48 protein-coding genes and 5 pseudogenes (2 of these 53 running past the window's edge) are annotated in these 57,671 nt (G+C 60.7%); 23 read left to right on the top strand and 30 right to left on the bottom strand.

Annotation, left to right across the window (positions count from 1 at the left end; genetic code table 11):
- Together BOP93_RS12780 and BOP93_RS12775 are read right to left on the bottom strand one after the other, a co-directional pair.
- On the bottom strand, positions 1-520 hold the 5' end (the start) of the coding sequence (locus BOP93_RS12780; protein WP_104502912.1) for an OmpP1/FadL family transporter. It extends 752 nt beyond the left edge of the window; the window shows 520 of its 1,272 coding nt (coding positions 1-520); it begins with the start codon at positions 518-520; its stop codon lies beyond the left edge, outside the window.
- A 222-nt stretch (positions 521-742) separates the two neighbouring features.
- Positions 743-1,363 (bottom strand): TetR/AcrR family transcriptional regulator, encoded by a 621-nt coding sequence (locus BOP93_RS12775; protein WP_104502911.1) that lies wholly within the window; start codon positions 1,361-1,363, stop codon positions 743-745.
- A 164-nt stretch (positions 1,364-1,527) separates the two neighbouring features.
- Between BOP93_RS12775 and BOP93_RS12770 the strand changes: the two genes are divergently transcribed.
- Complete coding sequence (locus BOP93_RS12770; RefSeq protein WP_104502910.1) at positions 1,528-2,589, top strand: SDR family oxidoreductase; 1,062 nt, start codon at positions 1,528-1,530, stop codon at positions 2,587-2,589.
- A 33-nt stretch (positions 2,590-2,622) separates the two neighbouring features.
- On the opposite strand, the pseudogene BOP93_RS28200 reads toward BOP93_RS12770, so the two are convergent.
- From BOP93_RS28200 to BOP93_RS12760, 3 genes and pseudogenes are all read right to left on the bottom strand, one after another.
- A pseudogene (locus BOP93_RS28200) lies at positions 2,623-2,850 on the bottom strand (methyl-accepting chemotaxis protein); the annotation flags it as partial.
- 57 nt (positions 2,851-2,907) lie between these two features.
- Positions 2,908-3,627 (bottom strand): annotated as a pseudogene (locus BOP93_RS28195) (PAS domain-containing protein); the annotation flags it as partial.
- Between the two features lie 449 nt (positions 3,628-4,076).
- Positions 4,077-4,376, bottom strand: coding sequence for a hypothetical protein (locus BOP93_RS12760; RefSeq protein WP_104502908.1), 300 nt, complete (start codon positions 4,374-4,376; stop codon positions 4,077-4,079).
- A gap of 196 nt (positions 4,377-4,572) precedes the next feature.
- Between BOP93_RS12760 and BOP93_RS12755 the strand changes: the two genes are divergently transcribed.
- Both BOP93_RS12755 and BOP93_RS12750 read left to right on the top strand, forming a co-directional pair.
- On the top strand, positions 4,573-5,151 hold the full coding sequence (locus BOP93_RS12755; RefSeq protein ID WP_205885819.1) for a DUF1349 domain-containing protein: 579 nt from the start codon (positions 4,573-4,575) through the stop codon (positions 5,149-5,151).
- Between the two features lie 205 nt (positions 5,152-5,356).
- Entirely contained in the window at positions 5,357-5,947 is a 591-nt protein-coding gene (locus BOP93_RS12750; RefSeq protein ID WP_104502906.1) for an acyl-homoserine-lactone synthase, read from the top strand.
- A 47-nt stretch (positions 5,948-5,994) separates the two neighbouring features.
- Here BOP93_RS12750 and BOP93_RS12745 read toward each other — a convergent pair whose 3' ends face one another.
- The gene (locus BOP93_RS12745) at positions 5,995-6,720 is read right to left on the bottom strand and encodes an autoinducer binding domain-containing protein (protein WP_104505281.1); all 726 of its coding nucleotides are present in this window, start codon (positions 6,718-6,720) and stop codon (positions 5,995-5,997) included.
- Positions 6,721-7,102: 382 nt separating this feature from the next.
- Here BOP93_RS12745 and BOP93_RS12740 point away from each other — a divergent pair, with 382 nt between their 5' ends.
- Genes BOP93_RS12740 through phzG form a run of 7 tightly spaced genes read left to right on the top strand, consistent with a single transcriptional unit; the run spans position 7,103 to position 13,389 of the window.
- Positions 7,103-7,594 carry a PhzA/PhzB family protein gene (locus BOP93_RS12740; protein ID WP_104502905.1) on the top strand — a complete coding sequence of 164 codons (492 nt, stop codon included), beginning with the start codon at positions 7,103-7,105 and terminating at the stop codon, positions 7,592-7,594.
- Positions 7,595-7,620: 26 nt separating this feature from the next.
- Complete coding sequence (locus BOP93_RS12735; RefSeq protein WP_104502904.1) at positions 7,621-8,109, top strand: PhzA/PhzB family protein; 489 nt, start codon at positions 7,621-7,623, stop codon at positions 8,107-8,109.
- A gap of 23 nt (positions 8,110-8,132) precedes the next feature.
- Positions 8,133-9,335 (top strand): 3-deoxy-7-phosphoheptulonate synthase, encoded by a 1,203-nt coding sequence (locus tag BOP93_RS12730; protein ID WP_104502903.1) that lies wholly within the window; start codon positions 8,133-8,135, stop codon positions 9,333-9,335.
- Between the two features lie 15 nt (positions 9,336-9,350).
- Positions 9,351-9,974 carry an isochorismatase family protein gene (locus tag BOP93_RS12725; RefSeq protein ID WP_104502902.1) on the top strand — a complete coding sequence of 208 codons (624 nt, stop codon included), beginning with the start codon at positions 9,351-9,353 and terminating at the stop codon, positions 9,972-9,974.
- A 20-nt stretch (positions 9,975-9,994) separates the two neighbouring features.
- Positions 9,995-11,884, top strand: coding sequence for an anthranilate synthase family protein (locus BOP93_RS12720; protein ID WP_420220215.1), 1,890 nt, complete (start codon positions 9,995-9,997; stop codon positions 11,882-11,884).
- A 3-nt stretch (positions 11,885-11,887) separates the two neighbouring features.
- Positions 11,888-12,724 carry a PhzF family phenazine biosynthesis protein gene (locus BOP93_RS12715; protein WP_104502900.1) on the top strand — a complete coding sequence of 279 codons (837 nt, stop codon included), beginning with the start codon at positions 11,888-11,890 and terminating at the stop codon, positions 12,722-12,724.
- Complete coding sequence (gene phzG, locus BOP93_RS12710; RefSeq protein ID WP_104502899.1) at positions 12,721-13,389, top strand: phenazine biosynthesis FMN-dependent oxidase PhzG; 669 nt, start codon at positions 12,721-12,723, stop codon at positions 13,387-13,389. The genes BOP93_RS12715 and phzG overlap by 4 nt, the downstream gene beginning before the upstream one ends.
- 34 nt (positions 13,390-13,423) lie before the next feature.
- On the opposite strand, the gene BOP93_RS12705 is transcribed toward phzG, so the two are convergent.
- From BOP93_RS12705 to BOP93_RS12695, 3 genes are all read right to left on the bottom strand, one after another.
- Positions 13,424-14,041, bottom strand: coding sequence for a dTMP kinase (locus BOP93_RS12705; protein WP_104505280.1), 618 nt, complete (start codon positions 14,039-14,041; stop codon positions 13,424-13,426).
- Between the two features lie 51 nt (positions 14,042-14,092).
- A complete protein-coding gene (locus BOP93_RS12700; protein WP_104502898.1) occupies positions 14,093-15,832 on the bottom strand; it encodes a hydrogenase maturation protein in 1,740 nt (579 codons plus the stop codon).
- A 138-nt stretch (positions 15,833-15,970) separates the two neighbouring features.
- A complete protein-coding gene (locus BOP93_RS12695) occupies positions 15,971-16,981 on the bottom strand; it encodes a zinc-dependent alcohol dehydrogenase family protein (protein WP_104502897.1) in 1,011 nt (336 codons plus the stop codon).
- A gap of 169 nt (positions 16,982-17,150) precedes the next feature.
- Between BOP93_RS12695 and BOP93_RS12690 the strand changes: the two genes are divergently transcribed.
- Positions 17,151-18,050, top strand: coding sequence for a LysR family transcriptional regulator (locus BOP93_RS12690; protein ID WP_104502896.1), 900 nt, complete (start codon positions 17,151-17,153; stop codon positions 18,048-18,050).
- Between the two features lie 28 nt (positions 18,051-18,078).
- On the opposite strand, the gene BOP93_RS12685 is transcribed toward BOP93_RS12690, so the two are convergent.
- Positions 18,079-18,309 (bottom strand): DUF317 domain-containing protein, encoded by a 231-nt coding sequence (locus tag BOP93_RS12685; RefSeq protein ID WP_104502895.1) that lies wholly within the window; start codon positions 18,307-18,309, stop codon positions 18,079-18,081.
- Between the two features lie 194 nt (positions 18,310-18,503).
- Here BOP93_RS12685 and BOP93_RS12680 point away from each other — a divergent pair.
- Positions 18,504-18,765 (top strand): annotated as a pseudogene (locus tag BOP93_RS12680) (metallothionein).
- Between the two features lie 101 nt (positions 18,766-18,866).
- Here the strand turns inward: BOP93_RS12680 and BOP93_RS12675 are convergent.
- The 4 genes from BOP93_RS12675 to BOP93_RS12660 are packed head-to-tail and all read right to left on the bottom strand — an operon-like array spanning position 18,867 to position 27,048.
- Positions 18,867-19,379 (bottom strand): hypothetical protein, encoded by a 513-nt coding sequence (locus BOP93_RS12675; protein WP_104502894.1) that lies wholly within the window; start codon positions 19,377-19,379, stop codon positions 18,867-18,869.
- Positions 19,376-20,815: a hypothetical protein gene (locus tag BOP93_RS12670; protein ID WP_057722445.1), complete on the bottom strand. Its 1,440-nt coding sequence runs from the start codon at positions 20,813-20,815 to the stop codon at positions 19,376-19,378. The genes BOP93_RS12675 and BOP93_RS12670 overlap by 4 nt, the downstream gene beginning before the upstream one ends.
- A 12-nt stretch (positions 20,816-20,827) precedes the next feature.
- Positions 20,828-23,158, bottom strand: coding sequence for a hypothetical protein (locus BOP93_RS12665; protein ID WP_104502893.1), 2,331 nt, complete (start codon positions 23,156-23,158; stop codon positions 20,828-20,830).
- A 5-nt stretch (positions 23,159-23,163) separates the two neighbouring features.
- Complete coding sequence (locus BOP93_RS12660; protein WP_162303216.1) at positions 23,164-27,048, bottom strand: LamG domain-containing protein; 3,885 nt, start codon at positions 27,046-27,048, stop codon at positions 23,164-23,166.
- Between the two features lie 532 nt (positions 27,049-27,580).
- Between BOP93_RS12660 and BOP93_RS12655 the strand changes: the two genes are divergently transcribed.
- The gene (locus BOP93_RS12655; RefSeq protein WP_104502891.1) at positions 27,581-28,486 is read left to right on the top strand and encodes a LysR family transcriptional regulator; all 906 of its coding nucleotides are present in this window, start codon (positions 27,581-27,583) and stop codon (positions 28,484-28,486) included.
- 1 nt (position 28,487) lies between these two features.
- Here BOP93_RS12655 and BOP93_RS12650 read toward each other — a convergent pair whose 3' ends face one another.
- From BOP93_RS12650 to BOP93_RS12640, 3 genes are all read right to left on the bottom strand, one after another.
- Positions 28,488-29,420: a cupin gene (locus BOP93_RS12650; RefSeq protein WP_104502890.1), complete on the bottom strand. Its 933-nt coding sequence runs from the start codon at positions 29,418-29,420 to the stop codon at positions 28,488-28,490.
- 156 nt (positions 29,421-29,576) lie between these two features.
- Entirely contained in the window at positions 29,577-30,899 is a 1,323-nt protein-coding gene (locus BOP93_RS12645; protein WP_104502889.1) for an LLM class flavin-dependent oxidoreductase, read from the bottom strand.
- 23 nt (positions 30,900-30,922) lie between these two features.
- Entirely contained in the window at positions 30,923-31,879 is a 957-nt protein-coding gene (locus tag BOP93_RS12640; RefSeq protein ID WP_104502888.1) for an ABC transporter substrate-binding protein, read from the bottom strand.
- Between the two features lie 290 nt (positions 31,880-32,169).
- Between BOP93_RS12640 and BOP93_RS12635 the strand changes: the two genes are divergently transcribed.
- A complete protein-coding gene (locus tag BOP93_RS12635) occupies positions 32,170-33,039 on the top strand; it encodes an isocitrate lyase/PEP mutase family protein (RefSeq protein ID WP_104502887.1) in 870 nt (289 codons plus the stop codon).
- A 61-nt stretch (positions 33,040-33,100) separates the two neighbouring features.
- Here the strand turns inward: BOP93_RS12635 and BOP93_RS28190 are convergent.
- A pseudogene (locus tag BOP93_RS28190) lies at positions 33,101-33,577 on the bottom strand (methyl-accepting chemotaxis protein); the annotation flags it as partial.
- 111 nt (positions 33,578-33,688) lie between these two features.
- Positions 33,689-34,456, bottom strand: a pseudogene (locus BOP93_RS28185) (PAS domain-containing protein); the annotation flags it as partial.
- A gap of 182 nt (positions 34,457-34,638) precedes the next feature.
- On the opposite strand from BOP93_RS28185, the gene BOP93_RS12625 reads away from it, so the two are divergent.
- Together BOP93_RS12625 and BOP93_RS12620 are read left to right on the top strand one after the other, a co-directional pair.
- On the top strand, positions 34,639-35,019 hold the full coding sequence (locus BOP93_RS12625) for a RidA family protein (protein ID WP_065893125.1): 381 nt from the start codon (positions 34,639-34,641) through the stop codon (positions 35,017-35,019).
- Between the two features lie 266 nt (positions 35,020-35,285).
- Positions 35,286-37,265: a peptidase U32 family protein gene (locus BOP93_RS12620; protein ID WP_104502885.1), complete on the top strand. Its 1,980-nt coding sequence runs from the start codon at positions 35,286-35,288 to the stop codon at positions 37,263-37,265.
- Between the two features lie 58 nt (positions 37,266-37,323).
- Here the strand turns inward: BOP93_RS12620 and BOP93_RS12615 are convergent, their stop codons facing one another.
- A complete protein-coding gene (locus BOP93_RS12615; protein ID WP_104502884.1) occupies positions 37,324-38,247 on the bottom strand; it encodes a DMT family transporter in 924 nt (307 codons plus the stop codon).
- A gap of 109 nt (positions 38,248-38,356) precedes the next feature.
- Between BOP93_RS12615 and BOP93_RS12610 the strand changes: the two genes are divergently transcribed.
- Positions 38,357-38,797, top strand: coding sequence for an Lrp/AsnC family transcriptional regulator (locus tag BOP93_RS12610; RefSeq protein WP_065933141.1), 441 nt, complete (start codon positions 38,357-38,359; stop codon positions 38,795-38,797).
- Positions 38,798-39,460: 663 nt separating this feature from the next.
- Here the strand turns inward: BOP93_RS12610 and xylB are convergent.
- The 5 genes from xylB to BOP93_RS12585 are packed head-to-tail and all read right to left on the bottom strand — an operon-like array spanning position 39,461 to position 45,430.
- On the bottom strand, positions 39,461-40,921 hold the full coding sequence (gene xylB, locus BOP93_RS12605) for a xylulokinase (RefSeq protein WP_104502883.1): 1,461 nt from the start codon (positions 40,919-40,921) through the stop codon (positions 39,461-39,463).
- Positions 40,922-40,937: 16 nt separating this feature from the next.
- Positions 40,938-41,930, bottom strand: a complete 993-nt coding sequence (locus tag BOP93_RS12600) for a LacI family DNA-binding transcriptional regulator (protein WP_104502882.1) — start codon at positions 41,928-41,930, stop codon at positions 40,938-40,940.
- A 25-nt stretch (positions 41,931-41,955) separates the two neighbouring features.
- Positions 41,956-42,888 (bottom strand): ABC transporter substrate-binding protein, encoded by a 933-nt coding sequence (locus tag BOP93_RS12595; RefSeq protein ID WP_104502881.1) that lies wholly within the window; start codon positions 42,886-42,888, stop codon positions 41,956-41,958.
- Positions 42,889-42,924: 36 nt separating this feature from the next.
- Positions 42,925-43,905 carry an ABC transporter permease subunit gene (locus BOP93_RS12590; RefSeq protein ID WP_065888130.1) on the bottom strand — a complete coding sequence of 327 codons (981 nt, stop codon included), beginning with the start codon at positions 43,903-43,905 and terminating at the stop codon, positions 42,925-42,927.
- Positions 43,898-45,430 (bottom strand): sugar ABC transporter ATP-binding protein, encoded by a 1,533-nt coding sequence (locus BOP93_RS12585; RefSeq protein ID WP_104502880.1) that lies wholly within the window; start codon positions 45,428-45,430, stop codon positions 43,898-43,900. Before BOP93_RS12585 ends, BOP93_RS12590 begins: the two co-directional genes overlap by 8 nt.
- Positions 45,431-45,745: 315 nt before the next feature.
- Here BOP93_RS12585 and BOP93_RS12580 point away from each other — a divergent pair, with 315 nt between their 5' ends.
- From BOP93_RS12580 to BOP93_RS12565, 4 genes are all read left to right on the top strand, one after another.
- A complete protein-coding gene (locus tag BOP93_RS12580) occupies positions 45,746-47,086 on the top strand; it encodes a sensor histidine kinase (RefSeq protein ID WP_065893130.1) in 1,341 nt (446 codons plus the stop codon).
- Complete coding sequence (locus BOP93_RS12575; RefSeq protein WP_104502879.1) at positions 47,071-47,454, top strand: response regulator; 384 nt, start codon at positions 47,071-47,073, stop codon at positions 47,452-47,454. Before BOP93_RS12580 ends, BOP93_RS12575 begins: the two co-directional genes overlap by 16 nt.
- A gap of 9 nt (positions 47,455-47,463) precedes the next feature.
- Positions 47,464-48,711 (top strand): EAL domain-containing response regulator, encoded by a 1,248-nt coding sequence (locus tag BOP93_RS12570; protein WP_104502878.1) that lies wholly within the window; start codon positions 47,464-47,466, stop codon positions 48,709-48,711.
- Between the two features lie 109 nt (positions 48,712-48,820).
- Positions 48,821-50,167, top strand: coding sequence for a cation:proton antiporter (locus BOP93_RS12565; RefSeq protein WP_065937288.1), 1,347 nt, complete (start codon positions 48,821-48,823; stop codon positions 50,165-50,167).
- Between the two features lie 21 nt (positions 50,168-50,188).
- Here the strand turns inward: BOP93_RS12565 and BOP93_RS27980 are convergent, their stop codons facing one another.
- From BOP93_RS27980 to BOP93_RS12555, 3 genes are all read right to left on the bottom strand, one after another.
- The gene (locus BOP93_RS27980) at positions 50,189-50,323 is read right to left on the bottom strand and encodes a hypothetical protein (RefSeq protein ID WP_257791312.1); all 135 of its coding nucleotides are present in this window, start codon (positions 50,321-50,323) and stop codon (positions 50,189-50,191) included.
- Between the two features lie 11 nt (positions 50,324-50,334).
- Positions 50,335-50,547 (bottom strand): hypothetical protein, encoded by a 213-nt coding sequence (locus tag BOP93_RS12560; RefSeq protein WP_104502877.1) that lies wholly within the window; start codon positions 50,545-50,547, stop codon positions 50,335-50,337.
- 85 nt (positions 50,548-50,632) lie between these two features.
- Positions 50,633-51,178 carry a hypothetical protein gene (locus BOP93_RS12555; RefSeq protein ID WP_104505279.1) on the bottom strand — a complete coding sequence of 182 codons (546 nt, stop codon included), beginning with the start codon at positions 51,176-51,178 and terminating at the stop codon, positions 50,633-50,635.
- 428 nt (positions 51,179-51,606) lie between these two features.
- Between BOP93_RS12555 and BOP93_RS12550 the strand changes: the two genes are divergently transcribed.
- On the top strand, positions 51,607-53,016 hold the full coding sequence (locus BOP93_RS12550; protein WP_104502876.1) for a circularly permuted type 2 ATP-grasp protein: 1,410 nt from the start codon (positions 51,607-51,609) through the stop codon (positions 53,014-53,016).
- A 2-nt stretch (positions 53,017-53,018) separates the two neighbouring features.
- On the top strand, positions 53,019-53,969 hold the full coding sequence (locus BOP93_RS12545) for an alpha-E domain-containing protein (protein ID WP_104502875.1): 951 nt from the start codon (positions 53,019-53,021) through the stop codon (positions 53,967-53,969).
- Between the two features lie 126 nt (positions 53,970-54,095).
- Here the strand turns inward: BOP93_RS12545 and BOP93_RS12540 are convergent, their stop codons facing one another.
- Together BOP93_RS12540 and BOP93_RS12535 are read right to left on the bottom strand one after the other, a co-directional pair.
- Positions 54,096-56,354 carry an ATP-dependent DNA helicase gene (locus BOP93_RS12540; protein ID WP_104502874.1) on the bottom strand — a complete coding sequence of 753 codons (2,259 nt, stop codon included), beginning with the start codon at positions 56,352-56,354 and terminating at the stop codon, positions 54,096-54,098.
- On the bottom strand, positions 56,351-57,671 hold the 3' portion of the coding sequence (locus tag BOP93_RS12535) for a VRR-NUC domain-containing protein (RefSeq protein WP_104502873.1). Its footprint extends 326 nt past the window's final position; the window shows 1,321 of its 1,647 coding nt (coding positions 327-1,647); its start codon lies off the right edge, out of view; its stop codon occupies positions 56,351-56,353. Before BOP93_RS12535 ends, BOP93_RS12540 begins: the two co-directional genes overlap by 4 nt.

Raw genomic sequence — 57,671 nt, 5'->3', positions numbered from 1 at the left:
TGCGGTTGATGGTGGGACCGAACCCGATCGACACTTTATCGTTGAAGGCATAGCTGACGGTGGGCTGAAATGTAAGGGTCGTCACCTCGCTTTTGTTGGCGTAGTAGCGGCCGGCAAAACCGCTGCCATAATCGGTCATCAGACCAAACGGCACATAGAACCCCACGCCGAATGCCCAATGCTCATCAATCGGCTTGACGTAGTACCCCATCGGCACCGTGGTCACCGGCACCATGTCGCCGTCTTCCTGGCCACCGAATGTACCGCGCGTGTGGCTTATATCGGACTTCGCGAACAGCGTCGCGCCGCCCACGCTGACCTGCTCGCTTTTCAAGCGCGCCATGCCCGCCGGATTACCGAAGACTGTGGTCGCATCCTCGGCAGAAGAAGAACGACCGGCGAACCCGGAGCCCATCCCACTGATGCTCTGTTCGTTGAGCGCAAAACCGCTGGCCAACACATTGGAAGAAGCAAGCACGACAGCCAGCCCAAGCGGACTTTTGAGGAGGATTTTTTTCATTATTAGCGCTCTTCGTTCAACATCGAAAGGAATCAGCAGGAGGGGTTCTGTAAGTGCCCCCTTTTAGACTGACACGCCATGCTTATTCAAGTGACTAATTATGTCAATGGTCACGGTCCGTGCGAATATTTTCTGCACGGATTCATCAATGGCTGAACGCGAGACTAGAGATGCGCTATTTGGGCTTTCGCATAAGGATTGCAAGGCGGGCACAGCCAGGCGTCATGGCATGAGGCTACGCAATATCAGGTTTGAGGTGAGGGTCGGGGCTGTCTCAACGAAGTCGAGATTGTATTGAAGCAGCAAAGGGTTGACGAAAGGCCGCAATGCAAAATGTATGGAGTCCACGGTTTCATCTAACGGTGTCTTGCGTTCAAATTCGCCGCTTTCCCGCCCTTCACGCACGATTTGCAGCACGAAGCACTTGATCTGGGCGTCGTATACCTGCGAACTCGGCCAGCTCTCCGATGCCGCAAACGCCGCGATATCGTAGAGTTTTCGATCATTGAAGAACAGGCTTACACCCGTGGAAATCAACGTTTTGACCAGGCGTCGAAAGCGCTCTGTCGACGAAATGCCCTCGGCGTCCATTGCCTGCTCGACAGCCGCAACAATCTCAGCCAGGCAGTTGGCGCAGATAGCTTCCCCAATCGCTTGCTTGGAATCAAAGAACTTGTAGATGTAAGCCTTGGAAAAACCAATAGCTTTAGCCAGGTCGGAGACCGTGGTTTTGCTGTAGCCATACTGGCTGAAATGCGCATTGGCGGCAGCGACAATCTGATCGCGAATGTCATGATCGGCTGGGCCGCGAACGCCGCGCGAGGAAATAGAGGGTTGGTTCATGGCTGTAGCTTACGCACCCACGTCGGGATTGACAATCTAGTGACCCCATTTCGAAAAGGTCACGAAAGGTTGTTAAATCACATCAAGGGGCGCGCATACGGATCAGATTCAGTTGAACCTCCGTCACTTGGACGGACTCCCAAACCTGAATCCAGGAGAAACCTATGACCCATACAGCTTTGGTTGTGGGCGCCAGCGGCATCGTCGGCAGCGCCATCACTCAGTTACTCATCGACAACAACTGGCAGGTCGCCGCGCTGTCCAGGCACCCGTCGCAGGCACCAGGCGTGATCCCGGTCGCGGCAGACCTTCAGGACCCTGCTTCGCTGGAACAGGCGCTGGCGGGTTTGAAACCCACACACGTGTTCATTACTACATGGTCACGGCAAGCCACCGAGGCCGAGAACATTCGCGTAAATGCCGCCATGGTGCGCAACGTGCTGACCGCCACTCGGCCGGCCAGGAGCGTCGAGCACGTAGCGTTGGTGACTGGCCTGAAACACTACCTCGGCCCATTCGAAGCCTATGGTAAAGGCAGCCTTCCGCACACACCGTTTCGCGAAGACCAGCCTCGTCTGGATATCGAAAACTTCTACTACGCCCAGGAAGACGAACTCTTCGCTGCGGCTGAACAGGACGGCTTCACTTGGAGCGTTCATCGCCCGCATACCGTCACCGGGGTTGCCGTGGGCAACGCGATGAACATGGCAACCACCCTCGCCGTCTATGCCTCGATTTGCAAAAAAACCAATCGTCCCTTTGTATTTCCCGGTTCACGCGTACAGTGGGACAGCCTCACCGATATGACGGACGCCCGGCAGTTGGCCAGACAACAATTGTGGGCGGCCACCACGCCGGCTGCGGCCAATCAGGCATTCAACGTCACCAACGGCGATGTGTTTCGCTGGAAATGGATGTGGAGCCGCATTGCCGACTACTTCGACTTGTCCGCTGCCGATTATCCCCCTTCACCCTCCCCCCTTGAGCAACAGATGGCTGACGACCAGGCCGTATGGACGCAAATAGTCGCGGAACGTGGGCTGAAAGAATCCGATATCAGCCGCCTGATATCCCCATGGCATACCGATGCAGACCTGGGTCGACCCATCGAAGTTGTCACGGATATGTCGAAGAGCCGTGCCCTGGGCTTCACCGCCTACCAGGCGAGCGATCAAGCGTTTTTCGACGTGTTCGACCGACTACGCGAGAGACGCTTGATACCCTAGGTCGCTGCAGAGCAGCCAGTCTGATCAGCGAGTAATCATCCCGGCAGCTTGTTCGGTGGCTTCCGTCGTGCGAGTTGCCAGCTTGCGAACTTCGTCGGCAACCACCGCGAAGCCACGACCTGCCTCGCCCGCGCGCGCGGCCTCGATCGCCGCGTTCAGTGCCAGGAGGTTGGTCTGGCTGGCAATGCTCTGAATCGTCCCAACGATCTGCGACAATTGAGCGATGTTTTCTTCAAGCGTGCGTTGATGCTTGACCTCTGCTTGTCGCAGAGCCTCCTGCTCATGCTGCAAATGGACATCCACCAGTGCACCGACTACCCGAAGCGGTAAGCCTGCCGGGTCGCGCCGAGTCTGACCTCTGGCTCTGAACCATCGATACTCGCCGCTCTTCATTTTCAAGCGGTACTCGATATCAAAGGGCGTTTTACCGGATCGGTCATTCAGGTGAGCACCAAAAGCGTTGAGGCTTCGCTCCTTATCGTCCGGGTGCAGCCTGGATGCCCAGCTGTCCAGGACATCCGGGAACTCCTCCACGGTTTCAAATCCGAGCAGTCGCCGGAACTGGGGAGACCACCAGAAAGGGTTCTTTGGATTTACCGGGTCTCCCGCGATGACTTCCATATCCCACAACCCGTCCGAGAGCATCTCCCTGGCCAGTTCAAATCGGGTGATAATGACGTCGTGCTCCTGGTCTCGCTCAAGCTGGTCATGGATATCACGCAGCGAACCCGCTACACGTATAGGCATCCCGCGATCATCCCGCAGCGTTTCTCCCTGGGCATAGAACCAACGGTATGAACCGTCCTTCATCGCCAGCCGATTTTTCACTTTGTAGGGTGTATTGCCGGACTTATCGTTCAGATGGCGGGCAAACGCATCAAGCGTGGCCTGTTTGTCCTGCGGATGCAGGCGATCGGCCCAACTGGCCAACACATTCGGGAAATCGCGCTCGTCTCTGAACCCCAGCAGGTTGCGCAATTGCTGCGACCACCAGAAACGATTTTTAGGATTCACCGGGTCGCCAGCCACGACCTCCATATCCCAAAGCCCCTCGCTGGAGGCTCGGTTCACAAGGTCAAACCTGATTTCATGGGCTGATGCAGACGACGCTGCCTCGGAAAGCATCTCACGGGCTGCTTCCAATTCACGCTCAAGCTCATCTATACGAGACTTGGAGTCGCGATCGAGTGAGTCAAACACCCTCCAGGCATCGAGAACTGCAGCGCTTTCAGCGCACCCGTCTACCTGTGGCGGTACACCGCGAGTGATTGCAGCTACCAGTTGTTGAATCGCGCGGCGATCACGGCGCAGGTTGAAGAAGATAGTCATGACGATTGGACTCATAAATATTACGGGCCCGATCCATGGCACCTTGCCAGCTATATCGTCATGAATGAAAAAAACTGTACATGTTTTTCAATTTGTACACGTTTTTCTCACGATTCCAGGCCTTGGTTGGCTCCCACCAATGGCCGACACTCCCTTCTTTATTGATGAGTATCCGCCTCCTCAGCGGGATAAAACTCGCCCTCCTTCCCCATTTCTTTCAGCCGCTCACGCACAATTGCCTCAACGCTGGCCACGGCGGCTTGATCGTCAGGGTTGATCAGCTGCAAGCACAGACGTCGGATATTCTGATCGTGGGTGCCCTCGCTCATCATTTCGTGGGTGAAGGTTTGTTCGCCGCGCCACAGGCATAGTTGGGTATGCGTCCCGCCGAGCCATATTTCGTTGATGGATTCAAGGTCGGTGGTAGTCAGTTTATCGACGGTGATTGTCTTATCCATTGCGCTGTACCTTAACCATGAGTTGAGACAGGTAGACTTAAAGGTGTAGTGGGTCGTTCCAAATGATAGGTAGGTCAGCGTCGGACCAGCGCAGTGCAAGACCTGGCGTGCAACGCAGGTACGGCTAACAGACTCTGGAGGTAGCATGGTGGATGGAAATCGAATTGCAGAGGTCGTTCAAGACTTTGAATCGTCAATTTGGCGCAAAGCTAATTGGCTGAATAAACCGAACCGTTACCAAACCTTCACTGACGGTTCCCTGGAGGTAGTGACCGACGTCCAAACCGACTTTTGGCGCGAAACGCACTACGGATTCATACGCGATAGCGGGCATTTCCTGGGATTTGCTACTTCAGCAGCCTTTACGGCCCAGGTCAGAGTCAACGCTGACTTTCGCGAGTTGTACGATCAAGCAGGCATTATGGTCCGGCTCGATGAGAGGACTTGGCTCAAGGCAGGCATAGAAAACAATGACGGAACGCCGATGATCAGCAGCGTGCTGACCCAAGGCCAGTCGGACTGGGCGCCTGGCTGCTTCCCCGGCAACCCGAACGATTTTTGGCTTCGCATCACCGTTTCCGAGGGTGTGCTGCGCTTGCAGTATTCAACAGATGGGGTGACTTGGCCATTGCTCAGGCTTGCGCCCTTTCCAGAAGCGAAAATCTATACGGTCGGCCCCATGTGCTGCACACCGCAGCGCCAGGGTTTGAAGGTCAAGTTTTCTGAGTGGTCTTTAAGCCAGCCTCTCGGGCGAGATCTGCATGATTTGAGCTAGGCGTCAGCGCCAAAAAATCTACGCCGGACAGTGGAACGACTGCGCGCTTGTTCCACGGATGGCAGAACTCATCCCATCCCTGTCACTACCTTGTCCCCCTGTCCGACACCCACGCCTACTTACCCTACAAGATCTTGTAGTCGCTAAGCCGCCACAAGTCCTCTATAAAAATCCGCACTCCCCCTCCCCTAAGGAACACCCTGCCATGCACATGGAAGAGCATACGCTGAGCGCGATGAGCGACGAGCTCAAAATCATGCTGGGCCGCTTTCGGCATGAACAATTCATCGAGAAACTGGGCTGGCGATTACCTATCCCGCCGGATCAGGTCGGTTATGAATGGGATCAATACGACACCGAACACGCCCGCTACCTTCTGGCGTTCAACGAACACCGCTCGATCGTAGGCTGCGCCCGTCTGATACCTACGGTATTCCCCAATTTGCTGGAGGGCGTCTTCAGCCATACCTGCACAGGCACATCGCCCAAGCATCCGGCCATCTGGGAAATGACACGTTTCACCACCCGCGAACCGCAATTGGCGATGCCCTTGTTCTGGAAAACTCTCCAGACTGCGAGCCTGGCGGGCGCCGATGCCATCGTCGGCATCGTCAACAGCACGATGGAGCGCTACTACAAGATCAACGGAGTCAACTACGAACGCCTGGGGCCGGTCATCACGCACCAGGACGAAAAAATTCTCGCCATCAAGCTCTCCGCCCACCGTGAACACCACCGTGGCGCCCGCTTACCTTCAGCCTTCATGTCCGAGGCGTTATTGAGGCAGAGCGCTTGAAAACGGCCGAGTCGTCCTGCTGGTCGACTCGGCTCAACGGATGAACCTCAGATATAACCCAGCGCGACGGCGTAAGACACTGCCTGCACGCGGTTGCTGGCGCCGATCTTGCGCTGGATGTTGCGGTGATGGTAGTTCACGGTGTCGGCGCAAACGCCCATGATCACGCCAATTTCCTCAGAGGTCTTGCCATCCGCGGTCCAGCGCAACACATCACATTCGCGCTCGCTGAACGTCACATCGGTGTTGAACACACGCACATCAGTCTCCAACGCGGAAATCTTCTCCAGGGCCGCCGCGGCAAACGCTTTGGTCACTGGCTTCAATGCTTCGAATTCCTGAAGGCTGATGGCGTTATCCTTGCGAGCCAGGCTCAACACGCCGACACGTCCCTGGCTGTTGAACGAAGGCTGGGCCAGGCCATGGCATAGATGCGAGTCGTTGGCTTCAGACCACAGGTCCGGGCAGTCCCGGAACAACTCACTGCTCCACAAAATGGGGGCCGACGAGACCTTACTGTGTTTCACCGTGGGGTCGATCTTCGCGTAGTTGGCGGATTGATAGCGCTGTAGCCAGTGCTCGGGATAATTGCCGTACATATAGGTCTTGGGCCGCATGAACGGTGTCACGCTGCACATGCCATAGGCGAAGAAATCAAAGCGCAGTTCCCGCAAAGCCCTCAATGCAACAACCGTGAACTCCTCCATATTTAGGGTTTGTGCAAAGATACTGTAAAAATAAGCATCCCATCCCAACAGCTGTCCTAATTCCATTTTGAACACCTATAACGCTCCAAGGAGTCGTGAGACTAAACCAACCTGAGCACCTGTCAACCGGCAAAATCAACTGCTATAGACTGCTTCGCACTAGCGAACTATTTTTTATATCTAACCTAACTAACTAGCCAAAGGCCACTGTTTCTCAGTCGACGAATGACCTCTCGCGTTCATAATAATGCAACAGCTCCCAGCGTGTCGCCCGGGCTGAGCCACTACAAGATCTCGTAGTTCCAACGCCGGGAAGGGCGGGTGTATAAACAACACCGCACTGAATGACCAGGAATGTGCAACCGTTAAAAACTGTTCAACTTCATCGCACCTTAACTAATTATTTAATTGATTTTTATAGATCCCCTCAACTAAGGAGAGCACCGCCATGCCTGCTTCGCTTTCATCTGGCGGCTTTAATGATCAGCTTGAGCTTCGCCGGAAAAACCGTGCAACTGTAGATCAGTACATGCGCACCAACGGCGAGGATCGTCTGCGCCGGCATGAGTTGTTCACTCCGGATGGCAGTGGAGGCTCCTGGAACACCGAAACCGGTGAACCCCTTGTTTTTAAAGGCCACGCCAAACTGGCCGCGCTCGGCGTGTGGCTGCACCGGTGCTTCCCGGACTGGCAGTGGCACAACGTGCGGGTGTTCGAGACCGACAACCCCAATCACTTCTGGGTCGAGAGTGACGGTCGCGGCACCACTCGAGTCCCTGGTTATCCAGAGGGTCATTGCGAAAACCATTACATCCATTCCTTCGAACTGGACAACGGCAAGATCACGCAGAACCGTGAATTCATGAACCCGTTTGAACAACTTCGCGCCTTGGGCATCCCGGTGCCAAGGATCAAGCGTGAAGGTATCCCCGCTTCATAAAACCCTCTATTCATTGGAGATTGAACATGCCAGATAGCGCCGTGCAACAACTCACCCCTGACGACACTGAACTGCGCCGCAAGAACCGCGCCACGGTTGAACAATACATGCGCACCAAAGGCCAGGACCGCCTGCGTCGACATGAACTATTTACCGAAGACGGTTCAGGCGGCTTATGGACCACGGACACCGGTGCCCCCATTGTCATCAGTGGCAAAAACAAATTGGCCGAACATGCTGTCTGGTCACTCAAATGCTTTCCGGATTGGGAATGGTACAACGTCAAGGTATTTGAAACCGATGACCCCAACCATATCTGGGTCGAGTGTGATGGCCACGGCAAGATTCTCTTTCCTGGTTACCCGCAAGGTTATTACGAGAACCACTTCCTGCACTCATTCGAACTGGAAAACGGCAAAGTAAAACGCAATCGCGAGTTCATGAACGTTTTTCAACAATTACGTGCCTTGGGTATTCCGGTGCCGCATATCAAGCGTGAAGGCATTCCTGTCTGATCTTTTGGGAGAGTGATCGCATCATGGAAGACTTACTGAAACGGGTTCAAAAGTGTGAAGCGTTCCAGCAGCCTCAATGGAGCGAACCTTCACAACTGCATGATGCGCAGGCCTACCTCAGGGACAGCGCGTCACTGATTCGCGTCGAAGACATTCTGGTTTTGCGCGCCACCCTGGCCAGGGTCGCGGCTGGCGAAGCGATGGTCATCCAGTGCGGTGACTGCGCCGAGGACATGGATGAAAGCGCTCCCGATCATGTGATCCGCAAAGCCGCGATGTTGGACATTCTGGCCGGCGCGTTCCGGCTGGTGACCCGGCAACCGGTGGTCCGGGTGGGACGGATCGCGGGGCAGTTCGCCAAGCCGCGCTCCAACCACAGTGAACGCATTGGCGATGTCGAGCTGCCGGTGTACCGCGGCGACATGGTCAACGGGCGCGAGGCCGTCCACGGCCATCGCCAGCACGATGCGCAACGCCTGGTACGCGGCTATCGCGCCGCCCAGGACATCATGGGGCACCTGGGATGGAAGGAGCCGTCCGGCGAGCTGCAGCTCACCGGCGCCCCCGCCTGGACCAGTCACGAGATGCTGGTGCTCGACTACGAACTGCCGCAAGTGCGCCAGGATGAACAGGGCCGGATATTTCTGGGCTCAACCCACTGGCCGTGGATCGGCGAACGCACCCGTCAGTTGACGGGCGCTCACGTCGCGCTGCTCAGCGAAGTGCTCAACCCGGTGGCCTGCAAGGTCGGCCCGGATATCACCCGGGATCAATTACTGAGTCTGTGCGAGCGCCTGGACCCCAGGCGCGAACCCGGACGGCTGACCCTGATTGCCCGCATGGGCGCCCACAAGGTTGCCGAGCGCCTGCCACCGCTGGTTGAGGCAGTGCGCCACGCCGGCCACAAGGTGATCTGGCTCAGCGACCCGATGCACGGCAACACCATCGTCGCGCCCTGCGGCAACAAGACCCGCATGGTGCAGACCATCACCGAGGAAATCAGTGCCTTCAAACAGGCCGTGATCTCGGCCGGTGGCGTGGCCGCCGGCCTGCATCTGGAAACCACCCCCGATGACGTCAGCGAGTGCGCCTCCGATGCTGCCGGCCTGAGCCAGGTGGCCAGCCGCTACAAAAGCCTGTGCGACCCGCGCCTGAACCCAGGGCAAGCCATTGCTGCGGTGATGGCCTGGCAGGCCTGCCCTCCTCCCTCTTTTGCATCCCTTTGACTGGAGTTCGTCGCCATGACCGGCATTCCATCGATCATCCCTTACGCTCTGCCTACCACCCACGACCTGCCTTCCAATCTTGCGCAATGGCACATCGACCCCGAACGCGCCGTGCTGTTGGTGCACGACATGCAGCGCTACTTCCTGCGGCCCTTGCCGGAGGCCCTGCGCGACGAAGTCGTGGGCAATGCCGCCCGCGTTCGCCAGTGGGCGGCCGACAACGGCGTGCCGGTGGCCTACACCGCCCAGCCGGGCAGCATGAACGAGGAACAACGCGGGCTGCTCAAGGATTTCTGGGGCCCGGGCATGAAGGCCAGCCCGGCCGACCGCGAGGTCGTCGACGCCCTCACCCCCCAACCCGGTGACTGGCTGCTGACCAAGTGGCGCTATAGCGCGTTCTTCAACTCCGACTTGCTGCAACGCATGCACGCCAGCGGGCGCGATCAGTTGATCCTGTGTGGCGTATACGCACATGTCGGGGTATTGATTTCCAGCGTGGATGCGTATTCCAACGATATCCAACCTTTCCTCGTTGTCGACGCTATCGCCGACTTCAGCAAGGAGCACCACTGGATGGCCATGGAATATGCCGCCAGCCGTTGCGCCATGGTCATCACCACCGATGAGGTGGTGCTATGAGCCAAGCCGCCGCGCGCCTCATGGAACGCATCCTGCAACCGACGCCTGAACCGTTTGCCCTGCTGTACCGCCCCGAATCCAGCGGTCCCGGACTGCTGAATGTGCTGATTGGCGAAATGTCGCAGCCACGGGTGCTGGCCGATATCGACCTGCCCGCCCCCTCGATCGGCGCGCCTCGCCTGGATGTGCTGACGCTGATTCCCTACCGCCAGATCGCCGAACGCGGCTTCGAGGCGGTGGACGATCAGTCGCCGCTGCTGGCGATGACGATTACCGAGCAGCAATCCATCGGCATCGAGCAATTGCTGGGGTTGCTGCCCAACGTGCCGATCCAGTTGAACAACGAACGCTTCGACCTCAGCGACGCCCGCTATGCCGAGATCGTCAGCCAGGTGATCGACAATGAAATCGGCTCCGGGGAAGGCGCCAACTTCGTGATCAAGCGCACTTTTCTGGCGGAGATCAGCGAGTACGGCCCGGCCAGTGCGCTGTCGTTCTTTCGTCATTTGCTGGAGCGCGAGAAAGGGGTTTATTGGACATTCATCATTCACACCGGCAGTCGCACCTTCGTCGGCGCATCCCCCGAACGCCACATCAGCGTCAAGGATGGGCTGGCTGTGATGAACCCCATCAGCGGCACTTACCGCTATCCGCCCGCCGGCCCCAACCTGGCAGAGGTCATGGACTTCCTGGCCGACCGCAAGGAAGCCGATGAGCTGTATATGGTGGTCGATGAAGAGCTGAAAATGATGGCGCGTATTTGTGAAGACGGTGGGCACGTCCTCGGCCCTTACCTGAAGGAGATGACGCACCTGGCGCACACCGAGTACTTCATCGAAGGCAAGACCCGTCGCGATGTGCGCGACATCCTCCATGAAACCCTGTTCGCCCCGACCGTCACCGGCAGCCCGCTGGAAAGCGCCTGCCGCGTGATCCGGCGCTATGAGCCGCAAGGCCGCGCGTATTACAGCGGCATGGCTGCGCTGATCGGCAGCGACGGCAAAGGCGGACGTTCCCTGGACTCGGCGATCCTGATTCGCACCGCCGATATCGATGACAGCGGACAGATACGGATCAGCGTCGGTTCGACCATCGTGCGCCACTCCCAACCGATGACCGAAGCCGCCGAAAGCCGGGCCAAGGCGGCTGGCCTGATCGCTGCGCTGAAAAACCAGCCGGCCTCGCGCTTCGGCGACCACCTGCAGGTGCGCGCTGCATTGGCCAACCGCAACGCCTACGTCTCGGATTTCTGGTTGATGGACAGCCAGCAACGGCAACAGACCCAGGCCGACTTCAGCGGCCGTCAGGTGCTGATCGTCGACGCCGAAGACACGTTCACCTCGATGATCGCCAAACAGCTGCGGGCGCTGGGCCTGGTGGTGACGGTGCGCAGCTTCAGCGACGAGTACCGCTTCGACGGTTACGACCTGGTGATCATGGGCCCTGGCCCTGGCAACCCGAGCGATGTGCAACTGCCGAAAATCAATCATCTGCACGTGGCCATCCGTTCCCTGCTCAGCCAGCAGCGACCGTTCCTCGCCGTGTGCCTGAGCCATCAGGTGCTGAGCCTGTGTTTGGGCCTGGAGTTGCAACGCAGGGACATTCCCAACCAGGGCGTGCAAAAACAGATCGATCTGTTCGGCAACGCCGAGCGGGTGGGTTTCTACAACACCTTCGCGGCCCGCAGTGCCAGTGACCGCCTGGACGTCGACGGCATCGGCAGCGTCGAGATCAGTCGCGACAGCGAGACCGGCGAGGTCCATGCGCTGCGTGGGCCGTCGTTTGCCTCCATGCAGTTTCATGCCGAGTCGCTGCTGACCCAGGAAGGCCCGCGCATCATCGCCGATCTGCTGCGGCACGCCCTCATCCACACCACGGTCGACAGCAGCGTTTCGGCCGCCGGGAGATAAACCATGCATAACTACGTCATCATCGACGCCTTCGCCAGCGTCCCGCTGGAAGGCAATCCGGTCGCGGTGTTCTTTGACGCCGATGATTTGCCGCCCGCGCAAATGCAGCGCATTGCCCGGGAAATGAACCTCTCGGAGACCACCTTTGTGCTCAAGCCACGCAATGGTGGGGATGCGCTGATCCGGATCTTCACACCGGTAAACGAGCTGCCCTTCGCCGGGCATCCGTTACTGGGGACGGCCATCGCCCTGGGCGCGCATACCGACAACCACCGGCTGTACCTGGAAACCCGCATGGGCACCATCGCCTTTGAACTGGAACGCCAGAACGGCAGTGTCATCGCCGCCAGCATGGACCAGCCGATCCCGACCTGGACGGCCCTGGGCCGCGACGCTGAACTGCTCGAGGCCCTGGGCATCAGCGCCTCGACCTTTCCCATCGAGATCTATCACAACGGGCCGCGCCACGTGTTTATCGGCCTGCCAAGCATTGAAGCCTTGTCGGCCCTGCACCCCGACCACCGGGCACTGTCCAGCTTCCACGACATGGCGATCAACTGCTTTGCCGGCGCCGGACGGCATTGGCGCAGCCGGATGTTTTCACCGGCCTACGGCGTTGTCGAAGATGCGGCCACCGGCTCTGCGGCCGGGCCATTGGCGATTCATCTGGCGCGCCATGGCCAGATAGAGTTCGGCCAGACAGTGGAGATCTTACAGGGCGTGGAAATCGGCCGCCCGTCACTGATGTTCGCCAAAGCCGAGGGCCGCGCCGAGCAACTGACGCGGGTCGAGGTATCAGGCAATGGCGTCACGTTCGGACGGGGGAGCATCGTGCTATGAACAGCTCACTGCAAGGCCAGCCGCTGCTGGGTAAAGGTATGTCGGAATCTCTCACCGGCACCCTGGATGCACCGTTCCCCGAATACCAGACACTGCCCGCCGACCCCATGAGCGTGCTGCACAATTGGCTCGAGCGTGCGCGCCGCGTCGGCATCCGCGAACCCAGGGCACTGGCGCTGGCCACCGCCGACAGCCAGGGCCGGCCCTCCACGCGGATCGTGGTCATCAGCGAAATCAGTGACGCCGGCGTGTTGTTCAGCACCCATGCCGGCAGCCAGAAAGGCCGTGAACTGAGCCACAACCCGTGGGCGTCGGGCGTGCTGTATTGGCGCGAAACCAGTCAGCAAATCATCCTCAATGGCCAGGCCGTGCGCTTGCCGGACGCCAAGGCTGACGAGGCGTGGCTCAAGCGCCCATATGCCACGCACCCAATGTCGTCGGTGTCTCACCAGAGCGAGGAACTGCAGGATGTGCAGGCCATGCGCAACGCCGCCAGGCAACTGGCCGACGTGCCAGGCCCGCTGCCGCGTCCCGTGGGGTATTGCGTGTTCGAGTTGCGACTTGAATCGCTGGAGTTCTGGGGCAATGGGCGCGAACGCTTGCATGAGCGGCTGCGGTACGACCGTAGCGAGACAGGCTGGAGCGCGCGGCGTTTGCAGCCCTGAGTCGATTCGACCCAGCCACTGGGTGGGCGCCGGACTAGCGCCCACCCAACACATTATTTATCTCGGAAACTACCCGCCTCGTCGCCTCCTCGATCGACCCTTCATTACGGCATAAAACCCAACCCTGATCGGCAACTGCTCGTTCAAACGCTTGGGTGCAGGCGGCATGTTCTTCCAGGGTGTGCAGCACCGTACTGTTGAGTCCCCGCCGGCGTGCCGCTGCTCTCGCCCATGAGGTCTGCGCGTCGGTGACGACCCCGACATGCAGGTCCGGCACTTGCACGTGACGGTCGATGTTCAGTTGCAGAATCTGCGCAAACGGAATCAGCCGGCGAAAGGCCGCGTCAGACGGATACCAGCGGTCAATCAGAATAATGCTGTCAGAGGGCTGTTCAGGCAGCACGTGCCGGGAAATCCAGGCACGGCTGTCCGCGAACCGCTCACACACTGCCCACTCCAGTGCAGGGTTGGGATTTCGGACAAGTCGGTTGACCAGCGCCATGGTTTCACCCCGGTGGGGATCGCTGTTTTTCTCACAAAGCCGGATCACCTTCTTATGATCGGCCCTCAGCGCTGCCGTCACGCTCTCCAGCAGGGTAGTCTTGCCGGTGCCCTTGGGCCCGTCCAGTGAAACGAACAGCGGGCGACTCATCACTCTCTCGCCATCCTGTTCCGAAACATCAAGCATAGCATCGCAACTGGCTTATCCAGCCATCCCTTGCGGGCTTTCCGGCAACGGCGTCTCGAACCTCAACGCCCAGGCCGCGATCAGACGCTGCGGCGTCTGGCAGGTTTTGCGCTTGAGTACGAAGTTGCGGCACTTTTGCGCAAACTGTTGGCGGTCTTGCACCATGTCCAACTGCATCTGTGCCAGCTCCTGTTCACGGCAGCGTTCAACCTGTTCGATATCCAGCGTGGCTTTACGTGTGCGTGCGTGCAGGTATCGCTCATCGGTCAGCGCGTCGCTGGCCTGTTGCAAAAGCCATAGGCCGAATGCGTGCGGGCAACGCGGTCCGATGTCCTGGACCATGCCGTGTTGCCGGGCCTGAAGGGCACTGACGGGCAGGCATTCTTCGCTGAGCCTGTGCGCGACTTCAGCGCCGACGGCCCGTGGCAGGCTGTAGGTCCAGTATTCGGAGCCATACAACCCCATGCTTTTGTAATGAGGGTTCAGGACGACGCCTTCGCGTGCCAATACGATATCAGCCGCCAGCGCGAGCATGACGCCGCCCGCGCCCGCACTGCCGGTCAACCCACTGATCACCAGTTGCCTGGCCGTCAGCAGCTCCCGGCAGACATCGTCGATGGCTTGAATGTTGGCCCAGGCTTCCAGCCCCGGCACCTTGGCAGCCTGGATGACATTAAGGTGAACGCCGTTGGAAAAGCTGCCGCGACCGCCCTTGATCAACAGCACCTGGGTGTCTCGCCCCTTGGCCCAGCGCAACGCAGCGACCAGCCGCTGGCATTGTTCAGTGCTCATGGCGCCGTTGTAGAACTCAAACGTGAGTTCGCCGACATGACCGAACTCCCGGTAGCGAATCGGTTGATAGGCCTGGGGATTGAACGCCTGGTGGGCGATGGAACTATCGAGCACCGGAACGCCGGCCAGGTCCTCGGCCAGGACATGCCGCGCCGGCCGCTTGAAGGTCTCCTCCCCTGGCTGGGCCTTGCGCTTGAGCGAGCCGATCCAGAGGCTGTGATCCCCGGTAGCCACCAGCACGGCGTCGTCCTGTATTGCAAGGATTTCTCCGGGCGTGCCCTGGCGTGGATCCAAGTGCGCGTCGTACAGGTAATACTGCCCGCCCTTGAGGCTTGCCAGCACACCGGGCTGGCCATCGGCGGCGTCGATGCTGCGCTTGATGAAGGCTGCGCAATCGAACCAACTGAAGGTGCGGTCAGCCTGGGTCATGTTCGGCTGCAAACGCCCGATAACGCTGGCGTGCGTGTAGTCGAGAGGGTCCGGAACGAAGCCCTTGGCGAATTTTTCCACCACGTCGCGGATGCACACCATCGCGGCGTCACTTACCGGGCCATTGTACAACTCGGATTTGCGCACATCGGCGGGCATGTCGAACTCACAGGTCGACCAGATCGGCCCGGCATCCATTTCCTCGACCGCCTGCAGCGCCGTGACGCCCCAGCGCCCGACCTGCCGGGTGATGGCCCAGTCCAGCGCACTGGCACCACGGTCGCCGACAATGCCCGGATGGATGATCACCACCGGGCGCAGCGGGTGGCTCCACAGTTGCTGTGGCACGCGGTCCTTCAGAAACGGGCAGATCACCAGGTCAGCGCCCGAGTCCTCGACCTGACGACACACCGAGGCGTCATCCGTAAACACCACGACACTGGGGGCATGACCCGCCTGGCGCAACTCCAGCCAGGCCCGTTGGGTCAAACCGTTGAAGGCCGATGATAATAAAAGGATCTTGACTGATCGCATGGCTGACTCTTCCCTGAGAGGTGCGACCAGGGAGGCTCGTTGAACCGTCCCTGGTCTTCGATGGAGGCCCGAGGTTACAGGGCGGGTGAACAAGGACACCTGATCAGGATCAATGATGAGCGCTCTGTTGACGATGTCTTAGCTGACCTTGATGACGACTTTGCCGAAAGGGCCGCGCGCCAGGTGCTCATAAGCTTCACGCGCCTGTTCGAAGGGGTAGACGTGGTCGATCACCGGACGGATGTGATGGGTGTTCAGGAACGCGTTCATCCGGTCGAATGACGAACGTGGAGCCACCGCAATGCCACGCAGGGTGGTTTGGCGGAAGATCAGCGGCATCAAGTTCAGGTTAGCCGTTTGCCCGGTCAGGAAGCCAATCTGGGCAATGCGGCCACCCACTTTGGTTGCCTGGATGGAGTCGTTGATACCTTCGCCGCCAGCGACTTCCAGAAGCAGGTCTACGCCCATACCGTCGGTGAGTTTCAATACTTCAGCCGCCCAGTCAGGTGTTTTACGGTAGTTGACGCCAGCCATCGCGCCCAGCTTGATGACCGCATCGAGGTTTTCATCGCGGCTGGAGGTGACGATGACCTTGGCACCCAGGGCCATGGCGATTTGCGCGGCAAAGATGGACACGCCACCGGTGCCCTGGACAAGTACAGTCTGGCCAGCTTCAACCCGGCCGAAATCCACCAGCGAGTACCATGCGGTCAAGGCTGCGATGGGGAGGGTCGAGGCTTCTTCGTCACTCATGTCATCGGGGGCACGCACTGCGCTGTCTTCATGGATGATCATGAATTCAGCCAGCCCACCCGTCAGTGGTGAGCCTATGCAGTAGTCTGGTTCGTCGTGGGCCGGCATGCCGTCGATCCAGCGCGAGTACAGGTGCGAGTTGACACGGTCGCCTACTGCGAATCGGCTTACGCCCTCGCCCACTGCCACGACTGTGCCCGCCGCGTCGCTGACAGGAATCAGCGGCTTGGGAACCTTATGCGGCTCATAGATCCCGTCCACGATCGCCTTGTCGCGAAAGTTGAGGGAGACCGCGCCGACCCGGACCAGCAGCTCTCCGGCCTTGGGGGTGGGCGTTTGGGTCTCGCCCTGTTTGAGATGTTCAAGACCAAAATCCTGCAGCAGCCAAGCTTTCATATTCTTACTCCAAGCAATGAGGGGCGCGCCGACAAATTCGGCTGTGCCCAAGCTGGAGGCATTGTTTCTTTCTACGCGCGCTGGATAAACCGCCCTTGAAGCACAAGATTGTTATCAATCCAATTACAATCGAGCTCACTCACGTAACGGTTTAAATAAAGGCCTGGCAATGAACATGATCGAGGCGATGGAAATCTACGTGGCGGTGGTTGAGCAAGGCAGCTATACCCGCGCTGCCGAGTCGCTGAGGCTTCACCGGCCCGCGCTGTCCAAAGCGATTCAGAATCTGGAACAGGAACTTAACGTCCAGCTTTTGCATCGCACGACCCGCAGGATCCACGTGACGCCTGAAGGGGAGGAGTTCTATGGTCGATGCAAGCAACTGCTGGCCGATCTGTCTGACACGGTGGCGTGGTTTTCACCGGATCGACCTGCCCGGGGAAAGCTCAGGGTGGATGTTCCGGTGACCCTCGCCAAGGCGTTCATCATCCCTTCCCTTCCAACGTTCCGGGCTCTGTATCCGGAAATCGAGTTGATTCTCGGGTCCTCGGATCACCAGGTTGACTTGATCGCGCAGGGCGTGGACTGTGCCGTGCGACTAGGCGAACTTGACTCGTCGAGCCTGATTGCCAAAAGAATCGGCACCGTGTCCATGGTCACCTGCGCCGCGCCCTCCTACTTGCAACAGTACGGCACCCCCACCACCTTCGAAGCGTTATCCGATCACCTTGCGGTCAACTTCCTGATTGATCATCGCCAGCAAATCATGCCCTGGAGGTTTCAAGCCGGGGGTGAAAGCCTGACGGTGACATTGAAAAGCGGCATCGTTGTCGATGACTCCCAAGCCTTCCTCAGCTGCGGCTTGGCGGGGTTGGGTATCCTGCAAGGCTTGCGTCCCTCGCTGCAGCCTCATATCGAGTCGGGCGAACTGATTGAGATTTTGCCGGATCTGCACAGCATCTCCAAACCGGTCTCGCTGCTTCTCACCGACCGCAAATACCGTTCGCCCAAAGTGCGTGCGTTCATGGATTGGCTCGTCGCTGTTTTTGCCGATCAGGGGCTCAGTTAGCCAGGCCACTGCTCCCGCATTGCCGAACTCAGTCTATCGGACCGATGTTGATCGTGCGATCGGCGCCCAGCCCCTCGACCTTGGCGAGGACTTCGCTGGGCGTGCGCGCGGAAAACGTCAGCACATAGCCCATGCCGCTGCCGTCCTCCTCCACCGAGGTGACCCACAACTCGACCTCGTCCGCCGCCAGGCCTATGGTGTTGCCGATGGAGCGGTTGCGTGCTTCGGAATCGGTGTCGCCCCCTGGGTAGTCGTTCATCTGCAAAACCTCCTATGTGGTGAAGACGCTCTTTTCAACATAGACGGCCGACATCCCGCAGGGTTCGTTTTTTTGCCTCACGTACGCAGATCCACCGTTCATCACCCACACCGCGTTTTTTTTAAAGCTCGCGGGTTTTGGCTGATCCAAACCAAGTGTGGACTGTTCAATCATGACTGACGATCGGAGGACTCATGAACCACGCCACCCCGGATTTGCCATGCGCCTGCCCAGGCTGCATGTGCCAGGTGAGCGACGCCGCCCACCATCAACGCGACGGTAAAGCCTACTGCAGCCAGGCATGCGCCGACCGGCATCCAGGCGGACAGCCGTGCCCGAATGCCGAATGCCATTGCGAGTCGAGTGTGAAGGTGCTGGACCGCGCAGTCAGCGATAGCCAGCTCGACGAGGCGATCGAAGAAAACCTTTCCGGCCAGCGATCCCATTTCGCCCTGAGTACTACTCTGTCTGTCCAGGCGGACGGACGGCCGAGTAAAAATGCGGAAGAGCTGGGTAGCCTCTTCCGCATTTTGTCAGGGTGCTGATGTCCAACTCGCTCAGCCCATTTTTTCTCCCCAGCGAGTGAACCCGGGGGTTGCCAGGTCCATGGCAGGGCACGACTCTGTGGGCAGCAGCGCTTTTTTGCTCGCGACGCATCCGCACAAGCCACACACGCGCCCATCATCGCTACTGAGCAGGCCGTAAATCAAACGTTTGGGCGGCGCCTGCAGGTGTTCACAGGCCTGGCAGGCTGCGATGCGACGTGCGTACACCTTTTCATCAACGCGCTTGAGACCGGCAGCGGCCCATCTGGCAATGGCTTTCACCGCCGACGCGACCAGCTCTGTATCAGAGTACTCCGCAGGCGTATCCGTGACAGCCGGGGCTCTTTCGAGCAAGTAACGAATGGTCTCGGTTGACCCCCTGCTGCCGACCAATTTGCGCGCATAGACGGGGTCCGCCAGAGCGGCTCTGAGTACCACCGGCTGCACCGCTTCATCCAGGCCCAGAAACGCTCCGAAGGCCTGGCAAGCATCGCTGGTAGTCTGGACAGTGACCGCCGGGGTCATGAGGGCACCGCCGTGCCTTGACCGCCAGGTGTGATTGTCGACCAATCGACGGTACCGCACGCCGCACACGCGGGAATCGGCTGGCCGGCCATGGCGGCGCTGATGGTGTCGAGGCGACAGTCGTTCGACGGATAGGCCCGCCCTGCCTTGTCCAGATCCGGTGAAACTTGCGGAATAAACGAGTAAAGCAACTTGAACTGATCTACCGATTTGGTGATGAAATTGCCGTACAACTCGCCGAACCATAGCTTGCGCAAGGCAATCTTCGCCCCGTAGTAATCTGCCTCGCCCTCACAGGTGACGCCGAGCGGCGAGCCGTCAGGTGTGCCGTATAAATGCCCTACTTCGTGTGCAATCGCCAGGCAGATACCCTCGTACTCAAAGCCGGCAATGCGCAGCAGGCCACCATTGAGCAGTATGGTTTTTTCACCTTCAGTCACGTAGGAATGGGCGTTGACAATCGAGTTATACCAACTGATGTGGAATGTGATATCAGGGTAAAGCGAGCGGAACTGGTCGAGCACATAATCGCCCATTTGATGGTAGTAGGTGTCGCCGATAGGGTGCTTTGGAGCGAACTTTTTCAACGCAGATGCCTGGCTTGGTGGCAGGAAATCAGCGGCGTGATCCGGCGCCACAACGATCTGAGCCGGGGTAAAGACATGGCCGGTAGCCGTACGAAGCGTAATCGCGTTCAATGCCTGCGCTGCTGGTTTACCGACACTCAGAACAGTCGCTTGGGTACGTGCGGGGTTATTGGCCTGCCATTCATCGGACCCGACCTCGTGGCGCGTATTGACCGTTGTCGGGCCCGGCAGATCGGAGAACACCTGTATGGCAAAATCCCCGGAAACGACACCGTTGGTCAGTACCAGATGATTGGTGTAGTCGTTGTCAGGGGGCGTCATCGACGTCGCAAACTCATAGAACGACCCCGAGTAGCTGCCCCATTGGATATCGACAACCTGAGCCGGCTGCCCGCCCTGGTCATATAACTGATCCGTAAGCTGCAAGCACTCAGCCACGATCAGGTGTTTGTCCGGGTAGATGAGGAACGGATGGTCACGGGTCACCACAATCTCACGGGGCGCCTGCTCTCCAGCCAGTAAATACTGGATATACAGCGTATGCTCGGTCAACCCAGGCGTGGCGAACGATGCCTGTCCCACCACCTGCTCCGACCAGCTCAGATCTATCCCGGCCGCGAGCACGATGGTGGTGTCAGCCACGATATCCTGCACTTTGACGGTGCCCGTCGGCGTCGCGACGGGGGTGTCGACTGCCAGACAGGAGCAGACGCACCAGCATTGGGTCGATGTGCCAGGGGGAATCAGCACAATTTTGTTCCCCGCCTGATAATCAAGATCGTGGCAATCGCCATCGATCATGTTTTTGTTGTTGCCGCAGTAGTTGTTAGCACACTGTTGAAGCGACATAGGTATCTCCCTTTACACTATTGAGTAGTAACTCTGCATGTAGTACATCGCATCGCTTTTGATCGCCTTGTAGTTGCTGACAACAAGGGCGCCATAGAGCGCGTTTTGGGACATCTGCGACAGCAACACATCAAGCTCCGAGCTGATGGTGGCCAGCGGTGTGGGGTCGTTGGATTGCAGGGGCACGGAGTCGATCATCAGCGCATTGGTCGCGATGCTCTGGGCATCGGGACGCTGAATATCGGGAGGAAGGGATTCGGCTTCGCCAGGATCGGAGGCCAATGGCACCCGATTGACGTATGTCACACGGTGAAGCACGCGCCACACCAGGTTTGGATACGCCAGAGCTTGCTTGAGCGCGAATGCATCGGGATCGTAGGAACCGGCATAAGCGCCCTGCCGGTTGAGCCAGTTCTGGTCGACGATTGAATGAAAGTCCTCGAAATTTTTCTTTCTGGGCGCCAGGTAAAAGGACATGAAGCGATACTGATTGACCTTGCCTGGGCATGCCGCATCGTCGAAGGCAACCGGGTATTCGCCCGGTGGGGGCGTTGGAACCGAATCCGGCGCCCGCTTGTTGAGGAACCCTTCGCCTGGCATTGAGACGGCAAGCCCGAACGACGTGGCCTCACGACGACTCTTCATCGACTTGGTGGATACACGGCTTCCAAACAGCACTTCCACCGAGTCCGCCGGCCCGACGTTGAAGCTGGCCTCGAGGTAGAAACCGTCTTTGGAAACCTGCTCGTACGTACCGGCCCCGGAGTCCTCCCGCACGGCACTGAACTGCTCTTCTTCCGAATACAGTCCACCGTCGGAATTCCACACATAGGTATTGACCAGGCTTCGGCGCGCCACCTGTGCCTTCCAATCGTCCCATGACAGCGCCGTATTGCCGGGTAAATTAAGCAATAGATTGTCGAGGCTCCTCGACTCGTCGCGAATGTCGCTGCCTTGGCCCAATGATGTGGCGTCGAACTGTTGGTAATACGCTTCCAGTTGTTGCTGTTCGCGTGCGATCAGCGTCTTGAGCGCATAGGCCTCCAGCGGCTTGAAGTAGCTGCCCCGCTCGCCTGCCGATAGAAACGGGTAATCCTTGTCACGTTGGAACCCGACGTAGCCATCCAGCGTGCCGTTCTTCACGTAGAGCGGATCGATCTTGAACATGATGATGTTTGTATCTGCCGGAATGTCCGGATTTGGCATCATCGAATAGGAAACCAGCGCACCGCTTGAAATTGAGCGTAACGCGTACAAATCCGCCGTCTCCGAGCGCACGAGAGCGAACCCCTTATTGTTCGGGACATAGATCCGCTTGACGTTCGGGTCGAAGTTATAGGTATTGGTTTCCCAGGTACCGAACACCTCGATGGTCTTTTCGCTGGTGGAAGTCGACTGGGTCGACATGCTGGCGTCATTCGACCAGGCTGTGCTGGAGTCCAGCGCAGTCGCCCAACCCCCTGACGTTTCGGCGCCGAAGACCAGGGACTCCACGCCGATGCCCACGCTTTCAGCCGCTAGAAAATGCAGGCCCACTCGGCCTTGCATGCTGGTCGATGTGCCGATTTCGCGCGACGCCGAGTAGGCATAGGTGACGTCATTGGATTCGGTCAGGGTGACGGTACTGGCGGCGAGGTATTTGTAGGGCGTGATCGGACTGTCAACCGTCAGGTTCTCGGACGGCAACGGTGGCGCGCCCTCGATGTAGCCGATCAAGTTGGGCTTGGTCTGTACCTGGCCGACGTACTGCATCAACAGCTCAGCGACTTCATAGTCCTTCGAGAGGCTCAAGGTGCCGCTGCGTATGGCCGCATAAGCCCGACTCATGACCCCGCTCGGCGTTCCCGACGCGTCCATGATCAACTGACCATATTCAGCCGCTGCGGGGGCGGACTCGGCCGTTGCATTACTCGGCTTGGCGACGCCGCCGATGGCATTGAGAATCTGCGGGGCTTCGTTGGAAACCGGAGCCATGGAGACCTGCCAGTCCGGGTCGTCCACACCGTTCCATATGCCGTTGGCACCATAGCCGGTTCGATCGGAAAAAATTTGACCCGAGCCTGCGGAAAATGGCCAGTAACCTACAAGCCCGGACTCGACACCACTCAGCGGTCGGTTCAGGTTCGCGCAGATTTGTTGCCCGGAGCGCTGGGTCTTCCATACCCGAAGCTCATTGATACTGCCGGGGTAGTAAGAGGTGACCGCGATGTTGTAAAGCATGGCGCCAATCGAGCATTGCGTGGCACCGAAGCTCTGCGGTTCCAGCGAGTAGGGCTGTGTGTCGGCTTCGACGCCATTGATGTAGATGTGCCAGCCGGAACGGAACTGTGTGGGCACCCACATCGCGTTCACTGATTCGTCACGTTCGCGTCGCGAATGACCGCATTGTTCTGGCTTTTACTGTCGAACCCGACGTGTCCTGCCCCGGTCTCAAACTCCCAGTCACTGACCAGTCCCATCAGGTTCGATTGCAGATCCGCGACCGCGTAATACTGTATTTCCCAAGTCATGCGGCCCACACGCCATAACCGAACCGCATCCATCACGCCCTGGAAGTAGGAGGCCTTCGCCCCGCTCCCCAGCTGCATGCGGTCTTCGGTCAGGGCGGGGGTATTGGAAACGGGATTGGACACAACCGGGGTGCCATCGATCAATAACCGATGGGCGAACTGGCCCTTGTCAATCTGGATATAGCTGGCCGATACCAGGGTGCCGTTACTCACACCACAGATGTCCATGGCGGCAGTGCCGAAACGGTCGGCAAACGTCCAGCAGCCAACCAGACCGGGTTCACCGCCGCTCAGTGGCGTTCGTATGTAATGGCGCACCGTGCTGATATCGAGTGCCACGTTCCACAGGCTTACATCGTTGACGACAGCGTTGAGCGAGTTCGTGCTGGCCGTGCCGCCCACGGTATAGGCCACGCCGGCAGCCGTTGGTGTGCCCGAAGGTGCATTGGTGGTAGCCGCCGTGGCCATCAGCAGGCCATCCACATACAGCACGAGGGTGCTGGCGTCGTAAGTGCCGCTCAAATGTGTCCATTGATCGTAGGCCAACGGGGCGGAAGACGCGGCATTGACCCCGTTTATGGAAAAAACCGGACAGTTGTCGGCAAGGATCAGGGTGAATACGACAGGGTCATCACCGTTAACCGTCTGCATGATGATTTGAGTTTGCAGGGGCGTCGGCGGCTGGATCAGTTTGATCCAGAGTTGCACTGTCATCGTTGTGGTCAGCGGCGTGGTCAACGCAGGAATAGAGACGTAGCCATCGGTTGCGGCGATGAACTGAACCGCACCGACTTTTTCGCTTGCCACATCATACACACCCGCAACGTGGTGCCACTTGTCGGTATCGAGCGCAGCCGAGGCCTTGACGGTGACCAGTTTCTTGGCCGTGCCGTTGTTGGTCGTTACTCCAAAGGCGGGCTTGCCGTCGCTGTCGACGTAGAGCTCCCATTGCACATCGCCCTCGTCCGCTTTGGAGGCGATGGTTTGGCGAATAGCGTTCGAATCCAGCTTGATCCAGCCTTCCACCGTCAGCGCATCGCCAGTATTGAGGCTGTCGTCGTTGCCAATATCCAGATAGCGCTCGCCCGACAATGCTATGCCGTAGTCGCTGCGGTAACTGGCGGCAACGTGTGTCCATGCGGACAAGGGTATGGACGGTTTTGAAGCCTGCACCATGAGGTCGTTGCCGGCATAGACCTGGCCATCGCCGGTCAAGCCAAACGCGTACTGTGCCTGGGCAGGGCCCGCATTGAACAGCAGGATGACTGAACGAGAACTGGGGCTGATAGTAAAGGCAGCGGGATTGACCCAGGTTTCCACGCACATGTCCCTGGTCAATGCCAGCTCACCCGTATAGGTCGCCATGGCATTGCTGTCCAGGACCGTAATCATCGAACCCGGCTGCGCCAGTGCCAGGCACGCTTGCGGCGGATCGTTCACCCACCAGGTGTCCGTACCCGCCCTCACAAGAGGCAGCGGCTCGCTCGCCGGCGAGTCCTGAATCAGGGCGACATAGCCGTTATTGGCGTCTGCGTCGGGCGCGACGGCGAACAGGCATGAGCCCCGGTTCGGTGCCGGAACAGGCCCCGATTGCTGGCCTGATGCGGTTACCGTGACTGCGCTGTAGTCATATTGCAAGGTGCCCTGGGGGGCTGGCGCCGAGCCATTTGTGGCCTGCACGGCGTTGCCATTGATAACGCCACAAAATGCCGAGATCGCTCTGGGTACCGCTGGCCACACTTCGGTGTAACCGGTATAGCTTTTCAATGTCACGGTCGCGTGTGCAGCGTCGGCACCTGCTGCTATTTGAACGCGCTGCGGGCTCGGCGCCGTGCTGTTCATCGCACTGCCCGTCTGGCGGGCGGCAAAGCGCACTGTGCCGACCTGGGAGTTGGTACTGAGCGTCGGGTCTTGCGCCAGCCATGCCGCTGCAAAAGTCGCTCTGGAGGTTACCGTGCTCAAGTGCGCCGCCATTTGCGTGGCGCCGGTGGCGGCACTGAAGTACAGGTGCACCTGACTGTCGGCACCCGCCATTAACGACGCACGCACTGTGCTTTTGGCAAAAGGAAGTATGGCAGTACAGACAGTCAATCCGTCTGCACTCCACGCAACGGGTGCGTAGGACTGAGCCGTCGGCGCCTGCGAAGCGCTCCAGAGGGCCCCCTCAAGGGTGCCGTCGGCCGCCGTACCCGTCGATGCCGCATTGGCAAATGTCGGCCAGATGTCGCTGCCGACAGGTTCGACAAGTGGCCAATAACCGGCAAGGTCAGCCCACTGCGTATCGCTCGATGTCACACTGGTACACATCCGAGAGAGGATCTGCGTCTGGTTCAGCGACGTTTTCCAGATACGCAACTCGGCGATGTCGCCGCTGAACCCGCTCGCTCCCCCAAGGGCATAGCCACTTGAGAATACCGCAACCGACGCGGCGGTACCTTTTAAGGTGAACGGTGTTCCGTTGACGTAAATAATCGCTTGGCTGGCATCCCACGTACACGCCAGATGGACCAGAAAGCCGGGTTCCAGCATCGGCCCGCAGGCCGTGACGGTGGTTGTCCCGAATACGCTGAACGTAGGAGCGCCCGCCTCCAGCGTAATCGCAAAGCGAATGCTCTCGCCTGTGCCGCTCTGCAGCACCACATCCGACCCCTGGCTGAACGTCAATGGCTTGAACCAGCACTCCACTGTCAGGGCGCCGGCCGTCAGTACGGGCAGTGGTGGAAGGGTTGCCGATGAGGCGGCAAAGCGATCGAAATGCAGCGCACTCTTCACCGTCGCAACCGCCGCCACGGGCAGCGCGACCAGGGGCGGCGTCCCCGTACCGGCTATCTTGGGAAGGTAACCGGAAAGATCAATTGCGAAATCGATGGTCGCGATGGAAAAATCTGCACCGGTGGGCACTGCCAGCATCAGGCGTGCTTCTTTCTTCAGCAAGTCGTAGCGGCCGTATTCGTCTTTGAGCCGTTCCTGTTTGGCATAAACCGTTGCGCAAGGCGGCCCACTGAATGAAGTACCGCTCAACACCAGCGCGCAATCCGGAACAACGCTGCCATTGATCATTGGCGCATGGGTGAGATCGAACAGGCCGTCGGATGTACGCGCAAAAGAAAAGCAGTTCATGGCCTGGGACGTGGCGCTGTAGACAAATATCTGCCACCGGTCAGTGCCGGGCAACCCTGATGGCGTCAAGGCGACCGTGAACCAACCCTGGGTCACGCCGCTGATCGGCGTCAGCTCGGTTGTCGCCTCGATGAACGTATCGCCCTCCATGTCGGTAGAGCCGAAGGTGTCTTTTTTGTCCGCTGGAATATCAATCTTCTTGCTACGGCGATAGCGTACTTCCCAAGTGTTAGTCAGCGCATTAAGCACGTCATCGAAAACAAACCGATCGACAAGCAATGTACCGCTGGAAGACTGGCGGAAGATGTAGACGTGCTGATTATCCGACAACGCCTGAAAAGGTTCGTCAGATGCGGGTACAGGATTGGGTTTGAAGTCGAGCGTAATCACCGAACGTCCGACGGGGCGCAGGGTCGTGGGAAAAACCAGGCGTTTGAAGTTGGTCCACTGGCCCGAGCCGTCGGAGCCTGCGTCGGGCAGCAACACCGTAAACCCGATATGCCATGCCCCATCGTCAGACTGGATCGAGGACAGCACAATGACATGACCTTGGTGAACCACTGAAACCGCGTATTTGCAGGCTCCTGCAGTGGTGTCAGCCAAGGTAGACGACTCAGCAACGGATCGCTGGGCGAGGCCCGCAGCCCTGGACGCACGGGATTGGCGCTCCTCGGCTGCGATCAGTCGACCACCATCGATACGTTTGGGCGTGCGCGCACCTGATCTCATTGGAGTTCCTTTCCGCGTATGTCGAGTCCATGACCTTATTCACTTCGATGCTGACCTGAAGAACCTGTCAGCAAACCGAAACAGCAGTTTGTGCAAGTTTTTCGATGCGGCGAATCAGGGCTGTCGATCACACTGGCGGTTCATCGTGAAACGCTCAGTGCGTCAAGTTCCGGGAGTCTAGGTTGGGTCATCAGGCTGTCAAGGCGGGGGCAGCGTGCGGTGCAACAGGTCTTTGCGCCCGGCAGATGTCGCGCATGGCGCCTAAGCTCATGTAAAACCACGGGCTTCTGCGCTGGAGAAATCCGAGCAGATCGCCGATAGTGGCACTTTGGAATACCGCCTATGCCGAAATGATTGGTGCACGACCCTGCGAGCTCCGTTTCCCTGCCCACCACGGAGGCCACACTTGGACTATTTCGCCGCCCTGACCGCCTTCGTCGAAGCCGCCGAAGGCAACAACTTTTCCCGCGCCGCCGAGCGCCTGGGCATCAAGGCCTCCACCGTTTCACGCTACGTGAAGGACCTTGAGCAGGACCTGGGCATCGCGCTGTTCAATCGTTCCACACGCACCCTGTACTTGACCGAAGGCGGCCAGACGTTCCTGACGCACGCCCGCCGAGTGCTCGATGAACTGGAACACGCCAAGGCGGCGACGTCGGCGCTGAACCAACACCCGCGCGGGTTATTGAAGCTCAACCTGCCGCCGGCCTTTGCCCGTCATCATATCCTTCCGGCCTTGAACGACTTTCGCCTGCGCTACCCGCAAATCAGCGTTGAGCTGGTGCTGGATAACGCCCAGGTCAACCTGATTCATGCCGGCGTCGATCTGGCCATCCGCATCGGCCTGCTGGCCGACTCCACCTTGAAAGCGCGCAAACTCTGCGACGGCCACTACCGCCTGGTGGTCAGCCCGGCATTCGCCCTGCAGCACCCGCCGCCTTCGACGCCCACCGATCTTGCCGGTGTGCCTGCGGTACTGGGTACAAGTGCCGTGAGCGATATGACCTTTGTCCACGACGACCGAACATCGTCGTTGGTACATGGCGATTGCATCCGGATCAATGACCTGGACGCGCAACTGATCGCCGCGCGCCAGGGATTGGGCTTTGCGCTGTTGCCGGACTGGCTGGTGGCGCGCAGTCTCAAGGCCGGCGAGCTGGTGGTGTGGCTGCCGCAGTGGCGCATCCAGGGCGTCGAGCAGGCGTTTGCCGTGTGGTTCGTCTACCCGCCCAAGCGCATCGTGTCGTCCAAGGTCCGGTGCTTTATCGACTTTATCGTTGAACGCCTGGGCGAGACACCGGACTGGACCTGACTCAACTGAAGCGAATATCCAGGGCGCGCAGGTAGGTTTGCAGCCCTGCGTCCTGGATCGGGATCAGGAACGCTTCGGTGTCGGATTCGTTGAAGTGCGCATGCCAATACCCGGGCGGCGTCACGAAGGCGAGGCCGGGCGTCCAGTCGACCCGCACCGGGTTGCGAATCTGCCCGCCCGGCTCCAGCTCCGTTCCCACCAGGGAGTAGCAACCCGGCGGGCAATCAATGATGAAATCCAGGGCAATCGACTGATGCCGATGGGGCTTTTGCACCGAGCCGGCCGGCAGAATTCCATACATCGCCCACAGCACATGGGTCACGGTGCGGGTCTGGGGGAAGTTGCGGTTACCCAGCAGGATACTGATGCGACTGCGATCCTGGGCGCGCGGATCATCGGCCGCTTCACGCAACTTGGCGTTGGCCAGTGCCGCCGGGTACAGGGTCGGGGTGAATCGATCGGCGTTGGCTGCAACGCCCAGGTAACGCAGCAGCGGTTCATCGTGCACATAGTAGAGACGCGCATCCTCGCTGGCGCTGAACTGCGCCGCCTGCAAGCCGGGCAGCGCGATAAAGCAGCCCTTTGACCATTCAATCGAGAACTGGCCCTGAACCACCCGGCCCTCCCCGGCGATCACGTAGAACACCTGCGAAGTGGCGTTGGACCGCAGGTTGAGCGTATCGCCGCGATTAAGCCGCATGAAGTTCGCGCACAGCCCCGGACCGGTCGCCGGGCCTTCACAACCCAGGGCGTCGCTGAGGTCCAGCGGTACCACGCGCGACGGGCCGCTGTCGTACAGCGAGGCGGGAAAGCTGTGGTAGGGAATGCGCGGGATGAGATTGGCGCTGATGGGATTGGCCGCCTTGCTGTACTCGAAGTATTCGGCGTCCACTTGGTTGACAGCGCTCAGGGCGGGATCGAATTCACGGTTCATCAGGCTCACCTCAGTCCGGGGCTGGTTGCGCAGCACGGTTGAATGCTGCGCGGATGACTCGACTATAGGCGTGGCGCGCCCACGGATTAATCCCTGGATCCGCACAGCAGTTATGCCAAATGGGGCGGTGACTGTTGCGCGTTCACTGCACCTGACTTAACGCCGCGCAAACGGCGCAATGTCCAACCCCAGACTTTCGCGCAACGTCGTCCCTTCATACGCGGTCCGGTAAACGCCGCGCTCCTGCAGCAACGGTATGACCTCCCGGGTAAATCGAGCAAATTGCTCGGGGTGGCCGATGTAGATATTGAACCCATCCACGGCGCGGGCCTGCAGCCAATCCGCCATTTTCTGCGCAACCGTGTCGGCCGTGCCTGTGAAGGCTCCCGGACGCAGTTGCCGACCAAACTCCACCGCCTGGCGCAGTGTGAAGCCTTTCTCGCGGGCCTGGTCGGCAATGCGCTTGGCAGCGGTGAAAAAGCTGCTGCGCGCAGCTTCCAGGCTTTCTTGAGGAAATGGCGCATCGAGGTCGTACTGGCTGAAGTCATGCCAGCCGAAATTACGCCCGAACTCTTTCAGTGCCAGCTCGAAACTATGGTCGACCTGATGATAATGCTGCTCGATTTCGCGGGCGTGTGCATCGGTGTCGCCGACATACACCTCGGCCCCCGGCATGATCAACAGCTGTTCCGGGTCACGGCCTGAGGCCACTGCCCTGCCCTTTATATCCCGGTAAAACGCCTGGCCCTGCTCGATGCTGGCGGCATGGGTGAAGATGACGTCGGCTGTCGCGGCGCCCAGGTCGCGGCCTTGCTGGGAGTCCCCGGCCTGGAATATCACCGGCTGGCCCTGGGGTGAGCGCTGGATATTCAGCGGGCCGACCACTGAAAAGTGTTCACCCTGATGATTGAGGCTGTGCAGTTTACTCGGGTCGAGAAATTGCCCGGTGGCACGGTCGCGCACGAAGGCGTCGTCCTCGTAGGAGTTCCACAGCCCTTGCACCACCTGCACGTGCTCGGCTGCGCGGCTGTAGCGCGTGGTGTAGTCGTAATGCTCGTCACGGCTGTAATTGCCGGCGGTGCCGGCGTCGCCGCTGGTCACCACGTTCCAGCCGGCCCGGCCTTTGCTGATCAAGTCCAGGGAGGCCAGGCGCCGCGCAACGTTATAGGGCGCGTTGTACGAAGTCGTCAGCGTACCGACCAGGCCGATATGCCGCGTGCTGACGGCCAGTGCCGACAACAACGTCAGCGGCTCCAGGCGATTGAGGTAATGGGACGGCGAGCCCGGGGTGATGAATTGGCTGTCGACGATGAAGATCAAGTCGAACAGCGCCGCCTCGGCCTGACGTGCGATATCGATATACCAGTCGATGTTGACGCTGGCGTCGGCGGGCAGTTGCGGATCCAGCCACAGGTTGTGGCGGCCCGGCCCACCGCTGCCCATGGTCAAGGCGCCCAGTTTGAGCTGTCGTTGGGTCATGTCTGAGGAAGTCCTTGGGGTAGTCAGGGCTGTGTTTGCGCGACGGCCGGCTGCAGGGCCGCGCTGAAGGAGGGGTCGAACAGGCTGGCGGCCGGGAACGACTTGACCAGGCCCTGGCTGGCGAAAAAGTCCAGGGTCTTCTGCGCTTCAACGGGCGCCTGGGCGTTCAGCGGTTCGACGGTGGTACGCGCCCGGGCAAACCAGACGCGCGCGATATCAGCGTCGGCGCGGGTGCGTTTGGCCCAGGCGTCGGCGTAGGCATTGGTGTTGGCCGGGCTCTGCCGTGCCCAGTCGCGGGCTTTTTTCAGGCGCTGAAGAAAGTCGCTGATGGGCGCACGCTTGCTCTCGACCGCCTTGGCGTTGGCGGCGATAAAACTCTGCGCCGGAATCAACCCCTCGGCCGTTGCCAGTACCCGCGCACCTTGGCGTTCCTGCTGGGTGACATAGGGTTCCCAGGTGGCGATGACGTCGACCGAACCGCCCTCCAGCGCATGGGATGCGTCCAGTGCACTGAGGTAGCGCAACTCCAGTGAGCCCGGGGCGACGCCGGCCTCGTCTAATGCGCTCAGCAGCAGTTGCTGGCTCCACGAACCTTTCCAGATGGCGGCGCGTTTGCCGGCAAGGTCCGCCAGGCTGTGGATCGGCGAATCCTGCTTCACCAGAATGGCCACGCCCGCCAGGTTTTGCCGGCTGACGGCAATCACCTTGATCGGCGCGCCCAATGCGCCCAGGAACAACACAGGCGCATCGCCGAGCAGGCCGATATCCAGGCTGCCGACATTGAGCGCTTCGGCCACCGGCGATCCGGCGGTAAATTGCTTCCATTCCAGTGTGTAGGGCAGGTCCTCGAGCACTCCCGCCGCCTCCATCGCAGCCTGGGCGTTGTAGCTCTGATCGCCCACCACCAGCGTTTGCGCGTGGGCGCTCAGGCAGATCAATGCGGTAGCCAGCCCGGCCGCCATTTTTGTCAGGTAACGCACGTTCGTCTCCAGATGCCGTGTGAGGCACGTCAGGGCGATCCGCGCGTGCGGTCTCGGTGATAGTCGTGGGGCTACGATGAGGTTATAAGAGCGCGCTGTAAAATATCTTTAGCGCATAACCTAATTCTGTAAAATGCAGATATTGCATTTTAACCACGCATCCCGGTTGCCCCATCCGTCTGTGCTGAACGCTCAAACGTCATAAACCCCTGCCCGTCGCCGTGGTAATCTCGCACCACCACGAATAGACATTGATCGTCACTTGACGATGACCAAAGCCAGGAAAGAACATGCCCAAGATTTCTCACTCAGCGCTGCGCCGCAACTTCCGTGAACTGCTTGCCAAGCCTATCTGTGTCGAAACCGCCTCGGTTTTCGACCCCATGTCCGCGCGTATCGCGGCTGACCTGGGCTTTGAGGTCGGTATCCTCGGCGGCTCCGTCGCCTCCCTGCAGGTACTGGCGGCACCCGACTTTGCGTTGATTACCCTGAGTGAGTTCGTCGAGCAGGCCACCCGTATCGGCCGTGTCGCACAGTTGCCGTTCATTGCCGACGCCGACCACGGCTACGGCAACGCCCTCAACGTGATGCGCACGGTTGAAGAACTGGAACGCGCCGGCGTTGCGGCGCTGACCATCGAAGACACCCTGCTGCCTGCGCAGTTCGGGCGTAAGTCCACGGATCTGATCTCCGTCGAGGAAGGCATCGGCAAGGTCAAGGCGGCCCTCGAAGCGCGGGTCGACCCTGAACTGTCGATCATTGCGCGCACCAATGCCGGTGTACTGCCCACCGAAGACGTGATCGCCCGCACCCAGGCCTATGAAAAGGCCGGCGCCGACGGGATCTGCATGGTCGGCGTCAAAGACTTCGACCACCTGGAAAAAATCGCCGAAAACCTTAAGGTCCCGCTGATGCTGGTGACCTACGGCAACCCGCAGTTGCATGACAGTGAACGCCTGGCGAGTCTTGGCGTGCGCATCGTGGTGGCCGGGCATGGCGCCTACTTTGCCGCGATCAAGGCCACTTACGACAGCCTGCGCGCGCAACGCCAGCTCACCCACAGCACGTCGAACCTCAGTGCCACGGAGTTGACCCACACCTACACATTGCCGGAAAGCTATGTGGCGTGGGCTGAAGAATTCATGGATGTGAAAGAGTAACGACCGCGCCGGTGCTGGTCCTGGCGATCAGCACCGGGGGCGCGCTGCTAATGGATCGGCGTTATCCGACCCAACCCACTGCGGCCTTGGGAATAACTTCCGACTCGTCCAGTTTGGACGCAAACATGCTCACCGCCTGCACCGCATCACTGGTGCTGGTGCGGATCTGCAAAATCACCGATCCGGCCTGATCGGCCAGGTTCACGCCGCGCTGCGCGCCTTCCTGGGTGGCGTTCATGCTGCTCACGGCATCCCGGGTTTCGGTCAGGATCATGCCGATCATCTCAGCGATTTCCGCGGTGGAGCGGCTGGTACGCCCCGCCAGTTGCCGGACCTCATCGGCCACCACCGCAAAGCCGCGTCCCTGATCACCGGCGCGTGCAGCCTCGATGGCCGCGTTTAGCGCCAACAGGTTGGTCTGGTCGGCAATCCCGCGAATGGTGTTGACGATCGCGGTGATCTGCTCGGAGCGATCGCCCAACTGCCCTACCAGCCGCGCCGAGGCGCCGATATTATCGGCAATGCGGCGCATCTCGGTGGCAGTGTCCTGGATGACCTGAGTGCCGTGCTCGGCAAAGCGTTCGGTCTCCGATGAAATATGATATGCCCGCGACGCTCCCCGCGAGTCCTCCTCGAACTTCTCGACGCGCTCGGTGATATCGCTGGCGAACTTGACGATCTTGATCAACTTGCCGTCGCCGTCGTAGACCGGGTTGTAACTGGCCTCCAGCCACACGACCCGGCCGTGTTTGCCGAGTCGTTTGAACTGACCGGTGAAAAACTCACCGTTGTTCAAACGTCGCCAGAAATCGGCGTATTCACTGCTGTTGATCAGGCTCGGCTCGCAAAACAAACGGTGGTGCTTGCCTTTGAGTTCCGCCAGCGAATAGCCCATCACCTGCTGGAAGTTGGCATTGGCGTCCAGTACCTGGCCGCTCAAATCGAACTCGATGACCGCCATCGCCCGGTCCAGTGCGGCGAGTTTGCTGCGGGTGGCGGCTTCCTGCTCGACCTTGGCGGTGACATCCAGCGCGTATTTGACCACCTTCAGCACCTGCCCGCGCTCATCCAACAGCGGGTTATAGCTGGCCTCCAGCCAAATGGTCGCGCCGCTGCTATGCATGCGTTTGAAGGTGCCGGAGACAAACTTGCCGGCGCGCAGGTCGCTCCACAACTGAGCGTAGGCCGGGCTGCCGGTGAGGGCGGGAAAGCAAAAATCGCGATGGGTCTTACCGGCCAATTGGTCGCGGGTATAGCCCAGGGTATTCAGAAAGTTATCGTTGGCACGCAACACCTTGCCGTTGAGATCGAACTCGACGACGGCCATGGAGCGTTCGAGTGCAGCAATCAGTCCTTTGTACTCATCGACTTCGACCGTCCTGGCCGCCAGTTCTTGTTTGAGTTTCGTGTTGAACATGATGTTGCCCTCAGCGTGCAGAGAATCAGTCTCTAACACGCTATCGGCGCGGCTTTGAGCGACTTTACCTCGCGCAGGATTTTCTTTTTTGACGTCAAAAAACTACTGACGGCTACCGTGACCCGCAGGTCCTCAATGGGTAGACTGCGCGGCAACGTTTACGCCCTACGCGAGAGGTTTTCATGGCAAACCACGATCTGCAGTTCACCCCTGATCCGGATGCAGGGTCCATCTCATCCGACGTGATCGGTTTCAACGGCATCCTGGTGTCCACCCAGATCCCGACCCACGCCGACGGCAGCCTGGAACTGGGCGATATCACGGCGCAAAGCGAATGCACCCTGCAAGCCCTGAAAGTCGCCCTGGAAAAAGCCGGCAGCTCCATGGACCGGGTGATGCACCTGACCATCTACCTCACCGACATGGCTGACCGCGCTGCGTTCAACGACGTGTACACGCGCTTTTTCGCCAAGCCCTGGCCGGTACGAGCTGCGGTGGGCGTTGCCGAACTGGCGGTCAAAGGCATGCGGGTTGAAGTCACCGCGATGGCCGCCAAGGCCTGATACCCGGGGATACTGTTGATCGTTCCCACGCTCTGCGTGGGAATGCCGCCTGGGATGCTCCGCGTCCCGCCAACAAAATGTGGGAGGGGGCTTGCCCCCGATGGGGGTGTTTCAGCTGAACAGTTTTCGACTGACGCACCGCTATCGGGGGCAAGCCCCCTCCCACATTGGTGACATGCTGCCCTCACAGCCCTGTGGTAGATGCCGCTCAGGCATTTCACAGCTACAATGCGCGCCTCGACCGTGACAAGCCTGACTAAAAAACTATGTCCTTGCCCAAGCATCACCTGGAATTGCTCAGCCCTGCCCGCGACGTGGCCATCGCGCGCGAGGCTATCTTGCATGGCGCCGACGCCATTTATATCGGCGGGCCGAGCTTCGGCGCCCGTCATAACGCGTGTAACGAGGTGAGCGATATCGCTCAACTGGTGGAATTCGCCCGCCGTTACCATGCCCGCGTGTTCACCACCCTCAACACTATCCTGCATGACAACGAACTGGAGCCGGCCCGCAAGCTGATCCACCAGCTCTATGACGCCGGTGTGGACGCGCTGATCGTGCAAGACCTGGGCGTGATGGAGCTGGATATTCCGCCCATCGAGCTGCACGCCAGCACCCAGACCGATATTCGCACCCTGGGCCGGGCAAAGTTTCTCGACCAGGCCGGTTTCTCGCAGTTGGTGCTCGCCCGCGAGCTGAACCTGCAAGAGATCCGCGCCATCGCCGATGAGACCGACGCCGCCATCGAGTTCTTCATCCATGGCGCCCTGTGCGTGGCGTTCTCCGGGCAGTGCAATATCTCCCACGCGCAGAACGGCCGCAGCGCCAACCGCGGCGACTGCTCCCAGGCGTGCCGCCTGCCGTACACCTTGAAAGACGATCAGGGCCGCGTCGTTGCCTTTGAAAAACACCTGCTGTCGATGAAGGACAACAACCAGAGCGCCAACCTGCACGCGCTGGTCGAAGCCGGCGTGCGTTCGTTCAAGATCGAAGGCCGCTACAAGGACATGGGCTATGTGAAGAACATCACCGCCTACTACCGCCAGCGTCTGGACGAAATCCTCGAAGACCGCCCGGACCTGGCTCGCGCTTCCAGCGGGCGTACCGCGCACTTCTTCCTGCCCGATCCGGAAAAAACCTTCCACCGTGGCAGTACCGACTACTTTGTCAGCGACCGCAAGATCGACATCGGTGCCTTCGATACCCCAACCTTCACCGGCCTGCCGGTGGGTGTGGTGGAAAAAGCCGGCAAGCGCGATTTGCAAGTGGTCACCCACGAGCCGCTGTCCAACGGCGACGGTCTCAATGTGCTGGTCAAGCGTGAAGTGGTGGGGTTTCGTGCCAACATCGCAGAACCCAAGGGCGAATTCGAGGAAGACGGCGAGAAGCGCTACCGCTACCGCGTCGAACCCAACGAAATGCCAGCCGGCCTGCATCAGTTGCGCCCCAACCACCCGCTCAACCGCAACCTGGACCATAACTGGCAACAGGCACTGCTCAAGACCTCGGCCGAACGCCGTATCGGCCTGTCCTGGGTGGCGCGCCTGCGTGAAGCACAGTTGGACGTCACCGCCACCAGCGAAGAAGGCATCAGCGCCAGTGTCGCCCTGCCCGGCCCGTTCGGCGTGGCCAACAAGCCGGAACAGGCCCTGGACACCCTGCGCGACCTGCTGGGCCAGCTCGGCACCACCGAGTACCACGCCACCCGCATCGAGCTGGACGCGCCGCAGGCGTTCTTCATCCCCAACTCGCAACTCAAGGCGCTGCGCCGTGAAGTGATCGAGGCACTGACCGCCGCTCGCGTGGCCGCACACCCACGTGGCGGGCGCAAGGCCGAGACCACGCCGCCGCCGGTGTACCCGGATGCGCACCTGTCGTTCCTGGCCAACGTCTACAACCAGAAAGCCCGCGACTTCTACCACCGTCACGGGGTGAAGCTGATCGATGCGGCCTTCGAAGCCCATGAAGAAACCGGCGAAGTGCCGGTGATGATCACCAAGCACTGCCTGCGGTTCTCGTTCAACCTGTGCCCCAAACAGGCCAAGGGTGTGACGGGCGTGAAAACCAAGGTGGCGCCGATGCAGTTGATCCATGGCGACGAGGTCCTGACGCTGAAGTTCGACTGCAAACCGTGCGAGATGCACGTGGTCGGCAAGATCAAGGGGCACATCCTCGGATTGCCGCAGCCGGGCAGCGCCGTCGAGCATTTCAACCCGGAAAACATCATCTTTCAGGGCACGCACTGACCCTCTGTAGGAGCGAGCTTGCTCGCGAAAAACGTTAACGATAACGCAGCGCATCGGGTTAACACGCGGCGTCCTTACGTTCTTCGCGAGCAAGCTCGCTCCTACTGAGGTTACGGGGCCACCACCAGCCCCGCTGCAACCCCGCCGCCGCCAGCAGAATCGCCGCCACACCCAGCCACTGCAGCCACCCCAGGCGATGCCCGAACGCGATCCAGTCGACGAAAATCGCCGCAATCGGGTAGATGAACGACAACGCGCCGGTCATTGCGGTCGGCAGCTTCTGTATCGCCCCGTACAACAACACATACATCAACCCCGTGTGCACCAGACCCAGGGTCGCCAGCGCCGCCCAGGCATCGGTCGACGCGGGCAAACGGTCCCAGGGCACCAGCGGTGCCAGCAGCACGGCACCGGTGGTCACCTGGATCAACGCCATCAAATGCGGCGGCACCGCCTTGAGCCGCTTGATGATCAACGCGGCAACCGCGTACAAAAAAGCCGCGCCCAGGGCCAGTGCGACGCCTGCCAGATAGTCGCCGCCGCTCGGCTGCGCCCCGTGGGCCGTGACAATGGCCAACATGCCCAGAAACGCCACGCTCAGCCAGGTGATTTTGCGCAGGGTGATCGGCTCACCGAGAAACACCGCCGCCAGTATCACCAAGATGAACGGTTGCACGTTGTACACCGCCGTACTGATAGCGATGGAAGCGCGCGAGTAGGATTCGAACAGCAGCAACCAGTTGCCGACAATAGCCACGCCACTGAGCACGGCCAGCCCGAACCTGGCCCAACTGAGCAGGTCCAGCCTCAGGTAACCGAGCCAGGCGCACACCAGCAACAACGCCAGCGCACCGATAACGCAGCGCCAGAACACCACCTCAATCACCGATACGCCGGACACCAGCACAAACCAGCCGATGGTGCCGGAAATCAGCATGGCGGCGATCATTCCCCACATTCCGCGACGGACAGCGGTATCCATAATTGACGCTCCTCAAGTGAGGCTCAATTATGGCAATCTGACACATAGCCGCTCCAGCGAATAAAAAAGGCCGCAGCCCAGAATCACCTTCATTTATTAGGCAAAACCCATGATTGATACCATCGACCAGCAACTGATCGCCGCTTTGATGGATGACTCACGCCTGTCCCTCAAGGCCCTGGCCGGCATCACCGGGCTGTCTTCGCCGAGTGTCGGCGAACGCTTGCGCCGCCTGGAGGAACGCGGCGTGCTGACCCACTACACCGTCGACATCGACCCCAAACACTTTGGTTACCTGCTGCAAGCCATCGTGCGCATCCGTCCCCTGCCCGGCAAGTTGCAGGAAGTGGAACGCCAGATCCAGGCGATTCCCGAATTCACTGAATGCGACAAAGTTACCGGCGAAGACTGCTTCATCGCCCGCCTGCATGTGCGCACCATGGATCAGTTGGACAGCCTGTTGGACCGAATCAACGGGTACGCCGAAACCAACACCGCCATCGTCAAGAAAACCCCGGTGAAGCGGCGGTTGCCGCCGTTGAACGACTGACCGACAGCACACCGCACAAACCTGTGGGAGGGGGCTTGCCACGATAGCGGAGTGTCAATCAGCACATCGGCGACTGACACACTGCCATCGGGGGCAAGCCCCCTCCCACAGTAAATTGCGCTATGGCTCCGGACCTGGGGCGCTGCAGATGGCAGTCTCACAGCCGACAGCTATCTAACTGATGCGCTGCGATCCAAATGTGGGAGGGGGCTTGCCCCCGATGGCGGAGTGTCAATCAGCACATCGGCGACTGACACACTGCCATCGGGAGCAAGCCCCCTCCCACAGTAAATTGCGCTATGGCTCCGGACCTGTGGCGCTGCTGCTGGCAGTCTCACAGCCGACAGCTATCTAACTGATGCGCTGCGATCCAAATGTGGGAGGGGGCTTGCTCCCGATGGCGGAGTGTCAATCAGCACATCGGCGACTGACACACTGCTATCGGGGGCAAGCCCCCTCCCACAGTAAATTGCGCTATGGCTCCGGACCTGTGGCGCTGCTGCTGGCAGTCTCACAGCCGACAGCTATCTAACTGATGCGCTGCGATCCAAATGTGGGAGGGGCTTGCTCCCGATGGCAGTGTGTCAGTCAGCACATCGGAGACTGACACACTGCCATCGGGAGCAAGCCCCCTCCCACATTAGTTCTGCTCCAGTCGTGGATTCAGTCTTGAAGGGCTTTCGCTGCAGCAAGCAACCCCTGGAACTTGCGATAGCGCGCCGCCAACACCGGCTGCTGCCGCTCATCAGGCACATACCGCATCTTCACCGGCATACCCGCCGCCAGCAGATCCGCGCCCTGCCCGATGGCCATGAATCCCAGCTTCGCCGCCCCGATGCACGCACTCAATTCGCTGCCGTGCAGCGTAAAGACTTCCCTTTGCAGAATATTCGCCAGCAGCTGCGCCCAATACTCACTGCGCGCCCCTCCGCCTACGAGCGCAAAGGACTTGACCTCGGCACCGGTCGACTGCACCGCGCGCCAGGCGTCGAGCAGGCCGAAACCCACGCCTTCCATCACCGCGTAGCCGAGCATCGCCGGCGTGCAGTCGTGGCCGAGGCCCATGAAGCCGCCGCGCAGCAAGGGGTCGTTATGGGGCGTGCGCTCGCCCGCCAGGTACGGCAGGAACAACGGTGTGGACAACGGTACCCCCTGCTCGATGGGCAATTGCGCCTGCACCTGGTCCAACAGCGTTTGCTCATCCGACAGGCCCGTCAGGCGCGTTACCCAGCGCAGGCAACTGGCGCCGGCCAGCATCGCGCCCATGGTGTACCAGCGCTCGGGCAGCGCATGGCAGAAGCTGTGCACCGCACTGGACGGGTTGCCGGCGGCGTGGTCGGTAATCGCGACAATCGCCGCGCTGGTGCCCAGGGTGATAAAGCCGTCTCCGACATCGATCGCACCGATACCGACCGCCGCCACCGGGTTATCCCCGCCGCCACCGGCGATGACCACCTGCGCCGACAACCCGAGCCCGACCGCCGTTACACAGGCACTCGCGCTGCCGCCTTCCACCAGCCTGGGCATTTGCGCAGGCGCCAGGCCGGTGGCGCGCAGCATCGGGGTAAACCATTCACGCTGCGCCACATTCAGCCACAGGGTGCCGGCGGCATCCGACATCTCGCTGATGCGCTCGCCACACAGGCGCAGTCGCAGGTAATCCTTGGGCGACAGCACGCAGTCAATTGCCTTGAACACTTCAGGCTCATGCCGTTGCAACCATAGGAGCTTGGGTGCAGTCAGCCCGGCCATGGGCAAACTGCCGGTGACGTCGGCAAACTTCGGCCCCAGCTGTTCGGCTTCGGCGACCGCACGGGAGTCGTCCCACAGGATGGCCGGATACAACACGCGGTTGTCATCCCCGAGTAGAACCGCTCCGTGCATCTGCCCGGACAGCCCGATACAGGCCACACGGGCAAACGCTGCATGCTGACGCAATTGGTCCAAGGCCTGTAGGCAGGCCTGCCACCAGTCTTCAGGTGCCTGTTCGGACCAACCGCTGTGGCGCCGCGACACAATCAAGCGCACGCCGGCGTGGGCCAGCACGGCACCGCCGGTGTCCATGAGGATGGCCTTGAGTTCAGAGGTGCCAAGATCAATACCGAGGGAAACAGGACCGTTCATACGTGGGTAATTCCAATCAATCACAGCCGCAGGAATTGCGTAATTGCAGGGTCGGCGCCAGTCGTACACTCTGGGGCGGCGAGCCGGGAGAAGCCATGCGTTGCAGCAATAAGTCCACCGCACGTGCGCCGAGGGCCTGGACCGGCTGTGCGATCAGGCTCAGGCGCGGCAGGAAAAAATCCGCCCATTCGAAATCATCGAACCCGACCAGGGCCATTTGCTCCGGCACGTCGATGTGGGCGTCACGCAGGGCCTGCATGGCGCCCAGGGTCATCAGGTTGTTGCCGGCCATGATGGCGGTCGGCGGCGCGGCCAGGCTCAGCAACTGCACGGTGGCCTGGCGTGCCGGCTCGGTGTTGGAGCCGCCATTGACCAGCAACTGCGGATCGAACCCCAGCCCCGCCGCCTGCAACGCGGCCTGGTAACCCGCCACCCGCTCATCGGTGGTACTGAACCCCGTGCGCCCGGCGATGAAGCCGATGCGGCGGTGCCCATGGGCAATCAGGTGCGCGATCAGCGCCTGGGTGGCCTGGCGGTTCTCCACCCCAACCTGATCGAACTGCTCACTCATCATGCGATCCACCAGCACCGCGGGAATTGCATTGGCGCGCAGATAATCCAGGGCCAGCGAGCCGTTCGACGGCGCCAGCACAATGCCGTCGACCCGCCGCTGATGCAGCGCGGTGACCACCCGCAATTCCTGCTCCGGGTCGTCGTGGGTGTCGACAAACAGCATCATGTAGCCATGCCTGGCGCACGCGGTTTCAATCGCGTGCACCGTCTCGCTGAAATAATGGTTGGACAGCGCCGAGATCGCCACGCCAATCGTATTGGTGCTCGACCGCGCCAGTGAACGCGCCAGGGTGTTGGGCGCGTAGCCCAGCACCTGGATCGCCTGCTGCACTGCCTGCACCGTGGCCGGGCTGACCTTGCGCGTACCGTTGAGCACATGGGACACCGTCGACGTCGACACCCGGGCCCTGCGTGCCACGTCATCCATGGTGACCATGGCGCTATCCCCTCGGGTCAAGACTTCAGTGTTTGCTCGACCAGCCGCTGTAGCTGCCCACGTTGTCGCGGGTGATCAGCTTGGGCGTGAGCAAGGTCACCGCTTGCGCGGGGGCTTTGTCGTTGAGCAGGTCATTGCCCACATCCACGGCGGTCTGGGCCATGGCCCACGGGTCCTGGCTGGCTGAGGCCTGGATCTGGGTGTCGGTCTTCAGCGCGTTTTCGATATCCGGCGCGCCGTCCACCGAGGTGATAATGATGCCGCTGCGCTTAAGTTGCTTGGCCGCCAGGTCGCTGCCAATGGCTTGCGGGTCGTTGATCGCGAACAGCCCGTCGATTTTCGGGAAGCGCGTGAGGTAACCCTGCATCGCGTTCAAGCCGCCTTCACGCGAGCCCTTGGCATCCTGGTCATCCGACAGCAGCTTGATATCCGGCGCGGTGGCCAGTGCGGCCTTGCAGCCTTTGACGCGGTCGGTTACGGCGGTCACTTGCGGGCCGTTCTGGATAATCACATTGCCTTTGCCCGAGAGTTTATCCACCAGGTATTGGCAGGCCAGCTTGCCGGCTTCGACGTTGTCGGTCTGCACCGTGGCGTTCACGCCCTTGGCATCCACATCCACCGCTACCACGACAATCCCGGCATCCCGCGCTTTCTTGATCGCCGAGGCCATGGCGGACGGGTCGACGGCATTGATCAGGATCAGGTCGACCTTGGAGGAAATAAAGTTGTCGATCTGCGAAAACTGCTTGCTCAAATCATAGTCGGCCGACACAGAAGTGACCTTGACGTTGGGGTTCAGCGCCTTGGCCCGCGCCGTGGCGCCATCGGCCAGCGTGACGAAATACGGGTTGCCCAGCGAGCCCATGCTGATGCCCAGGGCCTTGAGTTCACGGGCTTGCACGGCCTGGGACATCAGGGCAGCCAAGGCAATCAGCGGGAAAATACGTTTGACGTTCATGCGGGTCTCTCTCTTGTGATTGTTGTAGGAGCCAACTCAGGTACGCGCGCCGGACTGGCGATAGCGATCCAGCGCCACCGCGCCGATGATCACGATGCCCTTGATGATGTACTGCCAGATATCCGACACCCCCAGCAGCACCAGGCCATTGGTGAGCACCGCAATGATCAGCGCGCCGATCAGGGTGCCGCCGATGGTGCCGACGCCGCCGGTAAAGCTGGTGCCACCGAGAATCACGGCGGCAATCGCATCCAGTTCATAGGACTGCCCCAGTTGCAGGCCATTGGCGGCGAACAGGCGCGAGGCGCTCATCACCGCGCCGAGCCCGGCCAGCGCGCCGGACATGGCGTAGACGAACAACAGCACCTTCCACACCTTGATCCCCGACAATCGCGCCGCTTCCGGGTTGCCGCCCACCGAATAGATCTGCACGCCCATCACCGTGCGGCGCAGGATGAACCACGACAGCGCCACCACCGCCACGGCAATCACCACCAGCCAGGGCACACCGAGGATCGAGTCATTGCCGATAAAGGCAAACGGCAAGTCGGGGTTGAACACGGTCTTGTCGTCGGCCAAAAGCCTTGCCAGGCCACGCATGGCGGTGAGCGCGCCGAGGGTGACGATGAACGGCGGCAACCGCATGAAGGCGATCAACCCACCGTTGACCAAGCCCAGCAACAGGCCAAAACCAATCCCGGCGGCGATGCCGAACATGCCGAACTGCGGCGACATCGACGCCTGCAACGCCACCACCGCCGACGCCGCCAGGATCGCGCCCACCGACAGGTCGATGCCCGCCGTGAGGATCACGAAGGTCATGCCGGCCGCCAGCACCACATTCACCGAGGCCTGCTGGGTGATGATCGACAGGTTCTGCAGGGTCATGAAGTTCTCGCTGGCCAGGGCGAAGCCCACCAGCAGCAACACCAGCACCGGCAACATGCCCACCGTGCGCATCAGCTCACGCACGCGTTCGGCCTTGCCCACGGTTGTTGCGCTATTGAATTCAGCCATTGGCAGCCACCTGATCGCCACCGGTGGCGAGGTCGATAATACGTTCCTGGGAGATGACGTGACCGGAGGCCCCGCCGACTTCAGCCACCAACTGGCCTTCGCGCATGATCAGCACACGGTCGCAGGTGCCGATGATTTCCGGCAGCTCGCTGGAGATCACCACGATGCCGACACCGGCCTGGGCCAATTGATTGATGATGCGGTAAATCTCGGATTTGGAGCCGATGTCCACGCCACGGGTGGGCTCATCCAGAATCAGCACATGGGGCTTGACCTCCAGCAGCCGCGCCAGCAACACCTTCTGCTGGTTGCCGCCGGACAGCGCGCCCACAGTGACCTTGCCCGAGGCCACGCGAATCGACAGCGACTTGATCGCGTCATTGGCGCGCTGTGCGCCATGGGCGCGATCGAGCACGCCACCGGCTCGCGCATCCGGCACGCAGGCGCACACATTGATGTTGTCGGCCACGCTCATGTCCAGGAACAGGCCCTGGGCCTTGCGGTCTTCGGTGAGGTACACCACGCCGGCACCAATGGCGTCTGCCGGGGTGCGCAGGTGCGTCACCGTCTTGCCCACCACTTCCAGGGTGCCGCTGGTGCGCGGGTCGGCGCCGAAGATCAGCCGCGCCAGCTCCGTGCGCCCTGCCCCCACCAGCCCGGCAATGCCCAGCACTTCACCGGCATGCAGATCGAAACTGCAGTGGCGCACGCGCTTGCCATCGGCCATATCGCGCACGCGCATCACCACGTTGCCGGGGTTATAGGCAGCGTGTTCCTTTTTGTAGAAGCCTGACAGGTCGCGACCCACCATCATTTTCACCAGCACATCGGCCGACAGCGCCGCGCGGGTCAACTCGCCGATATATTGGCCGTCGCGCAGCACCGAGACGCGGTCCGACAGCTCGTAGATTTCGGCCATGCGATGGCTGATGTAGATGATTGCCAGGCCCTGGCTGCGCAGTTGTTTGATCAGCGCGAACAGACGGTCGGTTTCACGGGAGGACAGCGGCGTGGTCGGTTCGTCCATCACCAGGATCCTGGCGTGGGCATGCAGGGCACGGGCGATTTCGACCAACTGGCGCTCGGCAATCGACAGGCTGCTGACCTGGGTGGCGCCGGTGAATTCGGCGCCCAGGCGTTGCAGCACCTCCACGCAACCGGCCTGCATGCCCTTGCGGTCGATGGTCCAGCCTCGGCGCAGTTCGCGGCCCAGGTAGATATTCTCGGCCACGCTCAGGTTCGGGCATAGGCTCAGTTCCTGGTAGATCACGGCGATGCCCAGGGCCTTGGCGGTAGCGGGAGTGAAGCTGGCGACGGGTTGGCCGTCGATGCGGATAACGCCGCCGGGATCGGCTTGGTAGGCGCCGGAGAGGACTTTCATCAGCGTGGACTTGCCGGCGCCGTTCTCCCCCATCAAGGCGTGAATTTCGCCGGGGTAGACCTTCAGGCCGACACTTTTGAGCACGCGCAAACCGTTGAAGGTTTTGCTGATGCCCTGCATCTCAAGCAAGGGTTCGAGGCTCATGGATGAGCTCCTGGATTTATTGTTTTTGTTGTCGAGTGCTGCCGACTCTAGTTTAGATACATTTGCTTACGCAAGCGCTTGCGTTGCCAATTATCCGCAAGGTGAAACGTTTCATCAGCGAAAAAACACGTAAATCATTGAAATGCGGACGCTATTGCGTCAAAAGGCCGGCCTCGGCCATCAAAACGCCATAATCTCTGCTATTGTCCAACAAACTCATGTCCTCATCGTCGCGTTCGCGCGGTCTTCTGTGAACATGTTCTGCGCCATCGCCCTGTGCCGATGGCAGGCCTGACGTTCACGGATTACCTGGCAATGGACACCCCCCTACCCGACCCGCCCCAATCACGCGCCGAAAAAATCGTCGAGTTCAAGCGCCAGAAAACCTTGCTCAAGACCGGCGCGCTGCAGGATGCGATCTTCAACAGCGCCTATTTCTCCAGCATCGCCACTGACGAAAAAGGCGTGATCCAGATCTTCAACGTCGGCGCCGAACGCATGCTCGGCTACGCCGCCGCCGATGTGCTCAACCGCATCACCCCCGCCGACATCTCCGACCCGGCCGAACTGATTACCCGCGCCGCCGCTCTGAGCCTGGAGCTCGATACGCCGATCACGCCGGGGTTCGAAGCCCTGGTCTTCAAGGCCTCCCGCGGCATCGAAGACATCTACGAGCTGACCTACATCCGCAAGGACGGCAGTCGCTTGTCGGCCATGGTCTCGGTAACGGCGCTGCGCAATCGGCATGACACGATCATCGGTTACCTGCTGATCGGCACCGACAACACCGCGCGCAAGCAGGAAGAAGCCGAGCGCAAAGGCTTCGAACGCGCCCTGGAAGAAAAGAACCTGGAGTTGGAGCATGCCAACCACATGAAGTCGGAATTTCTCGCCACCATGTCCCATGAACTGCGCACACCGCTGAACGCGGTGATCGGTTTTTCCGAAGCGCTCAAGGACGGGCTGGTGGGCGACATGAGCGAGATCCAGCGCGAATACATCGGCGATATCTTCACCAGCGGCCAGCATCTGCTGGCGTTGATCAACGACATCCTCGACCTGTCCAAGGTCGAGGCCGGGATGATGGACCTCGAACTGGAACCCGTGGAACTGGCCGGCCTGTTGGCCAACAGCCTGTTGATCGTGCGTGAAAAGGCCGCCCTGCAGCGCATCCAGTTGACGCTGGACAACCCGCAGGATTTTGGCTGGCTGCAACTGGACCTGCGCAAGACCAAGCAGATCGTCTACAACCTGCTGGCCAATGCGGTGAAGTTCAGTGAGCACGGCAGCACCGTGACCCTGGTGGTGCGTGAAGTCGGGCGTGACCAGGTCGGCCGGGTCCCCGGCGATTGGCCGGTGCAGGGTTTTGCCCTGCCGCCCGGCAGCCACCCGGCATTCCTCGAGCTGAGCGTGAGCGACACCGGTATCGGCATCGCCCCGGATGACATGGGCAAGTTGTTCAAGGCCTTCAGCCAGATCGACAGCAGCCTGGCGCGCAAATTCGAAGGCACCGGCCTGGGGCTGGCGATGGTCAAGCAATTGACCGAGCTGCACGGCGGCAGCGTGGCCGTGGCCAGCCGCGAAGGCCTGGGCGCGCGTTTCGTGGTGTGGCTGCCGCTGCACCGCATTCCGGAGGCCGCATGGCCGATATCCTGATCATCGAAGACAACGAAGCGAATATGCGCCTGGCGCGCCTGCTGCTGGTCAGCGCCGGGCACAACGTGCAGTGGGCGGCGGATGCCGAAAGCGGGCTGACCCTGGCCCGCGTACAACAACCGGCGCTGATTCTGATGGACATCCAGTTGCCAGGCATGGACGGCCTGGCCGCGACCCGCTTGCTCAAGCAAGACCCGCTCACCGCGCACATCCCGGTGATCGCCCTTACCGCCATGGCCATGAAGGAAGATCGGGAAAAAACCCGCCTGGCCGGTTGCGACGCTTACGTCACCAAGCCCCTGCGCTACAAGGAGCTGTACCAGGTGATCGACACGCTGCTGAACCCGACCATCACACCTCTCGCATGAGTCCTCTCCATGGCCAGCTCACCCGCAACCCTATTGATCGTCGACGATGAACCCCAGGTCCGCAAACTCCTGGAAACCCTGCTGCAACATGAGGGTTACCAGACCCTGAGCGCGAGCAACGGTGAAGAGGCTTTGCAACTGGTGGCGCAGCAGCCGCCCGACCTGATCCTGCTGGACATCATGATGCCTGGCATGGACGGCTACGAAGTGGCCACCCAGCTCAAGGGCAACCCCGTCACGGCGAATATCCCGATCATCATGCTGTCGGCCTTGAGCGAATCCAGCGCGCGGGTCAGCGGCCTGGAAACCGGCGCCGAGGAGTTCATCAGCAAGCCGGTCGAACGCGTCGAGCTGTGGCTGCGGGTGCGCAACCTGCTGCGACTCAAGGCCCATGGCGATGAGCTCAAGCAACACAGCCTGAGGCTGGAGCAGCAATTGCAACAGCGCGGCGGCGATCACGCCCAGATGAACGTGCACGACCTGGCCCGGCAAGACCTGGAGAACGACCTGCGCCAGGCGGTCGAACAACACGCGTTTGCCCTGCACTACCAGCCCAAGGTCGAACTGGCCAACGGCGAAGTCTGCGGCCTGGAAGTCTTGCTGCGCTGGGATCGGCCAGGCTACGGCGCGGTATCGCCGGCGGTGTTCGTGCCGATCCTGGAAAACCTCGGCCTGATCGTGCCCGTGGGACGCTGCGTAATTGAGAGCGTGTGCCAACAGATCGCCGCCTGGCAATTGAACGGCCTCGGTGCGATTGAAGTGTCGGTCAACGTCTCGGGGCATCAGTTGATCGAGGGCGACCTGATTGCCGATATCGAGCACATCCTGGTCGAAACCGGGGTTGACGCCCACTGGCTGGAGGTGGAACTCACCGAAGGCTCGCTGATGGAAAACACCGAACACACCATCGCCGCCCTGCAACGCCTGCGCGCCATGGGCGTGAAGATCGCCATCGACGATTTCGGCACCGGTTATTCGAGCCTGGCGTACCTGCGTCGCTTCCCCATCGACACGCTGAAGATCGACATCGCGTTTATCCGCGAAGTCACCACCAACCCGCAGGATGCGGCAATTACCCGCACGATCATCGAACTGGCTCACAGCTTGAAGCTGCGCGTCGTGGCCGAAGGGGTGGAAACCCAGGCGCAGCTGGCCTTCCTGAAAGAGGCCGGCTGCGATCAGATCCAGGGCTATCTGTTCAGCCGACCCTTGCCGGTGGAGACCCTGGAGCGTTTGTTGCAGGATCGCATCAAATGAGCGTGAAACCGTCACCGGCTTGAGTGGCAACGCGATGCAATCACATTGAACCTGAACCCTGCCGCGGCCCTCAAAACCTGCACAAACCACGGCCCCCGGTGCTCGTTCGATGACATTTATTCTATGGTTGGCCGTACTGGGCGCCGTATTGCTGACCCTCGCCCTCACGTCCTCCTACCTGCGCTGGATGCCGGTGACCACCTCGGCGGTGTGCCTGCTGTTGGGCGTTGCCATCGGCCCGCTGGGTGTGGACCTGCTGGACCTGGACATCAAGGGCTCAGCCCGCTGGATGGAGCACCTGACTGAAGTCGCGGTGCTGTTTTCGCTGTTCGTCAGCGGCTTGAAACTGCGCCTGCCGCTCAGGCACCGCACCTGGCGCATCGCCTTTGGCATGGCCGGGCCGGTGATGCTGTTGACCATCTTCGGCGCCTGCCTGGCGCTGCATTACCTGTTCCAGCTGTCGTGGGGCGTGTCGCTGTTGGTGGGCGCGATGCTGGCGCCCACCGACCCGGTACTGGCCGGCCTGGTTCAGGTCAATAATGCCCAGGACTACGACCCGCTGCGTTTCGGCCTGTCCGGCGAAGCCGGCTTGAACGACGGCACCGCGTTTCCCTTTGTGATCTTCGGCCTGCTGTTCATGCAGCATGGCGGTTTCGATGGCGACTGGTTCGGTGGCTGGGTGCTGAAAAACCTGCTGTGGGCAGTGCCGGCCGGGCTGTTGACGGGTTACTGGATGGGGCGTGGCATCGGTCGTTTGACCTTGCGCCTGCGCCTGATCAATGCCGACAGCACCTTGTCACCCAATGACTACCTGACCCTGGCGCTGATCGCCCTGGCCTATGTCAGCGCTGAAGCCATCGGTGGCTATGGCTTCCTGTCGGTATTCGCGGCGGGCCTGGGGCTGCGCCAGGCCGAGTTCAAGTCCACCGGTTACGCCCAGACACCCGCCGAGCATCTGGCGCAACCGGTGGTGGGCCACCTGGAGATCGAGCCTGAACAGGCCCTGCATGGCGATGTGAGTCAATTGCAGGATACGCAAATCGCGGCCGGCGTAATGATGGGCGACATGCTCGCCTTCGGCAGCCTGGTGGAGCGTTCCATGGAAGTGTTCCTGGTGACCGTGCTGGGCATCGTGCTGGTCAGCCATTGGGATTGGCGCGCACTGGCGCTGGCCGCGCTGCTGTTTTGCGTAATTCGCCCGCTCAGCGTGTTCGCCATGCCGTGGGGCAGCCTGATGGACCGTCGCCAACGTAGCTTGGTCAGTTGGTTCGGCATTCGCGGAATCGGCAGCATCTACTACCTGTTCTATGCCCTCAACCACGGGCTGATCGGCACCAGCAGCGCCGTGGCGGTGAACCTTACGCTTTCGGTGATTGCGTTGAGCATCATGGTGCATGGCTTGAGCACCCAGCCGATGCTGGTGTGGTATGAACGGCGCACCGCGCAGAAACAGTGAATCCTGGGGCGCGCCGCCGGATCAGTTCTGATCTTCGGTATTGCCGACGTCCGCCGCTTCATCCAGATCGTTGAGCGGCACCTCGGCATCGTCCATCAATGAGCCCGGGTCTTCATTGCCCGGATCGTTGAGTTCTTCTTCCAGTTCTTTTGACATGACTGCCTCCTCTAACCGCCCTGGGTGTCGATATCGGCATCGGTTTCAGGCTTGTGCTCAGGCTCAGGCTTGAAGTCCGGACTGTAGTCGTTTTCCTTGGCCTTCGGGTCGGTTGTTGGCGTCGGATCCTTGGGGGCATCGGCGGCGGTGCCGGGAGCCGGCTCGCCAATGTCTATCGCTGGGTCATTGCGATCAGTGGTCTGGGGATCGTTATCTATCGTCATGGCACACCTCTTTGCAGGCCGGTGGGGAGTCTGTACCCCGTAAAGCTAAGGCGCTGCGTTGATGGGCGAAGTTCCGTTCGATTGCTCAGCGCAACGGGTTATCGACTTGGATGTAGAAGGCATAGAAGCCCAATACCAGCCAGAACCCCATGAACAACCAGGGTGCGCGCATGGAAAACAGCAGCGACTTGCGATAGCCCTTGTGGGTCGACTCCCTTTCGGAAAACAACGGCGATTCATCGTAGGCCATGCCCATCACCGGCTCACTGCGCAGCAACTCGCTTTGCTTGTAGTGCCAGTGATCGATGATCTCGTAGGCGGCGCGGATGCCCGGCCAGGCGTTGAGTGAGCTGAGAATACCCAAGGCGGCGAGAATCACCGGCACCACCAGGGTGAACAACTTGCCCCACTCCGGGTTCAGGTTGCCCATTCCGGAGACAAAGGCAATCACCAGGAATGACTGTGCTGTGAGGTAGGCGTCGGTGCGGTTGGCCAGGATGCTGGTTTCGTACTGGATCTCGCGACGATAAAAGTCGAGCCGGTCCTTGGGCGAACCGAAGATCTTGGCGTTGTGCTCGCTGTGATCGGTCAACGCCGCTTCCGGGGTGTTGGGCGAAATGATTCTGGGCACGATAGGGCTCCCTGCGGTTTCAAGGCTCATTAGAAGAAGCGGGCCGGGGCGAAGTTCAAGTTCGTCGCGCACCAAATCAGAGCACCCTGCGCCCCCCGTAGGAGCGAGCTTGCTCGCGAAGATCGTCAACGATGACGCGCCAATCTGCTTGAACCCATTGCTAATGCGCTCTTCGCGAGCAAGCTCGCTCCTACAGAGGATTTACCGGTAGTGACTGCGGTTTCCGGCACAGGCCTTGCTTAATCCATTCATCCGCCGGTAAACAGGAGCATTCGTTACCCCCCGACCCAGAGCCGACTCCATAAGAAAGTAAGGACCAGGCCTGTTGGCACCCTTAGCCACAGGCTCATAAGAAAAGCGTTTTTAGCGGCAGTGCCACCCAAGCAAGCTGCCAACCAAGCAAGGCTGGGCACTGACAAGGTACTGGAATGGCTCGATCTTTCTTCGATGAAATGAATGATGCAGACGGCGCCTGCCGTGCGCATTATCAGGATTTCTCCCGCTGGCTGGCCAATACGCCGCCGGAACTGCTGGCCCAGCGTCGCCGTGAAGCGGATTTGCTGTTCCACCGCGCCGGGATCACCTTCACCCTGTACGGCGACGAGCAAGACACCGAGCGCCTGATCCCCTTCGACATCATCCCGCGCAGTATTCCCGCCAGCGAATGGAGCGTGATCGAGCGCGGCTGCATCCAGCGGGTCACCGCGTTGAACATGTTTCTCGCCGATATCTACCACAACCAGCGCATCATCAAGGCCGGGATCATCCCGGCGGACCAGGTGCTGGGCAATGAGGGCTATCAGAAGTCGATGGTCGGGCTGGACCTGCACCGCGACATTTACTCGCACATCTCCGGCGTCGACCTGGTGCGCGACGGCGACGGCACCTACTATGTACTCGAAGACAACCTGCGCACCCCCAGCGGCGTCAGCTACATGCTCGAAGACCGCAAGATGATGATGCGCCTGTTCCCGGAAGTGTTCGCCAGGCAGCGCATCGCGCCAGTGGACCACTACCCCAACCTGCTGCTCAAGACCCTGAAAAGCGCCAGCCGCCTGGACAACCCCAACGTGGTGGTCCTTACCCCAGGGCGCTTCAACAGCGCCTTCTTCGAGCATGCCTTCCTGGCCCGGGAAATGGGCGTGGAGCTGGTGGAAGGCGCCGACCTGTTCGTGCACGAACTCAAGGTATTCATGCGCACCACCGACGGCCCCAAGGCGGTTGATGTGATCTACCGGCGCATCGATGACGCGTTTCTCGACCCGCAGGCGTTCAACCCCGACTCGATGCTCGGCGTGCCCGGCCTGGTGGCCGCCTATTGTGCGGGCAATGTGGTACTGGCCAACGCCATCGGCACCGGCGTGGCCGACGACAAGTCGATCTACCCCTATGTACCGGAAATGATCCGTTTCTATCTGGATGAAGAACCCATCCTGCAGAACGTGCCTACCTTCCAGTGCCGCAAGCCGGATGAACTGTCCCATGTGCTCGCCAACCTTGCGCACCTGGTGGTCAAGGAAACCCAGGGTTCGGGCGGCTACGGCATGCTGGTGGGCCCGGCGTCCACCGCTGCCGAGATCGAGGACTTTCGCCAGCGCATCAAGGCGCGGCCCCATGCCTACATCGCTCAACCGACCCTGAGCCTGTCCACCTGCCCGACCTTCGTCGAAAACGGCATCGCGCCGCGGCATATCGACCTGCGCCCGTTCGTTCTGTCAGGCAAGGAAACCCGCCTGGTGCCCGGCGGCCTGACCCGTGTAGCGCTCAAGGAAGGCTCGCTGATCGTCAACTCGTCGCAAGGCGGCGGAACCAAGGACACCTGGGTGGTGGAGGGCTGAGTATGTTGAGTAGAACCGCCGCAGATCTGTATTGGATGTCCCGCTATCTTGAGCGCGCCGAGAACCTGGCGCGCATGCTGGAAGTCAGTTATTCGCTGTCGTTGATGCCCCAGGCCGGGCGCAGCGATGGGCTCGATGAACTGGCGATGTCGCTGCTCTGCAGTGGCACCCTGGACAGTTACCTTGAGCGCCATCAGCAACTGGACGCCGAACGCATGCTGCACTTCTTCGCCCTGGATGAAGAAAACCCGGCCAGTATCTACAACTGCCTGCGCGCTGCCCGGGGCAATGCCCATGCGGTGCGCGGGCGCATCACTGCCGACATGTGGGAAAACCTCAACGCCACCTGGCTGGAAATGCGCAGCATTGCCGCGGGCGGCCTGGCGCGGCACGGCATCAGCCATTTCTGTGACTGGGTCAAGCAACGCTCGCACCTGTTTCGCGGTGCAACCTCCGGCACCATCATGCGCAATGACGCCTATCGATTCATTCGCCTGGGCACCTTCGTCGAACGTGCGGACAACACCCTGCGCCTGCTGGATGCGCGCTATGAGATGTTTGGTGAAGAGTCCGAAGAAGTCAGCGACGTGTCGGCACGCGGCTATTACCAGTGGAGCGCCCTGCTGCGCGCGCTGTCCTCGTTCGAAGCCTATACCGAGCTGTACCCGAATGCCTTGAACGCCCGCTCGGTGTCCGAGCTGCTGCTGTTGCGCAGCGACGTGCCGCGTTCACTGCATGCGTGCATCGAGGAACTGAGCCACATCCTCGCCGACCTGCCCGGCAGTTACGGCCGCACGGCGCAGCGCCTGGCGGCCGAATTCGAGGCACGCCTGCGCTACACCGGCATCGATGAGATTCTGGAAGACGGGCTGCACACCCGGCTGACCGACTTCATCGACACCGTGCGCGAACTGGCGCGGGCGATACAAAGCTCCTACCTGGAAGTGGTCTAAGCCCCAACACAGTACCAATGTGGGAGGGGGCTTGCCCCCGATAGCGGTGGGTCAGCTACACATAACCGGCTGATAGACCGCCATCGGGGGCAAGCCCCCTCCCACATTTGAATGGCGGTGAGTCCCTCAGGTCGTTGGCGACCACCATTTGGGCAACAATTGCCTCACCCGCGCCTCACCAAAGCGATCATCAATCAACATCACCACGCCCCGGTCGTGTTGACTGCGGATCACCCTCCCCGCCGCCTGCACCACTTTCTGGATACCGGGATACAAATAGGTGTAGTCATAGCCCGCACCGAAGATCGCGCCCATGCGCGCTTTCATCTGTTCATTCACCGGATTGAGCTGCGGCAGGCCCAGGGTGGCGATGAACGCCCCGATCAGGCGCGCACCGGGCAAGTCGATGCCTTCGCCAAAGGCGCCACCGAGTACCGCAAACCCCACGCCCTGGCTGTGCGGGGTGAACTGGTCCAGAAAGGCCTGGCGTTCAGCTTCGGCCATCCCCCGCGACTGCAGCCACAGCGCAATCTGCGGGTGCCGCTCGGCCAGCAGCTGCGCGACTTGTTGCAGGTAATCGAAGCTGGAGAAAAACGCCAGGTAGTTGCCCGGCTGCGTGGCGAACTGCCGGGCGATCAGTTCCACGATGGGTTCCAGCGACGCCTGGCGGTGCACGAACCGCGTGGAGATGCGGTCGACGATGCTCACCTGCAGTTGCTCGGCCTTGAACGGCGATTCGACGTCGACCCAGGCGGTGTCCGGCGGCAACCCGAGCAAGTCGGCGTAGTAGTGGCGCGGGCTGAGGGTCGCGGAAAACAGCACGCTGCTGCGCGCGGCCGTCAACCTGGGGCGGATGAACTCGGCCGGCACCACGTTGCGCAGGCACAGGGTCGAGCTGCTGCGCTTGGCGCTGAACTGGCGTTTGCTGATATCGAAGATGAAGTGTTCATTGAACAGCTCGGCCACCTTGTTAAATTGCAGCGCCTCGAAGTAGAAGGCCTGCAAGTCGCCACTGAGGGCTTCGGGATGGTCGTTGAAATAGTCGCCCATGGCGCTGGCACATTGGCTCAGGGCCTGGAGCAGCTTGTCGGGTTTGGCCGCGTACGCCTGATACGGCGCCAGTTGGTCCTTGTGCAGCGCATTCCACTCACGGTTCAGGCGCTGCAAGGGCTTTTTCAGCGGCTCGGGGGCGCTGTCGCGCAGCGTCTTGAGGCTGTACTGGTCGAGGCTGGCGCTGTACATCGACCGCGCGCGCTCGACCAAGTTATGCGCCTCGTCGACCAGCACCGCGACGCGCCACTGATTGAGCTGCGCAAGCCCGAAGAGCATGGCGCCGAAGTCGAAATAGTAGTTGTAGTCGGCAACCACCACGTCGGTCCAGCGCGCCATTTCCTGGCTCAGGTAATACGGGCAGACGTCGTGGGCCAGGGCCACCTCCCGCAGGTGACGCTGATCAAGCAGACGCACCCTGGCTGCCGCCTGGCGGGCGGCGGGCAAGCGATCGTAAAAGCCCCTGGCCAGCGGGCACGAGTCACCGTGGCAGGCTTTGTCCAGGTGCTCGCAGGCCTTGTCCCGGGCCACCAGTTCCAGCACCTGCAGGGACAGCGCGGGGCTGCTGTCGTAAAGGACTTGGGCGGCATCCAGCGCCAGCTTGCGGCCCGGGGTCTTGGCGGTGAGGAAAAACACCTTGTCCAACTGCTGCGGCGCCAGGGCCTTGAGCATCGGGAACAGCGTGCCGACGGTCTTGCCGATGCCGGTCGGCGCCTGGGCCATCAGGCAACGGCCGGTGCTCACCGCCTTGTAGACCGATTCGGCCAGCGAACGCTGACCGCTGCGAAACTCGGCATGGGGAAACGCCAGGCCTTGGGCGTCGCGGTTGCGCGCCTCACGGTGTTGCATCTGCTGGTGGGCCCAGTCAAGAAACAGCGCGCATTGCTGGTTGAAGAAGCGCTCAAGGTCCGGCGCGGCAAAGCGCTGCTTGAGCAGGGTCTCGCCCTCGCCGACGATATCGAAATACACCAGCGCCAGCTCGATCTCATCAAGCCCCAGCTTCTGGCACATCAGCCAGCCATAGACCTTGGCCTGGGCCCAATGCAATTGCCGATGGTTGGCGGGCTGGGCCTTAAGGTCGCCGCGATAGGTTTTTACTTCTTCGAGGCGGTTGCTGTCCGGGTCATAGCCGTCCGCCCTGCCCCGCACCTTGAGTTGCTCGTACTCGCCCTCGAGCGCGACTTCGTTCTGGTAATGCGCGCTGCGCCGCGACGCCACCGTGCGATGGCCGACGATGCCTTCCTGGGCACTGGGCGACGGGGTAAAGCGCAGGTCCAGGTCACCGACCTTGGCGGTAAATTCGCACAACGCGCGCACCGCGACGCTGTAGCTCAAGCGGGCTCTGCCCAGCGCACATAGCAGACCGTGACCGGCATCTGGTACTCGCCGCAGAACTCCAGCCAGCGCAGTTGGTTGTCCTGCAGGCGGTCGCCAGGGCCCTTGACCTCGATCATGCGGTAGGTCTTCTGCGCCGGCCAGAACTGGATCAGGTCGGGCATCCCGGTGCGGTTGGCACGGATATCCAGCAGCAGCCGCTCGAACCAGTAGCGCAAGTGTTCGGCCGGCAGACATGTCAGGGCCTGCTCAAGCAGCTCTTCGCTGAGCAGGTTCCAGAACACAAAGGGCGATTGAATGCCCCATTTGTCCACGTAACGCTGGCGAATGGTGGTCTTGTAGCGCTCGTCCCGCAGTTGCTCAAAGCACGTGCTGAATAACTCGGTTCGGCGTTGATGAAAGTCCTCACTGTGCAAGTCGGCAGGCCCGCGCTGGAACGGGTGGAAAAACGCGCCCGGCAGCGGCGCGAAGATCACGTCCCAGCACAGCAGGCCGAACAGCGAATTGATCAGGCCGTTTTCCACGTAATGCACCGGCGCGTCCGGCTCGCTCAGGTGGGCCTGCACACAATATTCCACCGACATCAGCGGTTGCGGCGGCGTCAGTGCCAGGTCCAGGCGCGTGACGACTCGCGGCTTGGCCTTGGGCACTTTGGGCTCACCCAGCTTGCGCCGCAGACGCGGCACTACGCGCAGCAGGTGTTGTTGCTCGGCGGCGCTTTGCGGTGCCTGTTGCGCCGCCACGGCCAATGCCAGGGCCTGTGCATAGGCCTCCTGGCGCTCCAGCACGCGGATCAGCCGCGCACGCGCGCCGGGATAGGCGCAGCCAGCATAGATCTGCTCGGCCACGCTCAACTCAGCGCTGCGCTCGCAGTATTGGCCGATCTGGAACAGCAGTTTGGCGCGGCGTTTTTCCAGCCAGGGGTTGTCGGTGTGCAGCGTGGCAATGTGCGCCAACACCGTTTCCAGCGCCTGGCCCGCCTCGAAAGCCTGCTGGCACTGGTGCAGGAACAAAAAGCCCTCGACGTCGGCACGGCTGCGCAACCCTCGGGACTCGGCGCAGAACGCAACCTTCTCGTAGGTGTAGATGCCCAGGTCCGCCAGCACGAACTCCGACCAGTCCTGATATAGGTTGCCGAAAAACATCAGGCGCAGGCGGTCGCACAACGGCATCACCGTCAGGCTATAGAGCACGTCTTGCAGGTCGGGGCACCAAAGGGCGAAGCTGCGGCTTTCATTGAACTGCGCCGCCAATGGCGCCAGCCAGTCGGTTTTGCGGCCCCTGGGGTGCTCGATCCAGGGTTTGAACGCCGCAAGC

Origin of the sequence: Pseudomonas orientalis, assembly GCF_002934065.1 — a bacterium.
GTDB classification, from domain to species: Bacteria; Pseudomonadota; Gammaproteobacteria; order Pseudomonadales; family Pseudomonadaceae; genus Aquipseudomonas; species Aquipseudomonas orientalis_A.
This window is presented reverse-complemented; position numbering and strand designations above follow the sequence as displayed.

Coding starts and splice junctions, on each gene's coding strand:
- BOP93_RS12635 (WP_104502887.1), top strand. CDS start 32,170: ATGCCCAAGATTTCTCACTCAGCGCTGCGCCGCAACTTCCGTGAACTG.
- BOP93_RS12590 (WP_065888130.1), bottom strand. CDS start 43,905: ATGGCTGAATTCAATAGCGCAACAACCGTGGGCAAGGCCGAACGCGTG.
- BOP93_RS12665 (WP_104502893.1), bottom strand. CDS start 23,158: ATGTGGGTGCCCACACAGTTCCGTTCCGGCTGGCACATCTACATCAAT.
- BOP93_RS12725 (WP_104502902.1), top strand. CDS start 9,351: ATGACCGGCATTCCATCGATCATCCCTTACGCTCTGCCTACCACCCAC.
- BOP93_RS12620 (WP_104502885.1), top strand. CDS start 35,286: ATGTCCTTGCCCAAGCATCACCTGGAATTGCTCAGCCCTGCCCGCGAC.
- BOP93_RS12625 (WP_065893125.1), top strand. CDS start 34,639: ATGGCAAACCACGATCTGCAGTTCACCCCTGATCCGGATGCAGGGTCC.
- BOP93_RS27980 (WP_257791312.1), bottom strand. CDS start 50,323: ATGTCAAAAGAACTGGAAGAAGAACTCAACGATCCGGGCAATGAAGAC.
- BOP93_RS12690 (WP_104502896.1), top strand. CDS start 17,151: ATGAACATGATCGAGGCGATGGAAATCTACGTGGCGGTGGTTGAGCAA.
- BOP93_RS12610 (WP_065933141.1), top strand. CDS start 38,357: ATGATTGATACCATCGACCAGCAACTGATCGCCGCTTTGATGGATGAC.
- BOP93_RS12650 (WP_104502890.1), bottom strand. CDS start 29,420: ATGAACCGTGAATTCGATCCCGCCCTGAGCGCTGTCAACCAAGTGGAC.
- BOP93_RS12760 (WP_104502908.1), bottom strand. CDS start 4,376: ATGGATAAGACAATCACCGTCGATAAACTGACTACCACCGACCTTGAA.
- BOP93_RS12700 (WP_104502898.1), bottom strand. CDS start 15,832: ATGCGATCAGTCAAGATCCTTTTATTATCATCGGCCTTCAACGGTTTG.
- BOP93_RS12745 (WP_104505281.1), bottom strand. CDS start 6,720: ATGGAATTAGGACAGCTGTTGGGATGGGATGCTTATTTTTACAGTATC.
- xylB (WP_104502883.1), bottom strand. CDS start 40,921: ATGAACGGTCCTGTTTCCCTCGGTATTGATCTTGGCACCTCTGAACTC.
- BOP93_RS12600 (WP_104502882.1), bottom strand. CDS start 41,930: ATGGTCACCATGGATGACGTGGCACGCAGGGCCCGGGTGTCGACGTCG.
- BOP93_RS12675 (WP_104502894.1), bottom strand. CDS start 19,379: ATGACCCCGGCGGTCACTGTCCAGACTACCAGCGATGCTTGCCAGGCC.
- BOP93_RS12715 (WP_104502900.1), top strand. CDS start 11,888: ATGCATAACTACGTCATCATCGACGCCTTCGCCAGCGTCCCGCTGGAA.
- BOP93_RS12750 (WP_104502906.1), top strand. CDS start 5,357: ATGCACATGGAAGAGCATACGCTGAGCGCGATGAGCGACGAGCTCAAA.
- BOP93_RS12740 (WP_104502905.1), top strand. CDS start 7,103: ATGCCTGCTTCGCTTTCATCTGGCGGCTTTAATGATCAGCTTGAGCTT.
- BOP93_RS12595 (WP_104502881.1), bottom strand. CDS start 42,888: ATGAACGTCAAACGTATTTTCCCGCTGATTGCCTTGGCTGCCCTGATG.
- BOP93_RS12730 (WP_104502903.1), top strand. CDS start 8,133: ATGGAAGACTTACTGAAACGGGTTCAAAAGTGTGAAGCGTTCCAGCAG.
- BOP93_RS12570 (WP_104502878.1), top strand. CDS start 47,464: ATGGCCAGCTCACCCGCAACCCTATTGATCGTCGACGATGAACCCCAG.
- BOP93_RS12685 (WP_104502895.1), bottom strand. CDS start 18,309: ATGAACGACTACCCAGGGGGCGACACCGATTCCGAAGCACGCAACCGC.
- phzG (WP_104502899.1), top strand. CDS start 12,721: ATGAACAGCTCACTGCAAGGCCAGCCGCTGCTGGGTAAAGGTATGTCG.
- BOP93_RS12550 (WP_104502876.1), top strand. CDS start 51,607: ATGGCTCGATCTTTCTTCGATGAAATGAATGATGCAGACGGCGCCTGC.
- BOP93_RS12720 (WP_420220215.1), top strand. CDS start 9,995: ATGGAACGCATCCTGCAACCGACGCCTGAACCGTTTGCCCTGCTGTAC.
- BOP93_RS12545 (WP_104502875.1), top strand. CDS start 53,019: ATGTTGAGTAGAACCGCCGCAGATCTGTATTGGATGTCCCGCTATCTT.
- BOP93_RS12775 (WP_104502911.1), bottom strand. CDS start 1,363: ATGAACCAACCCTCTATTTCCTCGCGCGGCGTTCGCGGCCCAGCCGAT.
- BOP93_RS12770 (WP_104502910.1), top strand. CDS start 1,528: ATGACCCATACAGCTTTGGTTGTGGGCGCCAGCGGCATCGTCGGCAGC.
- BOP93_RS12585 (WP_104502880.1), bottom strand. CDS start 45,430: ATGAGCCTCGAACCCTTGCTTGAGATGCAGGGCATCAGCAAAACCTTC.
- BOP93_RS12615 (WP_104502884.1), bottom strand. CDS start 38,247: ATGGATACCGCTGTCCGTCGCGGAATGTGGGGAATGATCGCCGCCATG.
- BOP93_RS12645 (WP_104502889.1), bottom strand. CDS start 30,899: ATGACCCAACGACAGCTCAAACTGGGCGCCTTGACCATGGGCAGCGGT.
- BOP93_RS12565 (WP_065937288.1), top strand. CDS start 48,821: ATGACATTTATTCTATGGTTGGCCGTACTGGGCGCCGTATTGCTGACC.
- BOP93_RS12575 (WP_104502879.1), top strand. CDS start 47,071: ATGGCCGATATCCTGATCATCGAAGACAACGAAGCGAATATGCGCCTG.
- BOP93_RS12695 (WP_104502897.1), bottom strand. CDS start 16,981: ATGAAAGCTTGGCTGCTGCAGGATTTTGGTCTTGAACATCTCAAACAG.
- BOP93_RS12705 (WP_104505280.1), bottom strand. CDS start 14,041: ATGAGTCGCCCGCTGTTCGTTTCACTGGACGGGCCCAAGGGCACCGGC.
- BOP93_RS12580 (WP_065893130.1), top strand. CDS start 45,746: ATGGACACCCCCCTACCCGACCCGCCCCAATCACGCGCCGAAAAAATC.
- BOP93_RS12560 (WP_104502877.1), bottom strand. CDS start 50,547: ATGACGATAGATAACGATCCCCAGACCACTGATCGCAATGACCCAGCG.
- BOP93_RS12735 (WP_104502904.1), top strand. CDS start 7,621: ATGCCAGATAGCGCCGTGCAACAACTCACCCCTGACGACACTGAACTG.
- BOP93_RS12670 (WP_057722445.1), bottom strand. CDS start 20,815: ATGTCGCTTCAACAGTGTGCTAACAACTACTGCGGCAACAACAAAAAC.